Here is a 44,827-nt window from a genome sequence, read left to right on the forward strand (position 1 = left end):
AATGTGAATTTCGCTTCAACCATCGCTACGAAAACGTGTATAAAGTCTTGCTCAAAGAACTTCGCCAACGGCCCCTCTAAGCTCGATTTGCTTCCTAAGCCCCTATTCTAATAGAACGTCATGCTGAGCTTGTCGAAGCATCTCTACCGCTTCGTTGGGGTGAGACTCATTACAAATGCTTCTTCAGCAACTATGAAGGCATCCAATCCAACGGAGGATTCAAATGTGCATTCGATATCATTGCCGCTTGCCTCAAATTTCAGGTCAAAAAGGGCGTTCTGGTGACTGAAATAATTGAACTCTACTTCCTTTATCCCAATGAATTGCAGCGCAACGATACAATGCTTGGTTTGCTTGTAGTATCCCTTTTCGTCTACCTCGCTAAGCATTTCCGAAGCGGCAATAAAGAATGTAACCGAATACCGGCCGGTTGGATGCGTTTCAAAAATCACCTTATCCACTTCGGCGTCATGGAAATCCGGCCAATAACCGAAGTGTTGAAGGACAATTTCAGAGTTGACTATGCTAGCAATTGCGAGGTTTTGATTTTCTAACATTGCAAAACGATTCCGTTACAACGAAGTGGTAGAGATGCTTCGGCAAGCTCAGCATGACGTTTCAGAGGGTTTTTCAGATCATTACACGGGCTTCACCCCGCCGAACAAGCTGTCCATAAACCGCTGGAAACGGTTTTTGGACGTGGCCTTCACCAGCACCGTGTTCAGGTTTGAAAGCTCGGACAGCAGCTTGGCCTGAATCTGGGAGTCCAGCTCGATTTTGCGCAGCAGCTCCCGCTGGGTGGCCGATACTTCCCGGCCCAGCACATCCTGCTGGGCGTTGAGGGTCTGGAAGGGCTCCAGGTACTGGCGGATCCGGTCGAAGACGTTGTCCTTGTTGAGCTCCTGGAAGTGCTGGCTCCACTTTTCGTAGGCCTGCTGGGCGTCGCGCTCGTGGAAGCTCAGGCGCTGCTGCATCAGGTCGGTGAGGCGGCCGGTAGCCTCGTCGAAGTACTGCTCGGTGCGGGCGGCCACGTTGCTCATTTCCTTCTGGTGGCGCTGGAAGAAGTCGAGCTGGGCCTGCACCAGGTTGTCGTGCTGGCCGATGTACTGGCCCACGTTGTTGATACCCCGCTCGAAGCCCACGAGTCGGTCGAGGATGCTGCTCACGGCCTGGGCGGTAGCAGTGCCGTCTTCCAGCATCTCATTCAGCCGCTGCTGGTAGCCCACGAATTGCCCGAACATTTCGGCCGACTGGCTTACCTTCTCAAACACGGCCACGTTGGCGTTGGCCATCTTGTCGAAGCCGATTTCGTTGAGCCGCAGCAGGAAGTCGCGCTGCACTTTTACGTTCTCTGTCAGCGTGCCAATCACGGGCTCGAAGAGGACGACTTTGCTCACGAAATCCTGGTTGAAGGCGTCCAGTACGCCTTTCAAATTCGACAGGCTGCCGGCCATATCGGAGTGCAGGATGGGCAGCAGGCGGGCCTGCAAAAAGGTGTAATAGTTGTTCTGGGCCTGGTCGAGGCGCTGGTGGGCGTTGCGCACGAGGCCGTTGCCGAGCAGCGTGAGCAGCAGCCCGACGAAGGAGCCGGCCATGGCAATGAGTACGCCGGTCAGGAAGGGCGTCAGCGCCTCATCGTCGGATACGCCGTTGCGGGCAATGCCCACGAGGCCCAGAATCACGCCCAGAAACGTGCCCAGCAAACCCAGGTAGAGGGGAGTGGCCACGTTGGCCTGCACCGCGTTTTCCATCACCTGGCTCTGACGCTCCGAAATATCTTTCAGGATGCTGAAGTCGGCCGCGCCCTTGTTGTAGCGCAGGTAGCCGTTGGTATCGGCCATGATTTCGCGGAAGCCTTCCGACACGGCCTCGGCTTTGATGATTTCGACCGGAAAGGAGCCTTCCGGGGCGTTGGCGGCGTATTCGGGCAGGTCTTCGCCGGTCGGCGTCACCAGCCGCCGCTCCACCCGCAGCGCGTCCTTGGCCGGGTACAGCTGACTTAGCCGCTGCGCCTGGGCCCGGGTTTGCAGAAACGCACGAATCTGCAGGCCCACGACAATGGCAACAACAATGACTTCGAGAATTATTTCGAGCATGAAATCTAGAACGAAAACGAAGCACAAAGGTCAGCGCAAATACGCTGACCTACGAATCAATCTGCAAAAAAGAACGGCATGCTGAGCGAAGCCGAAGCATCTCGCGTGCTGACGTTGGCTTCGTTACCCATCCCAGACCAGAGGGTCAATATAGCGGTTTCGTGAACGGTGTACCCGGTCTGACGGCTTTTCGCCGTCGGACCGGTCGTCGCTGGCTGCCGATAATATCGGGCCTACAACGACCGGTCCGACGGCGGAAAAAGCCGTCCGACCGGAGCGAATGCAACCGCTACACTGTTCGCGAAACTGCTATAGCCGCCCAACTCGGGTTGAAAGCCGTAATCAGCGCATCTTTCTTGGCCCGCGTCCAGCCTTTCAACTGCTTCTCCCGGGCAATTGCCGGCACTGGATTGGGGCAAATTTCAAAGTAGACCAGCAAGTTGGTCTGGTAGCGGCCGGTGAACTTCCCTGCGTCGCCAAGTCCCAAACTATGCTCTTCCAGTCGCCGCAGCAAGTCATTGGTCATCCCGATATACAGCACGGGGCGAATCGTGTTGGTCAGGATATACCCGTGCATGGCCGGATGTGAATTTGCTGCTAAAAAAAGAACGTCATGCTGAGCGAAGTCGAAGCATCTCGCGGGCTGACGTATGAATAGTAATCCAACGACGCCACGCGAGATGCTTCGGCTTCGCTCAGCATGACCGTCCTATAGTTTTTCCTACCCTACTCAAACCGGATAGCTGCCTTCTGCTCAATCTGCCAGGCGCCGTTGCTCTTCGTCAATGTCCCTTCCCTATCGGTCACGATGCGCGACACGGGGCCGTTGGGCTGCTGATAGGCGCAAGCTTCCCGCAGGGAATACTGGGCGCTCTGGATGGCGTAGGCGTGCACGGCGGAGTTGGACGTGACGCGGAACGTGGCGCGCTCGGGCACTTTCGGGTCCGGCGTAATTTCGTAGATGCTGTCGTGCTGGGGCTGGTCCTGCAGGTCGTAGTCGCTGAAGCCGCCGTTGACCGGCACCTTCACATAGTAGCGCGTCGGCATGGGCGCGGCCGGCGCGGCAACCGGGGGCAGCGGGGCCGTGGCTTCAGCCCAGTTCGTAGCCGGCAGCTGCACGGGCGGAATCAGGCTGTCGAACTCGTCGCGCGGGGCGCGGGCGGGGGAGCCAACGGGCAGTACCGGTGGCGTAACGGCTGTTTCCTGAAATGACTCAGGCGCTGCTACCGGCGCAGCAGGTGGTAGGGTTGGCGCAGGCTTGGCTACATTCTGCGGCTGCGTCTGGGGCGCGGGAGCCGCTACGGGAGGTGCCGGCCGCGGCGGGTTGCCCTGCGGCTGGTTTCCTTGGTTACGCGGCTGATTCTGCTGCTTGCTCTGGTTCTGGTTCTGGAGCTGCTGATTGCCGGCCGGCCGCTTCCCCATTTCTTCGGCCACGCGCTGCTGCACCAGCTTCTCAATCTCGCGCTGCAGCTCCGGCGTCATCCCCTTGGCTGATACCAGACGAGCCGGCATAGCGCCGCCAGCGGAAGCCTTCACCGATTCCAGCTCGCTGCGGTGGCGGTCGGCGCGGCTGCCCAGCTCGCTGATGCTGCGGCGCAGCATGACGTAGAGAAACAAGCTCAGCAGCGACAAAATCAACGCCAGCGGGGCGAAGAACTTGCTCATCAGGCTTTCGCCGGCAGCCGGGCGCGGCGCGGCGCCGTTGGCTTGGGCCTGCTCACTACCTAAACCAGCTTCGGCATCAGCCGCCATGGTTTCGTCGGTGGCGGTAGTATCGACAACGTCGGTCTGGTCGTCGGTCAGACTGGAGGCCACGTCGGTGGGCGGGGTACCGTTTTCGACGTAGCCTTTCAGCTGGGCTTCCAGGGCCTGCACGCCTTGCATGCGGGCAGCATCCTTGCGGCGGGCCGGGGAGGCTTTCAGCTTGTTGATGATTTCGGTATTCAGCTTCTGCAGCCGCGACTTATTGGAGCCCAGGCCATTATACATGGTCCCCTTGACTTCCAGCGGCTTGTAGAGCATACTGTACACCTTCTGGCTGTCGGCTTTGATGCTGGCTTCAAACTCCTTCAGGGTGCCGCCGCAGCGCAGGGTGCTTTGCAGGTTGGGCCGGCCGGCGTCGCCGTACACGAACTTCATCGTGGCGCACCAGATCTGGGTTTTCTGCTCGTCGAGCGTGGGCTGGCCCAGGGGCGTTTGGGCATGCGTAGTACTCGCCGACAACAGCCCGGCAAGCAGCAAGGCGCAGGAAAGGAAAATCCTCATGAAGGTGGGGTATCGAGGATGAGAAATTATTCTAGCAGCAAAATCCAGCCTGTTTTCGAGTCGTCAGGTGTGCCCGGCGCATCCCTCAGAAACTCCCAGGATTCGCCTTGCAGCGTCAATTGATAGCGAGTCACAAACTCGGAGCTTACTGGTACTTTGTCCGAAAACCAAGCAAATAGAAGTCGGTCGTAAGCTTCCAAAAGGGGAATTTGCCCAACCAGTATTTCGAAATGGTCTGGCAGATACAACAGATTCTTTTGCTGTATTAGATGCATTAGGTTGGCTTTATCACGAAGTGGAATTCTGACCTCTCCAGTTTCGGCGACAACATAGCCAGTAGGTTCTAACTCGGGGAGATACTCATCATATGGGTAGCAGCTGAATACCGAACTCTCCGGCATCAACTCTAATAAGTCCACAATAAAAGCTTCTCCCCGATCTATCATTACCCGTTCGAAATCAGCTCCCGGCTCAGGTTGTACAACGCCTGCTTCATGGGGTAGAAGAACAGCGTTTCGGGGAGGGTTTCGCCCTGGCCGAGGTTGCGGCCAATCTGGTGCAGGCCCAGGTTGAGGCTGTCCTCGATTTCGCGCAGCAGCAGCTCCTTGATGCGGGTGCGGTCCACGTCCACGCCCACCTCGCGCATGAGCGGGGCCACGTCGTCGTTGTCGAGCACGATGTCGAGGAAGCGCTTGGTGTTGTCGATGATGCTCTGCTTGAGGTCGGCATCCACCTGGGGCATTTTCAGGCGGGCCGTGTCGATGTCCTGCCCTTCCAGGGCACCGTTGAGCTTCACGGTGCGGATCTGGTCGAAGTCGGCCGTGCTGGTGGCACTTTCCTCAAACAGCACCCCGCCGTTGGTGGTAGCCTCCTTCGGGTTGTCGGCCAGGATCACGCGGAAGTTCTGGGGCGCTTCCTGGCCCGTGGCGGCCTTGAACACGGCTTTGCTGATCTTCTCAATGGCGGCCATGCTGGCCCCGCCGCTCAGTATGCGCAGGTACAGGCTGCCCTTGCCCGAGAAGCACAGGTAGCGCGGGGGCTTGAGGCCCAGGTGCTGCACGAGCTGCGCCACGTGGTAAACGATGGCCGTGTAGTGCAGGTAAAACAGCACCCGCAGCTGCCGCCCCTTGCCCAGGCCGAGGCTCTGGGTGAAGCGCAGCGCGTCGTTGTAGGTGAAGAGCAGGCTGGTCACGTCGGCCGAGCCGAAGTCGGGGTTTTGCAGGGCCGCGCGCAGGTAGCCCTTGTACTCCTGGTTTTCCTCCGAGTCGGGCAGGCTTTCCACGTACTGCACGCCGAGACGGAGCAGGCCGTTTTGCTTAGGTGCGCCCTGTACCCGGGCGTAGCCGTCGCCCCAGAGGTCGTCGCCGGCGAAGCGGAACGAGGAGCTGAAGGCGGGCTTCTGGTCGGCGAAGATCAGCAGGTCGGTGGTGCCGCCGCCGATGTCGATGTTGATGACATTTTCGTCGCGGTTAGGCACCACCTGGTTGGTGGCCGTGAGGTAATAGTACGGCGCCACCGACTCCGAAATGCACTGGGTGGGGCGGCGGGCCCGGAAAATCTGCTGGAAGGCCTCGTCCCAGACCTGCTGGAACTGGTTGCGCAAGAACATGTCGAAGCTCAGCGGGGCAAACCACACCACGCGGGTGTCTTCCAGAATGCCGCCCTGCATAGCCGCCTTGTGCTTCATCAGCAGCAGAATCTCCTTGAAGAAAGCCGCAATGCGGTTCACGCCCTGCGGGTCCAGCTCAGCGCTCCACTTCAGGTTGGTCACAAAGCGGTTCTGGGGCGGCTGCCCGGTTTCGGTGTTGATGCTGAAGCCAATGTTGATGTTGCTGAGCACCTTGCTCGGCTCGTTGGCGTAGGAGTTCGTCTCACAAACAGCCGTCCGGATCGGAAATTCATACACCGACCCGGCCTCGCCGATGATGCTGGGCACGAACTCGCGGTTCTGAATCAGCGGAATGTCGAACAGCTGGCCGGGGCCGCGCATGTAGCGCTGGAACGCCGAGTAGCCCGTGTCGGGCAGCGGGGCGTTGAGCAGCTCCATCTGCAAATCAGCCTCGCCGATAGTGAACGGGCGCGGGTGCGCCGACGGGCCGTCGGCGTAGGCCACGTGGGTGTTGCTGGTACCGAAGTCGACGGCGAAGGTGAAGCGGCGGGTGCCGCGGTCCAGCTCCCGCCAGCGCGGCACGATGAGGCCGCGGGCCGGCGGCGCGCCGTGGAAGGCCGGCGGACAAGTCAGCTCCGCGAGGTCGAAGTGGGTGCCGGTGATTTCGTAGTAGGTGCTGCCGGCCGTGGAAACGCTCTTCTGGGTGCGCTCAAACTTGGTGGCTTTCCGGGCCGCGCCCTGGTCCGTGAGCCGTTCGCCGCCCACGAAGAACGTGAGGTCGTAGCGACGCTGGAGCATGGTGGGCGAGTTGTCGGCGTCCACGAGCATCACCTTGTAGAAGTCGTTGTACTCGGGCTGGGCCCGCATCTTGTAGAACGGGAACACGCCCAGGCCGATGTTGGCCTTCACGATGCGGCCCTTCTCGGGAATCTCCCGGCCCTGCGCATCTTTCGGGTTCTGGGGGTTCTGGTAGTAGCTGCGCTCGAAGGTGATGAAGCGGCCGCCCTGCACCGGAATCCGCAGCGCGATGCGCACGTGGTTCAGGTCGATGGTGAAGGTGAGCAGCTCGGCCAGGTCGTGGTCGGTGAAGTACTCGAAGAACGTCTGGCGCAGGGGCAGCAGGTACGGAAACCGCGCCCGGCCCTGGGTATCGGCCCCGTACTGGAACGTGACCTTGCCGGTGTGGAAGCGCTGGGCGTTCAGCTCGTAGGGCAGCTCCACCAGGGCATCCTCCAGGAAGTCGCCGACGGTCAGATACGGATACTTGAAGCCTTTGCCGGGCAGCACGCGGTTTTCCAGGGTCAGCTCGTCGGCGTAGGGCACCGGCGTGCGGTCGTCCCAGGGCTGGCCGTTGAGGTAGTTGGCGCCCTGCATGGTCAGGTTGGGGCGCAGCACCAGCGGCGTGGGCCGGCTCTGGTTGGTCTGCCGCGTGGGCGCGATGAACAGGTCGGAGCTGGTCACGGCCGACTGGTCGGCGCGGCTCGGCAGCGGCACGTACTTCACGCTGGCCAGGTTGCCCTGGAAGTCGGCAATGGCGGGGTACTTGGTGGCAAACTGCTGGGCCGTATGGTCGCCCTGCATCTGCATCTGGTTGATGAGGTTGCGGTCCAGTCCGGCAAACACGCTGCCGGCAAACTCGCGGCGCTGCAGCTGCGGATAGGCCAGAAACAACTCGTAGATAAACTCCCGGAAGGCCGGCGAGCGGTCCTCCAGCAGCACGACCTGGTTGTCGAAGTAATGCCCCTTGGCCTGGGCGCGCTCCAGATCCAGCTGGCGCACGGCCGGGGCGGTAAAGAGCAGCGTCAGCGGCGAGGTGCCGCCCAGCAGCTGGGGTCCGCCGGGCATATTCGGCGACTCGTAGAACACGAGGTACATATCGGAGAAGTCGCGGAACCGGTCGTCCTGCAGAAACAGGCGCAGGGTTTCGCCCAGCAGGCGGGTGCCTTCGTCGCCTTGCATCCGCTTCAACTCGGCCTCCACGTTCCAGCGGCGCAGCGTGATTTTGCGGCCGGCCTGGGTGTAGAGGTTGTAGTTGTAGAGGATTTCAAACAGGTCCCAGAAGTGCGACACCAGCTCGTGGTACACCGAGCCGGGGTTGCGCTGCCCTTCCCGGGCCAGGAAGTCGAAGGCCGTTTCAAACAGGTGCATCCGCGCAAACGGCGTCGGAATGCTCACCGCCACGTTCTTGGCCCGTCCGCCCGTGGGGTCGGTGACGGTGTTGATTTCAGTGCTGGTGATGGGCGCAGTTTTCTGCCAGCCCTGCACCTGCTGGGAACCGTTGTTGTGAAGACGAAGGACTTTGGGCATATATCAGCCCCACCCCCCGGCCCCCTCCCCTTTGGGAGAGGGGGAGCCTGACAAAGGTATTCGGGGTATTTAGATTTTGAACTAGGAAACTACAACTAGAGCCCCTCCCCACAGGGGAGGGGTTGGGGAGGGGCTACACCACCTTCACCTTCTCCTCAAACGCCTTGTCCGTCACCTGATCGAACAGGGCGACGAGCTTGCGGAAGCTGTCGGGCTCCTGGATGGATTTGGCGGCGTCGTTGAGCTGGTTGAGGAAGTAATTCTGGCTGAGGCCCTTGTTGAAGAAGTCGTTCCACTTCTTCTCCACCGGCTTGCCCGCAATCATGGCGTTGAAGTCGTCGGTGGTCAGGTCGAAGGGGCGGAAAGCGCGGCGGTTCTGGCTGAGCTCCTTCAGCCACTCATCGACGCCGTACTCGGGGCTGTGGAGGAAGTTGTTGAGCTCCTTGAAGATGGGCTCGTTGCGCAGGGCGTGCGTCAGGTTCAGGTTATCGTGGTAGGGGGCCTTGTCGGTGGGCAGGTGCTGCTTGTGGTAGCGCGAGAAGTAGAGCAGCTGGGTCAGATGCTTGGCAATCAGCTCCCGGCTCTCGTCGGGCAGGTGGCTGAAGTTCAGGTCCTGGGTGTCGGTGCCGAGGCCGTACTCGTGGAAGTGGGGCGCGCCGTTGCGCAGCTCGGCGTCGGAGTACTGCATGAAGTCGACCACGCTCAGGGCGGCCAGCAGCTCGATGAGGTGGGCCTTGTTGCGCTGGGCCGTGCCGCCGGGCTGGTTTTCGTAGGGCGTGTCGGGCGTGTCGGCCAGGTAGTATAGCGCGTCCAGGCCCTGCAGGTTGTGCTCGTAGTAGCTGAGCGCGGCCTTGGTCTTGGTCAGGAAGGAGTTGGAGTCGATAACCGAGTTATCCTCCGATTGCAGAGCGAAGTAGGGCATCACCGTGACGGCGCCGGTGAGGGCCGCACGCAGGTAGCCCGAGTTGCTGAGGCGGGTGTTAGGGTCCTTGAGGTTTTTGAGCAGCAGCGGGAAGCCCGCCGCGCCGGTGCCGCCGAAGATGCTGGAGATGAAGAACACCCGGTCGCCGGCCTGGAAGTTGTCGGCGAAAAACCGAATTTCCGGCGACTCCACCACCTTGTTCAGCACGATGCTGCCCACATTGGGCGAGCCGCGGAAGCCGATGGTGAGCGGACTTTCCAGGTTGTCCTGGGTGAAGAGCAGCTCCACGAGCCCCTTGGAATCCACGGACAGCTGGTCGTAGCTCAGATACTGGCGGAAGCTCTGGTTGATGCCGCCGAAGTCGAACACGAACGTATCCTTCACCCCGCCGTTGGTGTCGGCCGAGATGCTGCTCAGCGTGCTGATGTCGGTCTGGAAGAAGCCGTCGTCGCGGGGGCCCAGGTGCTGGTAGATCTGCTGGTAGCTCTTGAGCATGTCCACCGTGCGGTTCATGTCGCCGTTGTGGGCGTCGGGGTCGATGATGATGGGCACCACCCGGTCGCAGTTGGCGAGCTTCACGCCCGAGGCCAGCAGCATGGTCAACGACCGAATCACGCGGGAGCCGGTGCCGCCAATGCCGAAAATGAACAGTTTAGCCATGTCTAGTAGGGAGTAGTAAGTAGTGAGTAGTTAGATAAGAGAATGAGGCAAAACCGCGCAACTGAGGGTTGCGTCCATTGTCTCACTACTCAATACCACCTACTCAATACTAATGACTTAAAAAGGAGTCGTGCTGGCGTTGGTGGAGCCGCGCTTGAGCAGGGCGGAGAACAGGAAAAACCAGAACAGGCCGAGGATGGCATTCCAGGTCGACATCCAGTAGATATAGGAGTGCGAGGCCACGGCTTGGGAGTTGGCCTGCCAGATACCGATAACAAAGGCCAGCACGGCGTTAATGACCAGGAAAATTACCCAGTGGCGCAGCTTGTTGAAGGTGGCCACGCCCATAGCCCGGTTAATCAGGTAGTAGAAAATAAGCACCATGGCCAGGGAAAGGCCGATGGTCAGCAAACCGACATTCGGAAAAATCACCTCCCGGTACACCGGCGTTTCGGAAGGTGGCTGCGGGGTGCCGATGAGTTCGTAAACGAAGCGGAAGAAACCTTTCATAGAGCGGAAAATAGCGCAAACCAAGGTTTGCGGGGCGTGGAACGAGTTGGGGGAAAGGAAAGCGGGGCCGTGCGGGTGATACGCGAATCAGGAGTCCGCGTTAATTAATCCGCCGGCTGCAGGGTGAGCGGGATAACGAAAACCGGCTGCTGATCCTGCCCAGTGGTGGTGACGGCCGCCACGCCGTCGACGAGGCTGCTCAGGGCGAAGGTTTTGGCCCCGGCCTGGTTGATGTTGCTGTCGTTTTTGGTGGTCCACTGGCTGATCCAGGCCGGGCGTTGGTCGTTGAGCATAAGCTGGAGCGGCCGGGCGGCCTTGCCGAGCTTCGTAACGCGCACTTTCACAAAATGCGTGTACTGATTTTCGGCACCGCTGCTGTTTTTCGTCTGATCGTTGGCGGCAAACACGCTGCTGATCTTCGCGTCGGTATCCTGAGCCTGGAGCTGCAGGTTGGTTTTCAGGTAGTTCACGTCGCGGTACAGGCCCGGCAGGGTTTTCAGATCGAGGCCCACCACAAACTCCACCGGCTCCTTAGCCGACACACTGCTGATGGCCACGGTATGGTAGGCCGCCCCGGCCGTGCGCTTGCTGGCGTCTTTTTCGCCGTAGTACCACGAGCCCACGTTCTGAAAGCGGTTCAGCAGCGACGAGGCCGGCACCGGATATTTCACCCCGAAGTGGGCCTGTCGGGCGGGCTGTTTTTCCAGCAATGCGGCATCGAAGCGGCGCACCGCGTCGGCGGGACCAATCACCCAGAAATAGTAAGGAATAGCGGTGTCGCAGCAGCTATTGATTTTCTTCACCGCAGTTTTGAGCGCCGGATAGAACGCCCCCCGGAAGTCCGAGGTGTAGCCGTAGACCGAAACAGCTAGGTCGGCCCGCTGAGCGCGGTTCAGCGCATCGGTGATATCGGTGCTGATGTAGGGAATGGCCCCGGCGTTTTTCGGCGAATAAATAAAGTCCGAAATCAGCACGTTCACCGTGTTGGGGGCGTAGTAGCCGCTTACCAGCGTGTCGAGCACCGTCGGAATGTTGGTACTGCTGGCCGGCTGCTGAATGCCGCTGCGCACGGTCTGGGACAGTTGCTGGTAGGAGTCGCGGTAGGGCTTCTCCTTGATGCGGAAGTAGGTTTTACGGGCCGCGCTGCTGCGGTTTACTTCCGACAGAAACTGGGCCACGTGCTGCTGAAAGCGGGTGTTGGCCCCGTCCGCGCCGGTTTTGGGCATGAAGCCTTCCATCGAGCCCGACACTTCCAGAAACACGTTGATCTGGGCCAGCGGACCGGCCGCCGGGGGAATGGCCGGAGCGGCCGGAGGCTCCACCGCGGCGGCGGCGGCAGTTTCTTTCGGCACTTCCGCGGCCGGCGTTTCGGCGGGCGGGGTGGCCGCGCTGGTTTCGCCCTTCATGTCGGAGCGGGAGTAGCAGCCGGGCAACAGGAGCAGGCCCAGGGCCAGAACCGGAAACAAATGAAAAGAACTGGTCAAATGCATTGAGACAAAATAAGTGCGACCGGTAAACGTCTCCCTCTGCGTACTGCCGGGAAGCCCGGCAGGTTGTGGGGAACGGATGTAAGGCTATAAAATTTTATGGCAAAAACCGCACATAGCCGCAGCTCCTCCTACGCAGCCGGGCCCGCCCACCCGACAAAACTGTGCCACAACGCCAAAGCCCCGCCGCCCTACTGATTCAGTAAAGCGGCGGGGCTTTGGGAAATGTCCCGCATTCCGGAGCGAAGTCGGGCGGAAGGAAACGGCCTAGCTGTAGTCGATTTCGGTGTTGTCGCCGATATTCAGGCTGTGGTTCAGGCCCCGGAACGAGGCGTCGGAGCCCACGATGCAGTCGTGCATCACGGCCGAGCGCAGCTCCGAGTAGGAACCGATGATGGAGTCGCTCAGAATGGTGTTTTTCACGATGGTCCGGTCGCCGATGGCCACGTTGGGCCCGATGATGGAGTGCGAAATCGTGCAGTCTTTACCGATGCTGACGGGTGGGATGATGATGGTATCGGGAAACTCGGAGTAGTCGCGCTCCAGAAATTCGGGGCGGTTGAGCAGGCGGGCATTGGCTTCGAGCAGGCTTTCCTTGCGGCCGCAGTCAAACCAGTTGTCGACCGGCGTGGTGGTCATCGCGGCGCCGTCCTGAATCATGAGCATCAGCGCGTCGGTGAGCTGGAATTCGCCGTGGGTGCGCTGGTCCTGGTCGATGAGGCGCTCCAGGGCCGAGGCCAGCCAGTCGGCGTTGGCAATCTTGTAGAGCCCCACCAGCGCGTAGTTGGACTTCGGAATCCGGGGCTTTTCCACCACCTTGGTCACGCGGCCGCTGGTGCCGGTTTCTACCAGACCGAACATGCTGGGCGTTTTCACCTCCTTCACCGCCAGCACGTTGCCGGCCGTGCTGAGCATAGCCGCCAGGTCCACGTCCACGATGGTGTCGCCGAGCATGATGAGTACGCCGTCCTGCTCGTGGCGGAATTCTTCCCGGGCCAGCCACAGGGCGTGGGCAATGCCTTCGCGGGGCTCCTGCACCACGAAGCTGACTTTCAACTCGGGGTACTGCCGCCGCACGTAGCGCTCCACCTTCTCGCCCAGGTAGCCGATGATAAAGACAAACTCCTCGATGCCCGCCGCCTTCAGCCGGTCGATAATGTGCCCCAGGATGGTGTTACCGGCCACGGGTACCAGCGACTTGGGCTGGGTGTGCGTGTGCGGACGCAGGCGCGACCCAATACCAGCAACGGGAATAACAGCTTTCATGAACAGTGACGCTAGCGTAAGTCCGCAAAGTAATCAATCATTGCGCAGCAACCCGCAACACAACCGCAATGACCCGAATGCGTACTTTGCAGCGCACCGGGACGTGGCTGCTGCAAACCAGCCGCGGGCCGTTCCGGTTTTTACCCTTCCTTCGTTCTCCCCTTTTTTTCCCTTCCATCCTACTTCTTTCCAACATGAAACGCTTTCTTCTCTACTTCGCCGGTCTGGTGATTCTGCTTTCCCAGTCGTCGTGCGGCTACAACTCGATGGTGTCGAAAGACCAGGCCGTAAAGGCCCAGTGGGCCAACGTGCAAAACAGCTACCAGCGCCGGGCCGACCTGATTCCGAACCTGGTCAACACGGTGAAAGGCGCCGCCAACTTCGAGAAGTCTACCCTGACCGACGTGATAAACGCCCGCGCCAAGGCCACCAGCGTGCAGCTGTCGGCCGACCAGCTCACGCCCGAAAACCTCAAAAGATTTCAGGAAGCCCAAAGCCAGGTTAGCGCCGGCCTGGGCCGCCTGCTGGCCGTGTCGGAAAACTACCCCGAGCTGAAGGCCAACGCCAACTTCCAGGAGCTGCAGGCCCAGATTGAAGGCACCGAAAACCGCATCAACGTGGAGCGCGGCAAGTTCAACGGCGTCACCAACGACTACAACGGCTACATCAAGTCGTTTCCGAATAACCTGTTTGCCGGCATGTTCGGCTTCAAGGAGAAGTCGTACTTCGAAGCCGACGCCGCTTCGCAGAAAGCCCCGACGGTCCAGTTCTAATTGGTCGGTGGGGTCCATAGGGTCTTGGGGTCTTGGTTTTCGTGCCGGAATACCGGCAGAACGAAAAACCAAGATCCCAAGACCCTATGGACCCAAGACCCTAAGCATATGAACAACCCTCTCACTCCGGAACAGGAAGCGGCGCTGGTCGCGGCCATCAAGCAAGCGGAAATCACCACGTCCGGTGAAATCCGGGTGCACCTGGAAGATACCTGTCCCACGCCCGAGCCCCTGGACCGGGCCGCGCAGGTATTTGCCGAGCTGAACATGCACAAAACCGCCCTGCGCAACGGCGTGCTGTTTTACCTGGCCTGGGATACCCGGCAGTTTGCCGTCATCGGCGACGCGGGCATCAACTCCGTGGTATCGGACGAATTCTGGGAAATCACCAAGGAAGCCGTGCTGGAACAGTTCCGCATCGGCAAATTCGTGGTGGGCCTGGAGCGTGGCATCCGCATGGTGGGGGAGCAGCTGCAGCGGCACTTCCCCTACAACGCCACCACCGACCACAACGAACTCGACGACACAATCTCGTTTGGCGACTCCAAGCCGCCGCGTGTATGAACAACTCTTCCCTGCTGCCGCTACGCGCCCTCTGGCTTCGTTTGTGGCTGATTTTACTGCTCACTACCGGCGCGCTGCCGCCCGCCCGGGCCCAGGAGCTGCCCCCGCGGCCCAACCCGCCCCGCCTCGTCAACGACCTGGCCGGCATGCTGCGGCCCAACGAGATTCAGGCTCTGGAAGCCAAGCTGGTAGCCTACAACGACTCGACCTCGTCCCAGATTGCCGTTGTGACCGTGCGCACGCTCGGCGACTACGAAATAGCTGACTACGCCCAGAAGCTCTACGAGAGCTGGGGCATCGGGCAGAAGGGCAACAACAACGGAGTCCTGCTGCTGGTGGCCGAGCAGGAGCACCGCGCCCGAATCCAGACCGGCTACGGCCTGGAGGGCGCCGTGCCGGATGCCCTGGCCAAGCGCATCATCTCCAATACCATCGTGCCGGCTTTTCGCGAGAAGCAGTACTACCAGGGCCTCAACCTGGCTACGGATGAGCTCATTGCCCTGGCCAAAGGCGAGTACAAGGCCGACCAGGCCCCCGCCGCCCGCGCCGACTCCGACACCAGCGGCTCGGGCTTCAAGTTCTGGCTCATTATTGCCGCCATCGTGCTGTTTATCATTTTGCGCAGCCGGGGTGGCGGCAACGGCGGCCGGCGTAGCGGCGGCTTTGGCGGTGGCATGATTCCGCCCATCATCTTCGGCGACTTCATGGGCGGCCGCGGCGGATTCGGTGGCGGCGGCGGATTCGGTGGCGGCGGCGGATTCGGTGGCGGCGGAGGGGGCGGCTTTGGCGGCTTCGGCGGCGGTAGCTCCGGCGGCGGCGGCGCCAGCGGCAGCTGGTGAGTCTTTCCTGCCAACCCTAAAACAGGAACGGCGGCCCATCTGGGTCGCCGTTCCTGTTTTAGCGGAAGGTCCGTTAGCGAATCACCACCCGGCGCATGACCGGCCCGCGGGCGTAGTTCACGCGCAGCAGGTACACGCCCGGCTTCAGCGTGCGGAGCGGCAGGCTCATCTGCAACTGAGCGGCGGGCTGGGCCAGCACCACTTTGCCAACGGCATCCAGCAACTCCACGCTCAGCGGGCGGGCCGCCGCATCCATCTTCACCTGCACCACCTCGTGGGCGGGGTTAGGCCAGACGTCGGTGGGTGCATTTATCTGGCGGGCATTGGTTCCCAATACGTTGGACGCGCTCAGGCCCGCCAAGCCCAGGGCCCGCTGCCCATTGACGCTGGTAAAGTAGCCGCCGACCAGAATCCGGCCGTTGGTCTGGACCAGTATATCTTCCACGTCGCCATTGAGGGCCAGGGCACTGAACGATGGATCCGGCTGGCCGTTGGCGAGTTTGCGAACCACGCCCGCGCCGAATGTAGCAACCAGAAGGCGGCCGTTCGGCTGCAGGGTCAGGCCGCGCACAAACCCGATGTTGTTGATGCTGACCGGCAGGCTGCTGACAAAGGCATTATCGGTAGCCCCGTCGGGCAGCATCCGAAACAAGCCAAAAGCCTGCTGGGCTGGAGTCATGCTGGCATCTGTGTAGCCCCCGGCTACTATTTTTCCGTCGGGCTGAAGCAGCAGCTCGGCTACTTCGACGGTGGCAGTGGTTTGAATAGGGGAAGAGAAACTGGTATCGAGCTGGCCATTGGCCTGCAAGCGCACCAAAGCCCGCACAGGTTGGGAGTTGAACGCGTCCCAGGAGCCACCCACCAGGATTTTACCGTCGGGCTGGCTCAGCAGAGTGTATACGAAGCCGTCGGATTCGCTCACTGGGAAGGTAGAATCCAGTTGGCCGTCGGCCGTCAGGCGGCTGATGGTAAGGCCATTCGTCATAACGATCCGGCCATCCGGCTGGAGGACTATCTGGTACACGTCGAGGGCTGGCGGCGCCTGAAACGAGTTGTCGATGGCCCCGGTAGGCAGCAGCCGCACGATGAAATTTCCGGCGTACGGTCGGGTTGTCGGCACCGAGCCCAGCAGCAGCACCTTGCCATCAGGCTGCCGCACCATCTGATACACGATAAAGTTGGTAGCGGCCTGCCCGGTAAAGGCGGCGTCGAGACTGCCATCGGCATTATATCGGGCCACGTTGCGGGTCCGGATACCGGCCGCTTCGTCGAATAAGCCGCTAACCAGCACTTTGCCATCGGGCTGCTGGGCTAGGTTGTACACGTGCCCCGCGGCCAGCAGAGCCGGGCTGAAGGTATTGTCCAGGCTCCCATCCGCATTCAGCAGCGCTACGTCGCCGCGCCGCCCGTTGAGCAGGAAGCCGGTGCCGCCAATCAGCAGCTGCCCGTTGGCCCGCTGCTGCAGGGAATGCACCTGGGTGGGAAAGTCGCTGCCCGCCAGCGCCGAGGCGAAGGTGGCGTCGCGCGTGCCGTTGGCGTTGAGCCGGATAAGCCAGTCTTTTTGTGGCGCCCCAACCCGGCCTTGCACCCCCACCAGAATCCGGCCGTCGGGCTGAATCAGGAACTCGTTGGAGTCGTACAGATCGTACACCGGCGAATAAGCACCGAAGCTCGGCACGGCGAAGGCCGGGTCGCGCGTGCCATCGGGCAGCAGCCGGCTCAGCACGGACCGGGTGCCGTCGGTAAACTGCATGTAGAAGCCACCCGTGCCCAGCAGGATATTTCCGTTCGGCTGCACCCCGATCATGGTGATGCGGCTGTTGGCGCTTACCAGGGGGGAAGCAAACGTGTTGTCGAGCACCCCGCTGGGAAGCAGGCGGGCAATGCCATGGGGAGCCGTGAAAACGCCACCTACCAGCACTTTGCCGTCGGCCTGCAGGGCCACATCCTCGATTGAATTGTTGAACACGGTGCCGGCAGTGAAGGTCGCATCCACGGCCCCGGTGGGCAGCAGGCGCACCAGGCGCTGGGCCGCGGTGCCGTTGTAGCTGGTGAAGGAGCCGCCCACCAGAATCTTGCCGTCGGGCTGCACGGCCGAAGACCGGCCCACCCCACCGCTGCTGCTGGCCAGGCCCGCGTCGAAGCCCGCATCAGCCGTGCCGTCGGCGTTAAGCTGGAGCAGATCCTGCCGGGTCAGGCCCCCGAGCGTCAGCGTACCTTCCCCGATGAGCAGCAGCCTGCCCGAAGCCAGCACCCGCACGTTGCTCACGTCGCCGCGCAGCGTGGCCACGTTGGCGCAAAAAGCCTGGTCGAGGCTGTTATCAGCATTGTAGCGGAGCAGCAGCCGGTCGGGCCCAACTTCGGTGCGGGCAAATACGCCCAGGACCAGGGTTTTCCCATCGGGCTGGGGCACCGCCGCCTTTACGGGCGCCGGGCGGTACAATTCGGTGGGCTGGAAGCCGGGGTCGAGCGTCTGGCCAACGGCCACCGCTACGGGGAGTATGCTCAGCCCAAAGACGAAGAAGCGGAGTAAGGATATTCTCATGAGTTACAGGGAAGAATAGTTTCGCGCAAGTTAAGGAGCCGGACCGCAGGCCGCATCAGCTGCCCGCCAACAGCCCCGCCCCCCGAAGCGGCCATTGGTGGTCCGGGGCCGCCGGCAGACTGGCTATCTGCGCCGTACCTGCTACCTGCCAAAACCCATAGTCCAGCTCCGGCGCTGCTATTGTGCCGCGGCGTCCGGCGGTGCTTGCTGGTACAAGGGCAGCTCATAAAACGGGCGCAGCAGCTGCACCACGTCCAGGGCGTCGGCCAGGGCCTGGTGGGCCACCGCCGTGTCGGCGAAGCGGGCGCGGGCCTTGCAGATGCTCATCGTGGGCAGGCGGGTGTCCTTGCGCCAGTTCAGGTAAAAGGCGGCCGGGTCCAGCAGGGCTGGCTCGTGGCGCACCAGCGTGCCCCAGCCCGGCAGCTGCCGCAGAAAGGGCACGTCGAAGGAGCCGATGTTCTTGCCCGCCAGCGTCACCACCACGCAGTCGTGCTTGTCGGCCCTGAAGCCCTGCGCCAGCAGAAACCCGTGCAGCTGCGCCACCAGCTCCGGGGCCGTACAGCGCTCCGGGTTGTCGCCCGGGCGGGCCAGCTCGGCCAGCAGGCCCGCATTCAGGGCCAGGGCGCCGGCCGTGCCCACGTAGTCGGGGTGGCGCACCACGCGCCGGAAAGCCGGCAGCTCCGCCAGCGGCCTCAGCCGGCGGGTATCTTCTACCACGGCCGCCAGCTCGATGATCTGGTGGCGGTCGGCGTGGCCGCCGGTGGTTTCTAAGTCGAGGGAAACGTAGCGCATAACGAGCAGGAGGAAAGACGAGGCGGAGCTTAATGGTCGCTGCGGACGCCGGCGCGCACGGCTACGGGCAGGCGGTTTTCAGCCGGTACCACCGGGCACGAGTACTTCCCGCTGGTGTAGGCGCAGTACGGATTATAAGCCCGGTTGAAGTCCAGCGCCACCACCGCGGCCTTCGGAATGCGGAAGTCGAGGTAGCGGCCGCCGCCGTAGGTTTCGTGGCCGTTGGTCAGGTCGGTGAAGGGCACAAACAAGTAGTCCTCGTAGCCGGGGGTACGCAGCAGATCCAGGCTTTGGTACACGGTGAGCTGCAGGGCCTGCCCGCCGAGCACAAAGTGCAGCGCGCCGTACTTGCGGTATTCCGGCTCGCGCAGCCCGGTGGTTTTCATCCGGAACGGCGCGGCGGTGGAGTCGCGCACAAACCTGGCCTCCACGTAGCAGCGGTAGTCGGCCGGAAAAAAGGGCAGTTCCCGAAAAGCCGCCAGGGCGGCTGCCGGCAGCGGGGAGCGGGCCGGGTCGCGGTACTCGGCGTTCAGCTCCTGCCGAAACGCGGCCACTTCCCGGGCGTGCGCCGCCGCCGGCAGCCGGGGCGTGGTCTGGGCCCGGCCACCAGGGCTCAGGCCCAGCAGCAAGACCAGCAAGAACAAGTTGAGCGAGGAGCAGGGTATGGGAAGTGGCCAAAAAAAAGCCGCCGCACCAGGGTGGTGCGGCGGCAAACTTACAAACGCTGGCGGGGTTGCCTACTCTACCACCACCCGGCGGGTCACGGTGCCTTCGGTATACGCCACGCGCACCAGGTACAGCCCCGCGGGCAGGCCCGCTACGCTAAGGCCGACTTCGGCGCCGGCCATAGCCGCCTGCTGCCGCACCGACCGGCCCAGAGCATCAACCAGCTCCACCGTCAGCGGGTGAGCCGTCGGATCGGGCTGGACGTGCAGCACGGAGTGGGCCGGGACGGGCCAGGCTGCCGTGCGGGCCGCTACGGCCGCCGGCGCCGCCATCCGCAGCACATTCGACGCCGTAATGCGGGCCAGGCCGATGGTCGGCAGGCCCCCGACCGAGGTGAAGGACCCCGCTACTGCAATGGTCCCCGTGGGCTGCACCGCCAGGGCATAGACAATGCCGTTGGGCTGCACCGTGCTGCCGAAGGACGCATCTGCCTGCCCCGAGGCGAGCAGCCGGCCCAGGTTAGCCGGCATAGTGGTACTGGAGAAAGAGCCGCCCACCAGGATGCGGTTGTTGGGCTGCACCGCCAGGGTCCATACCGTGCCGGTCAGGGTCAGATTTTGCGCAAACGCGGCGTCCAGAACGCCCGTCGGGCTCAGGCGGGCAACTTTGGCGCGGGGCGTGCTGCCGTAAGCCGTGAACACTCCGCCCACCAGAATCTGCCCGTCGGGCTGCAGCGTCAGCGCGTTGACCGTGCCGGGAAAGGTGAGATTGGTCACGGTTGAGGTGCTGTTGAAGGTGTTGTCGACCGCGCCGGTGGGCAGGAATCGCACAATGTGCAGCTCACTGCTGCTGCTGCCTGCAAAGAGGCTGGCGGCGACGATTCTGCCATCGGGCTGCAGGGCGAAGGTGCTGGTGCGGGACATCGTGCCGAAGCTGGGGAAGGCGTTGGCACTCACGCTGAAGGTCGGGTCTACGCTGCCCGTGGCGTTCAGGCGCACCATGGTGGCCGTAGTGACGGGGCCCGAATAGGTGAAGCTGCCGCCGGCGAGGATCTTGCCATCGGGCTGGAGCACTACGCGGTTGAGGCCCGAGAAGGCCCCGGCAAAAAAGCCGTTGTCGGGGGAACCGCCGGGCTGAAAGCGCAGCACCGAGTTCGACGTACCGGCTACTACTTTACCGTCGGGCTGCACCTGCACGCTGTGCACCGACAAGGGAATCGACCCGATGCTGCCCGTAAAGCCGGCATCCAGGGTGCCGTCCGTATTCACCCGGGCCAGCCGGTGGGCCCGCTGGCCGTTTATCTCCGTGAAATTGCCGCCGATGATCAGCTTGCCGTCGGGCTGCTGAGCCAGGGCCAGCACGATGCCGGAGCGCTGGATGGTGGGGGCAAAGGAAGGATCCAGGGCGCCGGTGCTGGTCAGCTGCACCAGGGGCGTATCGTCGCGGGTACCAAAGACGGAGAAGCTGCCGCCCACCAGCACCGTGCCGTTGGCCTGCAGAAACAGGGAGTTGATCTGACCGATCTGGGAGTTGATTCCGCTGCCCGCCTGGAAGGAGGCATCCAGGCTGCCATCGGCGTTCAGGCGGACCACACCGTTGCCGGGGCTGCTGCCGCTCGAGCTGAGCCGGCCGCCCACGATAATCTTGCCATCGGGCTGGGGCAGCACGGTCGTATCGAAGTAGACGGCCCCCACGCTGCCGGAGTCGAAGCCAGGCGCCGAGAAGGTGTTATCGACGGAGCCATTGGGATTCAGCCGGACCAGGCCCAGACCATTGGCAGGTCCGCCGCTAAGCAGGCTATTGCCGCTGATCAGCAGCTTGCCATCGGCCTGCCGGGTAATCTGCGACACGTAGCTGAAGTCCTGCAGGGGGGAGAAGAAGCTGGTATCGAAAGTGCCGTTGGCATTGAGCCGGGCCAGCCCGTTGCACACCTGCCCACTGATGCTGGTGAAAAAGCCCCCCACCAGAATCTTGCCGTCGGGCTGCAGCGTCACGGTCACGACCTCGTCGTCGGCGCCCAGGCCGGCGCTGAAGCTCACGTCCGGGGTTCCGTTGGCATTGAGCCGGGTGATGTTGCCGGCGGTATTGCTGTTGAAGGTGTCGAAAAACCCGACGGCGACAATCTTGCCATCCGGCTGTTCCGCTACCTCATCGACGAAGGAGGAGCTGCCGTTGGCAGTGGCCCCGAGGCCCGCATCGAAAGCCGCATCGGCGGTGCCGTCGTTGTTGAGTCGCAGCAGGCTCTGGCGGCCGAGGCCGCCGGCCGTAAGCGCGCTATTGAAGGCCACCATCAGGTATTTGCCGCTGGCCAGCTGCGGCGCTTTGATGGCACCGCTGGCGCCGCTCAGATTCTGGGTAAACGGCTGATCCAGGGCGCCGGAAGCATCGAACCGGACAAGGTTGGTAGCCGGAGTGCCATTGACCCGGGTGAAGGCTCCCACGACCAGGCGCCTGCCATCGGCCTGCTGCCGAACCGAATACACCGAGCCGGGCGCGTACAGGCTCTGGCGGCTAAAGGTGGGGTCTACTGCCTGGGCGGCCGCGGGGCGGGCCAGCAGGGGCAACAGCAATAAAGTGAGGGGGATGCGTCGAAGTAATTTCATGAAACGAGTAAAGAATGTGGATGAGGGCAAATAGTGCTTAAAGCTAGAGAATAGCCCGGATAATTAAGGAGCCGCCCCGGCAAATATCCCGCGGCCGGCCCGGCCCATTGAGCGCAGCGGCGTTTGCTCGTGTCGGCCGGGTCCGCGGGGTGCGGCGGGCCGGCTACTGCTTTGTAAGCTCCCCCTTAAAGTGAGCCAGTCAAAACCAGAGGTCAGGCAGCTTGGCGAAACTCAATGGGGGTTAAGAAGTTGAGGGCCTCATGGGGCCGCAGATGATTATAATCGTACTGCCAGCTCAAGCACTGTTCGCGCACCTGGCGGAGGCTGGTAAAGAGATAGGCGTTGAGCAGCTCCCGGCGAAAAGAGCCGTTAAAGCGTTCAATATAGGCGTTTTGCGTCGGACTCGCCGGCTGAATCCAGTGCAAGTCAATCCCCTGTTCCTGGCACCAGGCCTGTAACACCTGGCTGATAAGTTCGGGGCCATTGTCGACCCGGATGCGGGCCGGGCTGCCGTGGCGGCGGACCAAGGTGGTGAGCAAGGCCACGACCCGCGTGGCGGGCAGCGAAAAATCGACCTCCATGCCGAGCACTTCCCGGTTCCAGTCCTCGACCACGTTCAGGGTACGAAAGCGGCGACCGTCGGTCAGCGCATCGCTCATAAAGTCCAGCGACCACCACACGTTGGGCTGCGCAGGTACTTCCAGGGGCCGTTTTATCCGCTCGGGCAGGCGTTTCTTTTTCCGCCGCTTGCCCAGTTGTAAGCGCATTAGCTGATAAATACGCCACAAGCGTTTGTGATTAACCACAATCCGTAGTTTGCGCAGCCGGTAGTAGTACTTCCAAAAGCCCCAGCCGCCGTGCCGCTTCACCAGCGCCCGCAGCCGGGCAACCAGGTCGGCATCGGCGGGCTGGAGCCCCCCACGGCCCCCACCCGGGGGCGGGGCGTAGCTGCCGCGGGCCAGGCCCACGAGCGCACACGCCTGGCGCTGGCTCAGCCCCCGCCCGCAGGCGTAGTGGGCCACCGCGCGCCGGGCCGTGGGGGTACCTACTTTTTTCGCAACACCTCCTTGATAACCTGGTGTTCCAGGCTCAACTCGGCGTAGAGCTGTTTGAGGCGGCGGTTTTCCTCTTCCAGGTGCTTGAGGCGCTGCAACTCGCTCACGCTCATGCCCCCGAACTTGCTTTTCCACGCGTAAAAGGTGGGCTCGCTGATGCCGTGCTCCCGGCAAATCTGAACCACCGTCTGGCCCTGGTCCTGTTGGCGCAAAATACCCAGTATCTGGGCTTCGCTAAAGCGGCTTTTTTTCATGAACAGTTGAAAATAGAAGAAGTGAAAAGTTACTACTTCTCTCTACTTTTGACTGGCTCACTTTGGGGGGAAGCTTACAGAGGGCATCTCGCACTTTACCGTGTTCAATGAGCAGCAGCAGCCTTTAGGCGAGCGGCTCTACTTCCAGGCGCCCCGGGCGCCGCTGGCGGTTACGGCCCGGGCCGATAAGGCCCAGTACACGATTCGCGACAAAGTGAGCGTGCAGCTTTCCACCGCCACTACCGACGCCCGGCCGGCCGGTGCCAGCCTGTAGATGGCCGTCTACCGGCTCGATTCGCTGACGACGGCACCCACCGCCGACATCTACCGCTACCTGTGGCTGAATGCCGACCTGAAGGGGCCCGTGGAGGATGCGGCCTACTACTTCACCCCGACCAACCCCGACGTGGCCGCCGTCACCGACAACCTGATGCTTACCCAGGGCTGGAGCCGCTTCCGCTGGGCGCAGGTGCTGGCCCCCGCGCCGGTAGCTTTCGAGTTCCTGCCCGAGCTGAACGGGCCACTGGCCCGCGGCCGGGTGGTGCAGGCGGGTACCGGCAAGCCCGTGCCCGGCATCACCACGTATCTGTCGGCGCCCAGCCGCATCGTGCGGCTGAATCCGGCTACCAGCAATGCGGCCGGACTCGTCCAGTTTGAGCTGAATGACTTTTATGGGGCCCGCGACGTAGTCGTGCAGACGGACCCCAAGCAGGACAGCACCAGCCGCGTGGAGCTGCTGCCGGCCTTTTCCCCGCAGTACGACCTGACGGCCCCCGCGCCCTACGCGGCGCCCACGGCCCGCTTTGAGGCCGCCTTCACCCGCCGCCACTTCCAGGCCCAGGTGCAGAACATCTACTCCGGCAAGTACAAAAACCGCTACCGGTTCCCGGCCGTCGACAGCATGGCCTTCTATGGCAAGCCCGACGAGGTGTACCTGCTCGACAAGTACACCCGCTTCAAGGTGCTGGAAGAGGTAATGCGCGAGTACGTGCCCGGCGTGGTGGTCCGCACCCGCAAAGACGGCTTTCACTTCATGGTGCTCGACAAGGTCAACAAGACGCTGCTGTCGGAAAACCCGCTGGTGCTGCTCGACGGCGTACCCATCTTCAACCTCAACAAGATGATGGCCATGGACCCGCTCAAGATCCAGAAGCTGGAAGTGCTCGACAGCCGGTATTTCCACGGCCCGTCCATCTACGACGGCGTGGTGAGCTACACCACCTACAAGGGTGACCTCGAAGGCTTTCCCCTCGCTGCGCGGGTGCTGGTGCAGCAGTACGAAGGGCTGCAGTACCAGCGCGAATTTTACGCCCCCCACTACGAGACGCCCGAGCAGCTGCAGAGCCGCCTGCCCGACCTGCGCAACCTGCTGTACTGGAATCCGGATATCACCACGACCGGCGGCGCGGCCCGCCCGCTGGAGTTCTACACCGGCGACCAGGCCGGGCGCTACCTGCTGGTCGTGCAGGGCCTGGCGCCCAACGGGCAGGCCGGCAGCACCAGCGTCAGCTTCGAGGTGAAGCCGGCCTTATAAGCTTCGGTCAAAGGGTTGTCCGTTAAAAAGCCGGGGCGCTGCGCTGCCAATCGAGCCGCTAGGGCGGAACGGGCAGGGCAGCGCCCCGGCTTCTGAATGTCAGGCGGCTACTCCACCACGATACGGCGCGTTACCGGGCCGTCGGCACAGGTGACGCGCAGCAGATACAGCCCGGCCGGCAGGTGCTGCACCGGCACGTCGGCGGTGGCTGACAAGTGTTTTTGCTCCCGCACAATCCGGCCCGTCAGGTCCAGCAGCGCCACCTGCTGCGGGCGCAGCGCCGGATTCAGGCGCAGGTGCAGCACATCGTGGGCGGGGTTGGGCCAGGCTTCGGTGGTGGCGTCGGCCAGGGCGGAAGGCGCAGCTGCCAGCACTTGTGGCGCCGTGAGGCGGGCCAATGACAGGCGCGGCTGACCATCGACCTGGCTGAACTGCCCGCCCACCACGATACCGCCGTCGGCCTGCACCAGGGTACTGTACACCGCGCCGGTAACCAGCGCGGGGCCGGCGCCAAATGTGTTGTCCAGCCCACCGTCGGGCAGCAGCCGTACCAACGGGCCTTTGCTTACCCCGCCTACCCGCAGCGACAGGCTGGAGCTGAGCAGCAGGCGCCCATTGGGCTGCACAGTTACCTGGCTGAGGGTGGCTCCCGCCGTCAGGCCGGCATCAAAGCTGGCATCCACACTGCCATCGGCATTCAGGCGAGCCAGGTCCATGCGCGCGGCGCCGTTGTAGCTGGCAAAGCTGCCGGCCGCCAGTACCTTGCCGCCGGCCAGCGGCAGCACCTGCTGCACCCAGGCCCCGCTGGCCACCGTAGGCACCGTAAAGGAGGGGTCAAGCGTGCCGTCGAGGTTGCGCCGCACCAGCACCGGCCCCGGCGTGGGGTTGGTGGCGTAGAAAAAGCTGCTGCTGTACAGGCGCCCGTCGGGCAGCAGGGCCAGGCTCAGCACCTGCTCTTGCTTTACCGGGGAGGCGGTCAGGTTGGCTTCGTAGGTCTGGTCGGTCTGCCCCGTGGGCAGCAGCCGGTGCAGGGCCGTGCCGAAGGTGCCAGTGAAGCTGAGCGTAGTGCCCCCAACCAGCACGCTGCCGTCGGGCTGCACGGCCAGAGCGCTGACGGTGCTGCCGGTGCCGTTGGGGATGAAGCCGGTGCTGAACGTAGGGTCGAACTGCCCGCCGGGCTGCAGGCGGGCCAGCAGGGGCGCCGCATTGCCGGCTACCTTTCTGAACCGGCCGCCCACCAGGATTTTGCCATCGGTCTGCAGGGCCAGAGACTCCACGGTATAATCCGGCCCGGCTGCGGCAAAGGCCGCGTCGCGGGAGCCGTCCGGATTCAGGCGCAGCAGGTTGCCGGCGGGCTGCCCGCTGACGCTGGTAAAGCGGCCGGCCACCAGCAGCTTGCCGTCGGGCTGGCTGAGCAGGGTGTTGACGTAGCCCGCCGCGAGCAGGTCGGCCCGGAAGGTAAGGTCGGGCTGGGCGCTGCTGGTCAGGCGCACCAGGCTGGTGCCGATGGTAGCAAAGGCGTTTTTCAGGTTGCCCGCCACCACCACGCTGCCGTCGGGCTGGAGCACGAGGCTGTTGATGGTGCCGAGCAGGTTGGGGCCGGGCGCAAAGCTCGGGTCCAGCGTGCCGGTGGGCAGCAGGCGCACCAGGCTGGAATTGACGGGGGCCGGGGCGCCATAGTAATTTTCGAAGCAGCTGCCCAGCAGCACCCGGCCCTGGTCGTCGACGAGCAGCTGGTCGTTGCCGCTGTAGTCGGTGGCGAAGCAGGTGGCCTGGCCCGAGGCCGGGTTGAACTGCGGGTCGTAGGTGCCGGTCGTCGTGAGCCGCTGCAGAAACTGGAAGTTGCCGGCCGGCGTCTGCAGGCCCGAGCCCTCGATAATCAGGTTGTTGGTGCGCGGGTCGAGGCCCAGGTGGGCGACGTAGGCGTAAGCAGGGCCATTCACGACGGGGGTGAAGCTGCCGTCGTAGGAGCCGTCGGCGTTCAGGCGCACCAGCATCCGGCGGCCGGTGCCGTTGAAGTTCTGAAACCGCCCTCCGGCCACGATCTTGCCGTCGGGCTGCACCAGCATCGTGGTCACTTCCCCGGTGAAGCCGCTGCCCAGGTTGGCCGCAAACTGCGTGTCCACGCTGCCGTCGGCGTTCAGACGCACAAAGCTGGGGCTGGCTACGCCGTTGAAGGCGGTGAACGTGCCGCCGAGCAGGATTTTGCCGTCGGGCTGCACCCGCACCACTTTGGCCAGCCCGCTGCTGCCGGTACCCGTGGCCAGGGCCGGCCCCAGACTACCGTCGGCGTTCAGCTGCACCAGGTTGCGGAAGCTTTGCCCCGCTACGCTCAGCGTGCCGCTGCCCAGCAGCAGCAGCCGGCCCGAAGGCAGCTGCCGCAGCCCTACGGGGGCCGTCTGCACGGCGGCCAGCGTGGTAAAGCTTTGGTCCAGGGTACCGTCGGCATTCAGGCGCACCATTCGCGGGGAAGCCACGCCGTTGGCCTGAATAAAATTGCCGCTGACTACGTACCTGCCGTCGGCCTGCCGCAGCAGGGCCCGCACCGTGGCGGGCTGGTACACGTCGGTTACCGGGAAAGCCGGGTCAAGCGTCTGGGCGTGGCTGAGGGGGGCGGCGCTGAATAGCAGGACGGCGCCCAGCGCGGCGGTCCGAAAAAGATGGTTCATCGGGATAGTGGTCAGGGTAGCAGCACTAAAGGGCAGCAAAGTAACGGGACGGCCGGCCAACAGGCAATACTTGTCCGTCTCAGGCCTGGTTTGCTGACGGCATCCTCCAGGTCTGGTAGCCGGTACACCTTACTCTATCACCAGGCGCGCGGCCGCAGTTCCGGCCCGCACCACGTACACGCCGGCCGCCAGCCCGGCCGGCAGCCGCAGCGCGGCCGTGCCCGTAGCATCGGCCGGAGCCGAGGTGACTACGCGGCCCAGGGCGTCGAGCACTTGTACTACGGTGCCCGGAGTGGTACCGGTGAGCGTGGCGGCGTGGCGGGCAGGGTTGGGGTATACCTGCAGGACGCGCCATTTCCTTTTTTGCGCTACAGGCAGCGCTGTTCCTGCATTGGTCAGGCGCAGCAAACCCAGTTGTTGTCGGGTGGCATTGGGAGCATACACAAATTCCCCCCCCAGCAGCATCCTATTTCCTGAGGTCTCACTACAGGCATATACGCTACCGTAGCCGGGTATGACGGGAAGCAGAGCATCAAGCGAGCCGTCCGGATTAACTCGCACCACCCCCAGGCCGGCCGTTACGGCTGAGCGGGAATAGCCGCCCACCCATAGCCCCCCGCCAGCCCGCGGCAGCAAGTTGCGGGCGTCAAACTGCGCGGATAAATGGTCACGGAAAGTTGTGTCGAGCCGCCCCGTAGCCAACAGCCGCGCAATGGTTCCGCGCTGCCCAAGCGCAGAGGTTGGTACCTGCCCGCACAGGGCCAGCTTGCCGTCGGTCTGAAGCACCATATCCTGCAGCAAAAGGGATCTGTGAGCATTTACCTCCGTAGCCTGATAAGTCGGGTCGTACTGGCCACTGGGCAGGACCCGATGAATTTGCTGGCCGGCCAGCAGCAGGCGCCCATCCGGCTGCACGGCCACTTGGTTGCCGCCGCGCAGCCAACTATCCAAGGTCAGGGAAATCAAAAACGTATTATCCAATGCGCCATTTACCCCCAAGCGGGCAAACCACCGGCCGTTGTACGCAGTGGCCAGTATGCCGCCGATAACGATACGGCCGTCGCCCTGCACGGCTAGGGCTTGTAGGGCATAGCCACTCACGACAACACGCTGAAAGGTGGTATCCAGTCGCCCGTCAGAATGAATTCGGACGAGGCTGTTCCAGGTTTGCCGGGCCTGCACTACAAGCCCGCCGCCCAGTAGAATCCGTCCGCTAGGTTGCACGGCTATTCGTTCTACCGGGCCATCTACAAACGGGCTGCGCCGCGTAAAAGCGGTATCCAATTCATCGTTTGCCAACAGACAGGCGACATTACCTGCCCGTACGTTGCCCAGAACGTCGAAGCGGCCGACCAGCAGGGTACGACCATCCGCCAGGCGCAGCATCCGCCTGATGTAGCCGGGACGGTAGAGCTGCGGCCGATACTGCGCATCGACCTGCCCGGAGGGCAGCAGCCGCTGTAAGGAGCCCAGCAAGCCGGCCTTGTGATTGTATTGCCCATAGATAAGCATGTTGCCGGCCGCATCCAGTCCCGAGCCCTGCATAACCAGGGGCAGGCGCCCGGTGGGCATAAAAGTCACATCCTGCTGACCGTTTGCGAGCAGGCGGATGGGCGCCGCGTTGGCTACGGGTTGGGCAGGTAGCACCAGCAAGCGCCCGTCGGGCAGCAAGTGGGCGCGCTGACCATTGGGCTGGGCGATGACGCCATAAGCAGGTGGGGCCTGAAAGCTGACGTCGCGCTGGCCGGATGCAAGCAACTGCTGAATACCGGCCGTATGGCCCTGAATAACTACGGAGGACCGGGCTACCACCAGAATCTGGCCGCCGGGACGCAACAATACCTCCTGCACATCGGCACCACCGGCCACGCCGGCCTGGAAGCTGGCATCGGGCTGCCCATTGATCAGTAACCGGATCAGAGCGTTGCCGGGCGCGCTGAAAAAGCCGCCCACCAGAATACGGCCGTCGGGCTGCACGGCCACCGCATTGACGGCGTCAGTGGCACGGGCGGTGCCGATGAGCGGATTGAAGCCCGTATCCAGACTGCCGTTTGCATTCAATCGAATCAGCCGCGGGCCGGTGGTTCCCCCGTCGCCGGCGAGGAGAATCTTGCCATCGGGCTGCAGGGCTGCGGCCCGCAGGTTGGGCATACGACTTCCTCCCAAGTTCATCACAAAGCCAGGATCAGGCTGGCCATCGGGCAGCAGGCGCACAACCGGGCCGTTGAGCTGCGGGTAACTGACGAGCTTTACTCGGTCCGGGGCAATGACCAGTATCCGTCCGTCCGGGTAGCGCAGCAGCCGCGGCATCAATTGCCCATAAGATGCCTGCCCGAGCTCCAGGCCGCCGAGTTGTTGCTGAAAAGCCTGGTCTGGCAGCCCATCTGGCAGCAGCCGCACTAAGTTGCTAGCCAAGCTCCCATCAGCATACCACTGGCTGCCCAGTACTAGCGAACTGCTGTCTGGCAGAGGCTGCACGGCATAAATTTGAGCGTACTGCTGCGCATCTAACCAGAAAGTAGAGTCGACCCGCGCAGCCGTACTTTGCGCCAGCACCGCTGTTTTTGCTAATAGTAAACTGATTAAGATAACAGCACGCACACCTACCGAGTATAGAGAAGTCATAAGCAGTGACAATAAGAAGTACTAGCAACTAAAAGTACTGCATTTAGACTTTCCGCCCACTTATAGTTCGCCTTCCCGCGGCTACCTTCGCCCCGCTATGACCGACGCCCCCGCTGCTCCTCGCAAGCTCTTCCTGCTCGACGCCTTCGCCCTGATCTACCGCGCCCACTTTGCCTTCAGCAAAAACCCGCGCATCAACTCCAAGGGCATGAACACGGGCGCCATCCTGGGCTTTACCAACACGCTGGTGGAGGTGCTGCAGAAGGAGAAGCCCACCCACATCGGCGTGGCCTTCGACGGCCCCAAGAAGACCTTCCGCCACGAGCAGTTCCCCGCCTACAAGGCCCAGCGCCAGGCCATGCCTGAGGACATCGGCACGGCCATTCCCTACATCAAGCAGATCATCGAGGCTTTCGACATTCCCATCCTGATTCTGGACGGCTTCGAGGCCGACGACGTCATTGGCACCCTGGCCCAGCGCGCCGAGGCCCACGGCTTCGAGGAGGTGTACATGATGACGCCCGACAAGGACTACTGCCAGCTCGTCACCGACCGCATCAAGATCTACCGGCCCGCCTTCATGGGCAACGCGGCCGAAATCCTGGACCTCGACCACGTGCTCAAGCGCTTCGAGATTGAGCGCGCCGAGCAGGTCATCGACATCCTGGGCCTGCAGGGCGACGCCTCCGATAACATTCCCGGCATTCCCGGCATCGGCGAGAAAACGGCCAAGACGCTGATTCAGAAGTACGGCTCGGTCGAAAACCTGATTGCCCACGTCGATGAGCTCAAGGGCAAGCAGCAGGAAAACGTGCGCAACTTCGCCGAGCAGGGCCTGCTGAGCAAGGAGCTGGCCACCATCCACGTGAACGTGCCCCTGCCCTTCGAGCCCGAGCAGCTTTGCTGCTCTGCCCCCGACGAGGTCCGGCTCACGGCTTTGTTCGATGAGCTGGAATTCCGGCAGCTGGCTGCCCGGGTGCTCAAAACCGGCCCCACGCGCACGGCCGTGCCCATCAGCCCCGCCAAGGGCACCAAGAGCAGCATTCCGACCGGCGCCGGCCACCAGGCTTCGCTGTTTGCCCCGGCGCCCGGCATCACCGAGTTTATCGACGACGACGAGGACGCGCGGCCCGGCCCGCAGGGCCCCCGCCGCACGTTGGCCGAAGTACCCCACCAGTACCACCTCATCGAAACGCCCCGGCTGCGCCAGGAGCTGCTGAAGTTTCTGCTGCTGCAGACCGAAGTCAGCTTCGACACCGAAACCACCGGGCTCGACACGATGACGGCCCGGCTGGTAGGCATGAGCTTCTGCTGGCTGCCCGGCGAGGCTTACTATGTGCCCGTGCCCCAGCACGATGCCGCCGCCGCCCAGGCCCTGGTCGATGAGTTCCGGCCGTTTCTCGAGCACGCCGGCATCGTCAAGGTAGGCCAGAACATCAAGTACGACCTGACCATCCTCAAGCACTACGGCATCCGCATCGGCGGGCCGCTGTTCGACACCATGCTGGCCCACTACCTGCTCGAGCCCGACATGCGCCACAACATGGACGTGCTGGCCGAAACCTACCTGCACTACACGCCGGTTTCTATCACCGAGCTGATTGGCCCCCGGGGCAAAAAGCAGAAGACGATGGCCGACCTGCCCCCCGCCGACGTGTCGAACTACGCCTGCGAGGATGCCGACGTAACGCTGCAGCTCAAGCACGTCTTTGAGCCCAGGCTGCAGGAGCTGGGCTTGCTCAGGCTGCTCAATGAGGTGGAAAACCCGCTGGTGCCGGTGCTGGCCGACGTGGAGTACGAGGGCGTGAAGATTGACTCGGCTGCCATGGGCGACTACTCGGCCCAGCTCCAGGGCTACATCACGGAGCTGGAGCAGCAGATCTACGCCGCCGCCGGGCAGGAATTCAACATCGGCTCGCCCAAGCAGCTGGGCGAGGTGCTGTTCGACAAGATGGGCCTGGGCGGGGGCAAGATCAAGAAAACCAAGACCGGGCAGTACGCTACGGGCGAGGAAATCCTGAGCGTGCTGGCCCTCGACAACCCCATTGCCGGCCTGATCCTGGAGTACCGCCAGCTCACCAAGCTGCGCAGCACCTACGTGGAGGCCCTGCCCCAGCTGGTCTGCGAGGCCGACGGCCGCGTGCATACCAGCTTCAACCAGGCCGTGACGGCCACCGGCCGCCTGAGCAGCACCAACCCCAACCTGCAGAACATCCCGATCCGGACCGAGAAGGGCCGCGAAATCCGTAAGGCCTTCGTGCCCCGCGACGCCGACCATGTGCTCATTGCCGCCGACTACTCCCAGATCGAGCTGCGCATCATGGCCGACTTCAGCCAGGACGCGACCATGATTGAGGCCTTCCGCAACGGCATCGACATTCACAGCAGCACGGCCAGCAAGGTATTTAAGGTGCCGCTGGAAGCCGTGGACGGCGAGATGCGCCGCAAGGCCAAGACCGTGAACTTCGGCATCATCTACGGCATCTCGGCCTTTGGCCTGGCCCAGCGCCTGGGCATCGGCCGCAAGGAAGCCGTCGACATCATCGACGCCTACTTCCAGGAGTTTCCGGCCGTGAAAACCTTCATGGACGCCAGCATCAACAAGGCCCGGGAGCTGGAATACGCCGAGACGCTGCTGGGCCGCCGCCGCTACCTGCGCGACATCAACTCGCGCAACGCCACGCTGCGCGGCTTCACCGAGCGCAACGCCATCAACGCCCCCATCCAGGGCACGGCCGCCGACATCATCAAGATTGCCATGATCCGCATCCACGAGTGGCTGCAAAAGGAAAACCTGGGCACCCGCATGATCCTGCAGGTCCACGACGAACTGGTCTTCGACGCGCCCAGGTCGGAAGCCGACTACGTAATACCCCGCATCAAGGAGCTGATGATTGGCGCCCTGCCGCTGAGCGTGCCGATGGAAGTGGAAGTAGGCACGGGCTCGAACTGGCTGCAGGCGCACTAAGCAAACCAACCACTTTAGAAGCCCGTCAGGTTGCCTCTACCGGCCCCTGACGGGCTTTTTTGCGGCTGAATACGTATCCTTCCGTATAGCTTGGCATTGTCGTTTGCTCACTTTGCAATCAATCCTATGCCCCACCATGCTCCTACCACCACCCTCCAGAATCTAGCTCGTATTGGTCTGGCCTCCTTTATGGTCGTGGCCGGGGTTGGCCACCTCACCTTTGCCCGGCAGGATTTCCAGGCCCAGGTCCCCGATTTCGTGCCGTTGAGCAAGGACACGGTCGTATTGCAGTCGGGCGTAGCAGAAATTGGCCTGGGCCTGGCGTTGCTGCTGGCCAAGCGGCGGCGGGTGCAAATGGGCCTGGGGCTGGCGGCGTTCTACGCGGCCGTTTTTCCCGGCAACGTCCACCAATACACCCACCACCTCTCCGCCTTCGGCCTCGATACCGACGCCAAGCGGCTCGGCCGCCTGTTCTTTCAGCCGGTGCTGATGGGCTGGGCCCTGTGGTCGACGGGGGCACTTAAGATCCTGCAAAAGAAGCGGTAAGCCCGCGGCCTCGGCTCAGCCAAAAACACCTTGGCCCCGAAGCGGGTATTACTGCCTATGACACCTGACGTTTCTTTTGATGCCGTCGTTATCGGGGCGGGCCCCGTGGGCCTGGCCTGCGCCCTGGAAATTCAGCGCCGGGGCCTTACCGTCTGCGTTGTTGATAAGGGGGCGCTGGTCAACTCCCTGGTCGGCTACCCTACCAACATGGAGTTTTTCTCCACGCCCGAGCTGCTCGAAATTGGCGGCTACCCGTTTCCCACGGCCCACTACAAGCCCCTGCGCGAAGACGCCCTGGATTACTACCGCCGCGTGGCCGCGGGTGAAAACCTGACCCTGCGGCTCTACGAGCAGGTGCTGGCGCTGGAAGGCACGCCCGGTGCCTACGAAGTCGTGACGACCAAAGGCCGGCTGGCGGCGCGGTTCATCGTCGTGGCCACCGGCTTCTTCGACGTGCCCAACCGCCTGGGCGTGCCGGGCGAGGAGCTGCCCCACCTAAGCTACTACTACAAGGAGCCCTACGCCCACGTCGGGCAGGAGGTAGTGGTCATCGGGGCCAAAAACTCGGCGGCCAAAGCGGCCCTGCAGCTGGCCCGGGCTGGGGCGCGGGTTACGCTGCTGGTCCGGGGCGCGGCCATTTCCGAGTCGGTGAAATACTGGATCCGGCCCGACCTGCTCAACCGCATTGCCGAAGGCCGCATCAGGGCGCTGTTCAGCACCACCATCGAATCCATTGACGCCGACGCGGTGCAGGTGCTTACGCCGGACGGCCCGCAGGCCGTGCCCGCCCACTTCGTGTACGCCCTCACCGGCTACCAGCCCGACTACCGCCTGCTCACGGCCCTGGGCATCGACTGCCGCACTGATGCCGCCCGCACCCCCTGGCACAACGAGGAGACGTTTGAAACCAACCGCCCCGGCGTGTACATGGCCGGCACTGTGTGCGGCGGGCTGAATACCAGCCGTTGGTTTATCGAAAACGGCCGGCACCACGCCGCCGTCATTGCCGCCCAGCTGTTCGCTCCGCTGGGTGAGGCTGCCTGCGTCCGATGAAACGGCCCGCCGGCCGAGGACAAGTGGCGCTTAGACCGCAGTGAATGGCAGGCCCCAGGTTCCCGACTCCTGAGTCGGGAACCTGATTTCGAAGCGCTTCCGGCACTGCTGTAAACAAAAAAATCCCCGCTTCACATCTGGAAGCGGGGATTTTGCAGAGCGTCAGACGCTAGTTTTAATCAGGGAAAAATGACGGCCCGGTAGGCGTTCGGGTTCACCGACTGCAACGTCGAGCCATACTTGGCGTTGATGACGCTGATCATCTCGTTGGCAATGACCGCGTAGCCCCGGGGCGTAGGATGCACGCCATCCAGCGAGAACAGGTTGCCGGAGATGAAGCCCGCCGTATTCACCGTGCCGTTGATGGCAAAGCCCGTGGCTGCAATCTGGGCGAAGAAGGCGTTGGCATCAAAGATGGCCAGGCCCTTGGCGTTAGCCTTGCTCTTGAGCGCATCGTTGAAGGCGGTGGTGGCCGTCAGCACCAGCGGCTGCTCCGCATCGTCGAGCACCAGGGTGCTGGGAATCGGGTTTTCGGTGGTGGCACCAAACGCTTTCGTGGTGTCGATGGCGCTGGCGGCCAGGAAGACACTCAGCGAAACCGTAGGCGGCAAAGAAGCCTTCGCCTGGTTGTAGACGTCGCGCCAGGCCTTGCCGTTGTTGGGGCGGCCGAACAGCGCCACGTAAGGCGACGCGGTCAGCGTGAACAGCTGCCGGCCACCGGTGGCGTTGCGGATGTCAGCCGGGGCAAACGACTTGCGCGCGAGCGGAGCGCCGGTGAAGGCCGGGCCCGTGGTGATGAAAACAGTAGCCGCACCGGGCAGCGTAGCCCGGAAGCCAGGGCCCACGGTGGTGAAGAAGGGAATGTTGGTCACATCCGGAATCGTGGCTACCACGCCCTTGGCGCCGTTGGCGGTCAGGTCATCCAGAATGTTGCTAGCCAGCCGGGTAAAGTCGGCCACGGGCGTGAGGGAGCTGGCGGCGGCACCGGCCGTAGCGAAGCCCAGCACGTCGTTGTTGCCCAGCCAGAAGGAAAAGAACGTGGGGGTCGAGGCGGCGACACGCTGCCGGTAGGTTTGATTGCTCCCATCTGGCGTAATACGCTCGAAGTAGGAGTTGAATATTGGAGTTGGTGCCACCAAGGTTCCTCCATTCAAAGCAGTATTGCCAAACCCAGCGGTTTCGATATCCGACATTCGAATACCGGTTACGCCAAGGTTATTTATCGGGCTGGTATCTTTCGTGTAGATGAACTGCAAACCGGTACGGGTGGGTATTCCGCCGCGGATAGCCACTCTATCGGTGACGCTGGCCGTGAGCGGGGAACCCGTGGCAGTAAAGCCCGTCAGGCGCAGATACCCCGACCCGTTCAGCTGGGCTTCGGTAAACAAGGGCTGGGTGAAGTCGCCCCCACCGGCGGCCCGGAGCTGGCCGGCCAGGATGTTGGGGTACGAGTTGAGCTGGCCATCCCGGTAGAGGCCGCCATCGCCAAAGCCGGCCGTGAGCGAGTTGCCAATGGCAACGTACTTGGAAAAGTCGGCGGAGCCTTTATCGATGCCGGGCGCTTCCACATCGGGCTGGCACCCGCTGAGGAGCAGGCCGAGCAGCGCCAGCGCCGGCGTCCCTTTCGTGAGCAAAGAAGTGTTCATATGGCTTGGTGGGAAGAAGCGTTAGAAAGAGTAGGTGAAGCCGATGCCGGGAATGACAATCCGCGTTTTGTAGGTCCCCGCAATGCGGTCGGTGGTACCGGCATCAATGAGGTCCTGCTGGGTCTGGGTGCGTTTGCGCAGATCAATAAACTGGGTGGACACATCCACGCCGAAATGCTCCCCAACCTTGTAGGTCAGGCCGGCCGTGATGCCGATACGATCCGCATCCGGCGTTTCGGGCGTCACGAAGCCGTCTTTCACGGGGGAGAAGTCGTAGGAAGCTCCGGCGCGCACGGTCAGGGCTTCGGTAGCCTGGTACTGGCCGCCCAGGCGCAGGGTTACGGCATCTTCGTATTCGCGCCGCGAGTTGCTCACGTTGGAGCCGCCCACCTGGCCGGAAGTCGACACGAGGCCCCCGGCGCCGTTGTTGCCGCGGAATTTGAAGTCCAGCGACTTGTAGGCGCTCCACTCCACGTAGTTGACATCCAGACCCAGGGTCGTCTTTTCGTTGGGCATGAAGCCAAAACCCAGGGTAGTGGTGGCCGGCAGCGGCAGCGTCACGTCGAACTCCGTGGCCGTGAAGCGTCCTCCCACCGAGGCGGGTATGTTGGCAAACGTTACGTCGCCCCCGTCCACGGTGGCGTCGATGCGGGAGCGGTAGCTGGCGCCCACGCTGAACTTATCGGAAGGCTTGAAGTAGATGCCGCCGTTGAAGCCAAGCTTGGTCAGGGCTTTGCCGTCCAGCGTTACGTGGCCGGGCACGCCGGGCTGGCCTTCAATGGGAATGTCTTTCTGCAGGTTCACCGCGCCGTAGGCCAGGATAACCAGGCCGCCACCCACGCTCAGCTTGTCGGTAATAGCGTAGCTCACCGTGGGCTGCACGAAGATGGACTTCAGGTCGATGTCGGTGAGCGAGAAGCGACCTTCCCAGCCTTCGGCGTACTGCAGCTTGCTGCCAAAGGGCGTATAGATGGCAATGCCGGCGGCAAACTTGTTGTCTTTCGACCCGAAGCCGGCATACAGGTTAAACGGCGTCACCACCGAGTTGCGCAGCTCGCGCTGCTCGCCGCCAAACTGCGAGCGGAAAGCACTGCGGGCAAACGTGGCGTTGCCGCCGATCTGCACGCCCCGCTCCCGGACCATGGCCAGCGCCCCCGGATTGTAGAACATGGCAGCCTGGTCGAGGGAAAGCCCAACGCCAACGCCGCCCATGCCGTTGTTCTTCTGTCCGGCCAGCGTTACCTGAAAGCCCCCGGCCGAGGCGGTGGAGCCCGTAAGCAGCGCACCACCCACGAGGAGTAGAGATTTTAACTTCATATGAAAAGGGAAAAAGTGGGAGTTTGGGGTTGTTGGGACTAAATGTAGGGAGAAAATCAATTGGATAGTCGGCACGCCGACTATTTTTAAGGCAGCCGTAAGTTGCTGGCAAAGCGGGTCCGCAACCGTCATTCGCTCAGCCGTTCTACCCGGGCTCGAACACTTGCCGGCGGCGCAGCTGAAAGTGCTGGCCGGCCACCAGCAGATGCACCCGCAGATCCTGCCCGGACACCGGCTCGCCGCGGCCCGCGCGGCCCAGGTTGCTGCCGCGCAGCTGCTCGCCGTCCACCACCATCACCACGCCGTCGCCGAATACTTCGGCCTCGCTGCCGCCGCGGATGATAAGGCCGGTTTCCTCGGCCAGGCCCACGCCCAGGCACATGGGGTGCACCAGCACGGCGTGGGCCAGGCGCCCGAAGCGCCCGCGCTCCACGAAATGCTGGTCGAGCAGCAGCTGCGGCACCAGATCCAGGGCGTGCACCGTGCGGATGCCGCCCTTGCGCAAGGCCCGCCAGCCGTGGCCGTCTACCAGCATGTAGTCGCCCAGCACGGAGGCGCCGGCGCTGGTGCCGGCCACGCAGAAGCCGGCGTCGGTGCGGTAGCGCAGCAGCAGCTGGCGCAGAAACTCGGTGCCGAGCAGACTCTGGGTTATCATTTCCTGGTCGCCGCCGGTGAAGAAGACCAAGCTGGCTTCCTGCAGGCGGCGCAGGGTGGCGGGCTTGTCGGCAGAGTGGCGCTCATCGATTTTGAGGTGGCGCACCTGGGTGCAGCCCAGCTCCCGAAACGCCCGCGTGTAGTTGGTGCCCGTGGTGGTAGCGTCGCTGGAAGCCATGGCCAGAATCTCGATGCGGGCCTCGGGCGTCGGCAGCAGGTCGCTGAGCAGGGCCAGCATGGCGTCATCGTCGCCGCCGCCGAGGGCAACGAGGGTTCCGAGCGGCGGAGAGAACGACTGGGGCATAAGCGGCACTGGGAAGAGCGGACGCCAAATGTACACGGGCTTTCGGAAAGCTATTCGGCGTCCTGGGCCAAGCTGAGCGGTACCACGCGGTTTTGAGCGGAGAAATAACGCCGGCCGGTGACAGGAAATGAAATTCGCGGCGCGGCAGGGCCGTTTTTTTCGGCTATTTTTGCGGGCCCGTTTTCGGACCAAATCTTCCTGCCTAGCGAGAAACTACCGCCTTTTCCTGTTAATGAATCAGCACCCGACTACCGACCAGATAACGACCCTGATTCAGGAGGGCGAGTTTTTTAAGCTCAAGGAGTCGCTCAAAAGCTTTGAGCCCTCGGAGCTAGTAGCGCTGATTGAGGCCGAGGAAGAACGGGAGCAGCTCATTATTTTCCGGCTGCTGCCCCTGCGCCTGGCCACCCAGGTGTTCGAATACCTGGAGCTGGAAGTGCAGAAGCATTTTCTGGCCAATCTGACCCAGGAAAAAATTGCCGATATCCTGAACGAGATGTCGCCCGATGACCGGACGGCCCTGCTCGAGTTCCTGCCCGACGACTTCGTGAAGGAGCTGATCCAGACTCTGTCGGAGGCGGAGCGCAAGGTGACGCTGGAGCTGCTGGGCTACCCCGAGTACAGCGTGGGCCGCCTGATGACGCCCGACTACATTGCCATCCGCGAGAACTGGACCGTGCAGCAGGTGCTCGACTACATCCGCCGCCACGGCGGGCAGTCGGAAACGCTGAGCATGCTCTACGTGACCGACAGCCGGGGCGTGCTGATTGATGACATCCGCATCCGCGAGTTTTTGCTGGCCCCGCTGGATAAGCCCGTGAGCGAAATCATGGACCGGCGCTTCGTGAGCCTGCGCGCCATGCAGGACCAGGAAGAGGCCATCGAGGTGTTCCGGCGCAACGACCGGGTGGCGCTGCCGGTGGTCAACGACGAGGGCTTCCTGTTCGGCATCGTGACCATCGACGACATTCTCGACATCCGGGAAGAGGAAGACACCGAGGACATCCAGAAGCTGGGCGGTTCCCAGGCCCTGGATGAGCCCTACCTGAGCATTCCTTTGCTGAGCATGATCCGCAAGCGGGCGGGCTGGCTGGTGATTCTGCTCATCGGCGAAATGTTTACGGCCACGGCCATGGGCTTCTTCGAGGAGGAGATTTCCAAAGCCATTGTGCTGGCCCTGTTTATTCCGCTCATCATCAGCGCCGGCGGCAACGCGGGCTCCCAGGCTACCTCGCTCATCATCCGGGCCATGTCGTTGGGCGAGCTGACGCTGGACGAGTGGTGGCGGGTGCTGCGCCGCGAGCTGGCTACGGGCCTGATGCTGGGCGCTATTCTGGGGGTGGTCGGGCTGGTGCGCATCCTGCTCTGGTCGCGCCTGTACCCCGGCGAATACGGGGAGCACTACTGGCTGATTGGCTTCACGGTGGGCTTTTCGCTGGTGGGCATCGTGCTCTGGGGCTCGTTGTGCGGCTCCATGCTGCCGCTGCTGCTCAAGCGCCTGGGCGCCGACCCGGCCACATCCTCGGCCCCCTTCGTGGCCACGCTGGTCGACGTGACGGGGCTGGTGATTTACTTCTCGTTTGCCCTGCTGTTTCTGAAGGGCACGCTGCTGTAGCCGCCGCGCCGTATGGGCTAGTGCTGCCACCGGCTGGTAGCAGCCCGCCGCTTTTCCTTCGCCCATGACCGAACAGTTTCTCACCAAGCAGGAGTGCCACTTCACCTGGCTCGACCTTACCAATCCCACGGTGGCGGAGCTGCAGGCCGTGGCCGACCAGTACCGCCTGCCCGATGCGCTGGTGCACGACTGCCTGGAGCCCACCCACCTGCCCAAGTTTGAGGCCACCAACGGGCTGAACTTCGTGATTCTGCGGGTGCTCGTGGTGCCCGAAAACAGCCAGGCCGATACCATTCAGGAGCTGAGCACCAAGATTGCCGTGTTCTACGCCGCCGACTACCTCATTACGGTGCACCGCCGCCCCCACCCCGTGCTAAGTGAATTGAAGAATGTGGCCCGGGCGCCCGGTCAGGAGTGCACCACGCCGGCCGAGGTAGCTATTCACCTCGTCCGCTACACCCTCAGCAGCTACCTGCAGCCCGCCCACGTGCTGACCAAAGAGCTGGACGACTACGAAGCCGAAATATTTCTGAAGCGCGAAGGGCCCAACGCTCTGCAGGGCATGTACTTTCTGAAGCGCAAAGCCTCGGCCGCCAAACAGCTGCTGCTGCTCACCCGCGACATTCTGACCAAGCTGCGCCGCCAGACCGCCACCGACGCCGCCGATAATACACTGCTGCAGGATACCCAGGATTTGCAGACCAAGGTCGAAACCCTCTACCAGCAGCTCGACGGCGCGGCCACCAACCTGATGAACCTGTACCTGTCGTTGTCGTCGCAGCGGACCAACGAAGCCATGCGGGTACTGACGGTCTTCTCGGCCTTCTTCCTGCCCCTGACCTTTATTGCCGGCGTCTACGGGATGAACTTCGAGTACATGCCCGAGCTGGCCTGGAAGCTGGGCTACCCGGGCGCCATGGCTGCCATGGTGCTGATTTCCGTCGGCATCTATTCGTGGTTTAAGCGCAAAGGCTGGATCTAGATTTCTGAACCCACCGCGCCGGGCCCCGGCTTGGCGCAGTACCATGTAGCAGGCTGTTTGTATGCGGAATCTTGACTGGCGCCGAAAAACCTGGGCTGGGCTGCTGGCCGGCCTGAACGCGCTGCTGGCCGGCTGCGCCGCCGTAGGGCACGTGCCCAGCCTGGAGCCGGGCAACTATCAGGTTCTGCAGGCTACCGACCCCGCCCTGGCCGCCGCCCTGGGGCCAGACCGCTCCTTCTACGTGGAGCAGGTGCAGGATTCGCTGCAATTCCTGGCCCCGCCCCGGCCGCCGGAAACCGCACCCCGCCGCTTCAGCTACCCTTTGCGCCCGGGTCAGCACGTGCTTCTGGTCGGCCGCAAGTTTGACCTCGACGTGTTTACCATTCCCTTCAAGGCCCGCCCGCCCCAGGGTCCGGTCCCGGTGCAGCTCAATACCAATTTCAACGCTGCCCTGTATTTCGGCCGGCGGCTGGACTTTTACCATCTGAACAGTGCCGGGCAGCCGAACGGGCAGCCGGCGCCGCAGATCCGCACGGTAGGGCTGGGCTACGGCCTGTTTACGGGTCTGGGCTCCACGGCAGTTACCCCGGACGTGACCAACCAGCAAACCCGCATTGCATCCGGCTACGAGGGCTTCGTGGTGCACGTGGGGGCCGCCGCCATCTACGATGCCCGCATCTTCAACCTGGGCTTGGCCGTGGGCGCCGACCAGCTGCTGGGTCCCGATGGCCGCCACTGGATCTATCAGCGCAAGCCCTGGTATGGCGTGCTGTTTGGACTGGACCTGAACTAAGCCGGCCGGCTTACTCCACGCGGCCGCGGTTGGCCTTTTTCTCCCCGTGCTTTTTCTTCGATTCGAGGCGCTTGCGCACCGCACCTTTGCTGGGCTTCGTCGGCTTGCGGGCCTTGGGCTTGTGCAGGGCCTTGACCAGCAGCTGATGAAACTTGAGCAGCGCGGTTTCCTTGTTGCGCAGCTGGCTGCGGTCTTCCTGGGCCACCACCAGCAATTCGCCTTCCAGCGTGAGCCTGGAGGCCAGCTTTTCGAGCAGGGTCTGCTTCTGCTCTTCACTCAGCAGCTGGGAGTCGGCCAGCCGGAAGCGCAGCTCCACCCGCGACTCCACCTTGTTCACATTCTGGCCCCCGGGGCCGCTGCTGCGGCTGGTCTGAAACTGAAGCTCGGGCAAAAAGGCGTCGGCGGGCGGCAGCATGGGAGTTGCGGATTTGAAGGAGAAAAAAAGCAAGGTAAAACGCTCCGGCAGCGGGGGCGGCAGTAGGATTAGCCCTGCAAATTCAGCATTTTCCACAACAGCCCGCCCAGCACACCCGCCCGCGCCGTCCAGGCCAGGGTCCGAATCCAGTTGGTGCGCACTAAACCGTCGATGGCCACGTAGTCGTAGCCGAGGGCGAGGCGGTTGTGAAACGGCACGGAGATGAAGAAGGTGGCCGCCCAGATCAGCACCACCAGCCCCAGCGCCCACCACACGGCCGGGCCCAGCGCCCGGCCCTGCCAGGCCAGCGCGGCAGCCAGCAGCAGCTCCAGCACCATCGGGGCCAGCACCACCCAGCTGATGCCGCGGGCGTGCTGCTGATGAAAGGCCGGAAAGGCGGCGCGGTCCACCTGGGCGAAACCGGGATAATGGGCCAGCTGCACCGTCCAGATAACGCCGGTGAGGTAAGCGGCCAGAGCAAAGTTGAGCAGCAGGAGCAGTTTGAGCGACATAGGGCAAAGTAACGGCTCTGGCCGCAACGGTACGCGGCGGGCGGCGGCGCCGTAGCCGGCCGGAACTACTCCGGCTTGTTGAGCTTGCTGATGTAGCGCAGCCGGCCGTCGGTGAAGAGCGTGTGAAAATAGACTACCGCAATGGCAAAAACCACCGAAAACAACCCCAGCAGCGCATTGTAGTAGGCCGGAGCCAGCAATGAGAACCGGATAAAAACTGTAACCAGCACGAAGGCCGAGTAGCGGAAAATATCCGGGTAATGCAGCGTGTAGCGGAACGCCACGAGCATAAACAGCACGTCCGCGAATATCAGAATCAGGTAGAACCGGTCCGCTGACTGCACCCACACCCCGCTGCGGAACATGTGGTAGAGGTCGTACGCCGACAGCAGCAGCAGCGTGAGCAGGACCAGCAGCGAAATACCCTGCTTGAGCGCCACAAACTGCTGCTTGTCGCCGACCTCCCGCGTGATGGAGCGGTGCCGCTGCATCCCGTAGTAGACCGAAAGCAGCAGAAATACGAACAGGGCGCCCACCCCGTCGGCAATCATTTTATACACCGATTCGAGCTGGCTTTGCAGCGGCACCACAAAGTTGTAGTGCGAGAATTCCTTAAATGACGAGCGTAGCAGGATCAAGCTCAGAATCTCGATCTGCTTGCCAATGGAATTCGCTATCGACTGCGGAATCACAAAAACCAGGCTGATCATCTCAAAAAACAGCAGGAGCGTGAAGGAGATTTCCACGGCCTGCAGAAAGTGTACCCGTGCCCACAGCCCCCGCAGCCCGAACAGGCCCAGGTAGTTGCAGCAAGCCACCCCGAGGCTGCCCACAAATACGGCCACCAACGCCACGCTCATAAAACGGGCCGTTTGCGGGCTTTCCCAGAATTGCTGCAACGCCTCATAAATTCGCTGGATGGCTGTGAGAAGCTTCATAAGGGTGAGGGAAATATTTGTCTTTACAAATACTCGCCCCCCGCCAAATGTTCTGCGGCGGCGCCGCCGCCGCCAATGCGCAGCCCAGAAAGCCCGCCCTTAGCTCACCCAGCGGCCGGCCTACGTGGCCCAACCTCTCAGAAACTCACCGTCTGACCCGGCCAGCCAAACTTGTGGGTTCCTGTTACATTCGCCATTCCACTTAGTGTTCTGCCTCCGCTTATGAATCCATTGTTTTCCCGACCGCGCCGCTGGCTGCTGGCGGCTCCTTTGCTGATGCTGGCCGCCTGCCAGCCCGGCGGCAAATCGGCCGGCACGGCCCGGCCCGACCTGCTCCAGGCCAACCTCGACACCACCGTGCGCCCCGGCGACGACTTTTTCACCTACGCCAACGGCGGCTGGCTGAAAAAACACCCGATTCCGGCCTCCGAAAGCTCCTGGGGTATTGGCAAGGAAGTGCAGAACGAGGTGTACGCCCGCCTGCGCAGCCTGAATGAGGAAGCGGCCAACGCCAACGCCGCGGCCGGCACCAACCAGCAGAAAATCGGGGATTTCTACGCCACCGGCCTCGATTCGGCTACGGTGGAGCAGCAGGGCCTGGCCCCGCTCAAGCCGGAGCTGAACCGCCTGGCCGCCATCCAGTCGGTAGCCGACGTGCAGGCCGCCATTGCCCGCCTCATTCCGCTGGGCGTAAACGCGCTGATTGGCCCCTACGTGGGGCAGGATGCCAAGAACAGCGACAAGATGGCCCTGCAGCTGTGGCAGGCGGGACTGGGTCTGCCCAACCGCGACTACTACTTCAACAAGGACACGCGCACGGCCAACATCCGCCGCGAGTACGGCCGCCACGTGGCCCGCATGTTCCGGCTGATGGGCCAGGATTCGGTAGCCGCCCAGGCCAGCAGCGCCCGGGTGGTAGCCCTGGAAACGGCTTTGGCTAAGAGGGTGTTTGGGAATTTAGGCAAGCCGGTTTAGGCATAAGGCCATGTTGGCGAGCAAGAGCCAGGTGACGTGGCTGGCGGGGGTATACTCGTAGTCAATGG

35 protein-coding genes are annotated in these 44,827 nt (G+C 63.0%); 12 read left to right on the plus strand and 23 right to left on the minus strand.

The window, feature by feature from the left end:
- Positions 1-143: 143 nt before the first annotated feature.
- The 10 genes from ABD842_RS15515 to ABD842_RS15560 all read right to left on the minus strand — a co-directional run bounded on the left by ABD842_RS15515 (position 144) and on the right by ABD842_RS15560 (position 13,122).
- The gene (locus ABD842_RS15515) at positions 144-557 is read right to left on the minus strand and encodes an Imm50 family immunity protein (RefSeq protein WP_345115858.1); all 414 of its coding nucleotides are present in this window, start codon (positions 555-557) and stop codon (positions 144-146) included.
- Between the two features lie 81 nt (positions 558-638).
- Positions 639-2,096: a hypothetical protein gene (locus tag ABD842_RS15520; RefSeq protein WP_345115860.1), complete on the minus strand. Its 1,458-nt coding sequence runs from the start codon at positions 2,094-2,096 to the stop codon at positions 639-641.
- Between the two features lie 289 nt (positions 2,097-2,385).
- Positions 2,386-2,673, minus strand: a complete 288-nt coding sequence (locus ABD842_RS15525; RefSeq protein WP_345115862.1) for a GIY-YIG nuclease family protein — start codon at positions 2,671-2,673, stop codon at positions 2,386-2,388.
- 149 nt (positions 2,674-2,822) lie between these two features.
- Positions 2,823-4,361, minus strand: a complete 1,539-nt coding sequence (locus ABD842_RS15530) for a hypothetical protein (RefSeq protein WP_345115865.1) — start codon at positions 4,359-4,361, stop codon at positions 2,823-2,825.
- A 26-nt stretch (positions 4,362-4,387) separates the two neighbouring features.
- Positions 4,388-4,807, minus strand: a complete 420-nt coding sequence (locus ABD842_RS15535; RefSeq protein WP_345115868.1) for a hypothetical protein — start codon at positions 4,805-4,807, stop codon at positions 4,388-4,390.
- Positions 4,807-8,277 carry a hypothetical protein gene (locus ABD842_RS15540; protein ID WP_345115871.1) on the minus strand — a complete coding sequence of 1,157 codons (3,471 nt, stop codon included), beginning with the start codon at positions 8,275-8,277 and terminating at the stop codon, positions 4,807-4,809. The genes ABD842_RS15535 and ABD842_RS15540 overlap by 1 nt, the downstream gene beginning before the upstream one ends.
- A 133-nt stretch (positions 8,278-8,410) precedes the next feature.
- The gene (locus ABD842_RS15545; RefSeq protein ID WP_345115874.1) at positions 8,411-9,859 is read right to left on the minus strand and encodes a hypothetical protein; all 1,449 of its coding nucleotides are present in this window, start codon (positions 9,857-9,859) and stop codon (positions 8,411-8,413) included.
- Between the two features lie 117 nt (positions 9,860-9,976).
- A complete protein-coding gene (locus ABD842_RS15550) occupies positions 9,977-10,369 on the minus strand; it encodes a hypothetical protein (protein WP_345115877.1) in 393 nt (130 codons plus the stop codon).
- A gap of 104 nt (positions 10,370-10,473) precedes the next feature.
- Entirely contained in the window at positions 10,474-11,853 is a 1,380-nt protein-coding gene (locus ABD842_RS15555; protein WP_345115880.1) for a hypothetical protein, read from the minus strand.
- A 270-nt stretch (positions 11,854-12,123) separates the two neighbouring features.
- Positions 12,124-13,122, minus strand: coding sequence for a sugar phosphate nucleotidyltransferase (locus ABD842_RS15560; RefSeq protein WP_345115884.1), 999 nt, complete (start codon positions 13,120-13,122; stop codon positions 12,124-12,126).
- A gap of 194 nt (positions 13,123-13,316) precedes the next feature.
- Between ABD842_RS15560 and ABD842_RS15565 the strand changes: the two genes are divergently transcribed.
- From ABD842_RS15565 to ABD842_RS15575, 3 genes are all read left to right on the plus strand, one after another.
- Entirely contained in the window at positions 13,317-13,895 is a 579-nt protein-coding gene (locus ABD842_RS15565) for a LemA family protein (protein WP_345115887.1), read from the plus strand.
- A 108-nt stretch (positions 13,896-14,003) separates the two neighbouring features.
- Positions 14,004-14,459 carry a TPM domain-containing protein gene (locus tag ABD842_RS15570; protein ID WP_345115889.1) on the plus strand — a complete coding sequence of 152 codons (456 nt, stop codon included), beginning with the start codon at positions 14,004-14,006 and terminating at the stop codon, positions 14,457-14,459.
- Positions 14,456-15,298: a TPM domain-containing protein gene (locus ABD842_RS15575; RefSeq protein WP_345115891.1), complete on the plus strand. Its 843-nt coding sequence runs from the start codon at positions 14,456-14,458 to the stop codon at positions 15,296-15,298. Before ABD842_RS15570 ends, ABD842_RS15575 begins: the two co-directional genes overlap by 4 nt.
- 73 nt (positions 15,299-15,371) lie before the next feature.
- Here the strand turns inward: ABD842_RS15575 and ABD842_RS15580 are convergent, their stop codons facing one another.
- The 5 genes from ABD842_RS15580 to ABD842_RS15600 all read right to left on the minus strand — a co-directional run bounded on the left by ABD842_RS15580 (position 15,372) and on the right by ABD842_RS15600 (position 23,213).
- A complete protein-coding gene (locus tag ABD842_RS15580; protein WP_345115893.1) occupies positions 15,372-17,843 on the minus strand; it encodes a T9SS type A sorting domain-containing protein in 2,472 nt (823 codons plus the stop codon).
- A gap of 177 nt (positions 17,844-18,020) precedes the next feature.
- On the minus strand, positions 18,021-18,635 hold the full coding sequence (locus ABD842_RS15585) for a 3'-5' exonuclease family protein (RefSeq protein WP_345115896.1): 615 nt from the start codon (positions 18,633-18,635) through the stop codon (positions 18,021-18,023).
- A 29-nt stretch (positions 18,636-18,664) separates the two neighbouring features.
- Positions 18,665-19,273 carry a DUF1684 domain-containing protein gene (locus tag ABD842_RS15590; protein ID WP_345115899.1) on the minus strand — a complete coding sequence of 203 codons (609 nt, stop codon included), beginning with the start codon at positions 19,271-19,273 and terminating at the stop codon, positions 18,665-18,667.
- A 99-nt stretch (positions 19,274-19,372) separates the two neighbouring features.
- Positions 19,373-21,904 (minus strand): T9SS type A sorting domain-containing protein, encoded by a 2,532-nt coding sequence (locus tag ABD842_RS15595; protein ID WP_345115902.1) that lies wholly within the window; start codon positions 21,902-21,904, stop codon positions 19,373-19,375.
- A 212-nt stretch (positions 21,905-22,116) separates the two neighbouring features.
- Positions 22,117-23,213 (minus strand): IS3 family transposase gene (locus ABD842_RS15600; protein ID WP_345115905.1). Its coding sequence is split into 2 segments (ribosomal slippage): positions 22,117-22,964 and positions 22,964-23,213, totalling 1,098 coding nucleotides; the frame shifts between segments, so codons are not numbered across the junction.
- Between the two features lie 100 nt (positions 23,214-23,313).
- Between ABD842_RS15600 and ABD842_RS15605 the strand changes: the two genes are divergently transcribed.
- Both ABD842_RS15605 and ABD842_RS15610 read left to right on the plus strand, forming a co-directional pair.
- A complete protein-coding gene (locus ABD842_RS15605) occupies positions 23,314-23,487 on the plus strand; it encodes a hypothetical protein (RefSeq protein ID WP_345115907.1) in 174 nt (57 codons plus the stop codon).
- Positions 23,488-24,747 carry a hypothetical protein gene (locus ABD842_RS15610; RefSeq protein WP_345115909.1) on the plus strand — a complete coding sequence of 420 codons (1,260 nt, stop codon included), beginning with the start codon at positions 23,488-23,490 and terminating at the stop codon, positions 24,745-24,747. It abuts the gene before it with no gap.
- 107 nt (positions 24,748-24,854) lie between these two features.
- Here the strand turns inward: ABD842_RS15610 and ABD842_RS15615 are convergent, their stop codons facing one another.
- Positions 24,855-27,416 (minus strand): T9SS type A sorting domain-containing protein, encoded by a 2,562-nt coding sequence (locus ABD842_RS15615; protein ID WP_345115912.1) that lies wholly within the window; start codon positions 27,414-27,416, stop codon positions 24,855-24,857.
- A gap of 129 nt (positions 27,417-27,545) precedes the next feature.
- The gene (locus ABD842_RS15620) at positions 27,546-30,017 is read right to left on the minus strand and encodes a T9SS type A sorting domain-containing protein (RefSeq protein WP_345115915.1); all 2,472 of its coding nucleotides are present in this window, start codon (positions 30,015-30,017) and stop codon (positions 27,546-27,548) included.
- A gap of 121 nt (positions 30,018-30,138) precedes the next feature.
- On the opposite strand from ABD842_RS15620, the gene polA reads away from it, so the two are divergent.
- The 3 genes from polA (at position 30,139) to ABD842_RS15635 (ending at position 34,608) form a co-directional block, all read left to right on the plus strand.
- Positions 30,139-33,009, plus strand: coding sequence for a DNA polymerase I (polA, locus tag ABD842_RS15625; protein WP_345115918.1), 2,871 nt, complete (start codon positions 30,139-30,141; stop codon positions 33,007-33,009).
- Between the two features lie 126 nt (positions 33,010-33,135).
- Positions 33,136-33,555, plus strand: coding sequence for a DoxX family protein (locus tag ABD842_RS15630; protein ID WP_345115921.1), 420 nt, complete (start codon positions 33,136-33,138; stop codon positions 33,553-33,555).
- Between the two features lie 57 nt (positions 33,556-33,612).
- Complete coding sequence (locus tag ABD842_RS15635) at positions 33,613-34,608, plus strand: YpdA family putative bacillithiol disulfide reductase (protein ID WP_345115924.1); 996 nt, start codon at positions 33,613-33,615, stop codon at positions 34,606-34,608.
- Between the two features lie 179 nt (positions 34,609-34,787).
- On the opposite strand, the gene ABD842_RS15640 is transcribed toward ABD842_RS15635, so the two are convergent.
- The 3 genes from ABD842_RS15640 to ABD842_RS15650 all read right to left on the minus strand — a co-directional run bounded on the left by ABD842_RS15640 (position 34,788) and on the right by ABD842_RS15650 (position 38,529).
- Positions 34,788-36,254, minus strand: coding sequence for an SGNH/GDSL hydrolase family protein (locus tag ABD842_RS15640; RefSeq protein ID WP_345115927.1), 1,467 nt, complete (start codon positions 36,252-36,254; stop codon positions 34,788-34,790).
- A gap of 21 nt (positions 36,255-36,275) precedes the next feature.
- Positions 36,276-37,571, minus strand: a complete 1,296-nt coding sequence (locus ABD842_RS15645) for an OmpP1/FadL family transporter (protein ID WP_345115930.1) — start codon at positions 37,569-37,571, stop codon at positions 36,276-36,278.
- Positions 37,572-37,716: 145 nt separating this feature from the next.
- A complete protein-coding gene (locus ABD842_RS15650) occupies positions 37,717-38,529 on the minus strand; it encodes a cyanophycinase (protein ID WP_345115933.1) in 813 nt (270 codons plus the stop codon).
- 232 nt (positions 38,530-38,761) lie between these two features.
- On the opposite strand from ABD842_RS15650, the gene mgtE reads away from it, so the two are divergent.
- The 3 genes from mgtE (at position 38,762) to ABD842_RS15665 (ending at position 41,919) form a co-directional block, all read left to right on the plus strand.
- On the plus strand, positions 38,762-40,144 hold the full coding sequence (gene mgtE, locus ABD842_RS15655) for a magnesium transporter (protein ID WP_345115935.1): 1,383 nt from the start codon (positions 38,762-38,764) through the stop codon (positions 40,142-40,144).
- A 64-nt stretch (positions 40,145-40,208) separates the two neighbouring features.
- The gene (locus ABD842_RS15660; RefSeq protein WP_345115937.1) at positions 40,209-41,126 is read left to right on the plus strand and encodes a magnesium transporter CorA family protein; all 918 of its coding nucleotides are present in this window, start codon (positions 40,209-40,211) and stop codon (positions 41,124-41,126) included.
- Positions 41,127-41,187: 61 nt separating this feature from the next.
- The gene (locus tag ABD842_RS15665) at positions 41,188-41,919 is read left to right on the plus strand and encodes a hypothetical protein (RefSeq protein ID WP_345115940.1); all 732 of its coding nucleotides are present in this window, start codon (positions 41,188-41,190) and stop codon (positions 41,917-41,919) included.
- A 10-nt stretch (positions 41,920-41,929) separates the two neighbouring features.
- On the opposite strand, the gene arfB is transcribed toward ABD842_RS15665, so the two are convergent.
- The 3 genes from arfB to ABD842_RS15680 all read right to left on the minus strand — a co-directional run bounded on the left by arfB (position 41,930) and on the right by ABD842_RS15680 (position 43,784).
- Positions 41,930-42,334, minus strand: a complete 405-nt coding sequence (gene arfB / locus ABD842_RS15670) for an alternative ribosome rescue aminoacyl-tRNA hydrolase ArfB (RefSeq protein WP_345115944.1) — start codon at positions 42,332-42,334, stop codon at positions 41,930-41,932.
- Positions 42,335-42,402: 68 nt separating this feature from the next.
- Positions 42,403-42,846, minus strand: a complete 444-nt coding sequence (locus ABD842_RS15675) for a hypothetical protein (RefSeq protein WP_345115947.1) — start codon at positions 42,844-42,846, stop codon at positions 42,403-42,405.
- Between the two features lie 65 nt (positions 42,847-42,911).
- The gene (locus tag ABD842_RS15680; protein WP_345115950.1) at positions 42,912-43,784 is read right to left on the minus strand and encodes a hypothetical protein; all 873 of its coding nucleotides are present in this window, start codon (positions 43,782-43,784) and stop codon (positions 42,912-42,914) included.
- Between the two features lie 222 nt (positions 43,785-44,006).
- On the opposite strand from ABD842_RS15680, the gene ABD842_RS15685 reads away from it, so the two are divergent.
- On the plus strand, positions 44,007-44,759 hold the full coding sequence (locus ABD842_RS15685) for a M13 family metallopeptidase (RefSeq protein WP_345115953.1): 753 nt from the start codon (positions 44,007-44,009) through the stop codon (positions 44,757-44,759).
- Positions 44,760-44,827 lie beyond the last annotated feature (68 nt).

The sequence above is a fragment of the Hymenobacter algoricola genome (assembly GCF_039539525.1).
GTDB lineage: Bacteria > Bacteroidota > Bacteroidia > Cytophagales > Hymenobacteraceae > Hymenobacter > Hymenobacter algoricola.

What these genes read in the sequence shown, in the direction of transcription:
- polA (WP_345115918.1), top strand. Translation starts at nt 30,139, where the DNA reads ATGACCGACGCCCCCGCTGCTCCTCGCAAGCTCTTCCTGCTCGACGCC.
- ABD842_RS15640 (WP_345115927.1), bottom strand. Translation starts at nt 36,254, where the DNA reads ATGAACACTTCTTTGCTCACGAAAGGGACGCCGGCGCTGGCGCTGCTC.
- ABD842_RS15545 (WP_345115874.1), bottom strand. Translation starts at nt 9,859, where the DNA reads ATGGCTAAACTGTTCATTTTCGGCATTGGCGGCACCGGCTCCCGCGTG.
- ABD842_RS15580 (WP_345115893.1), bottom strand. Translation starts at nt 17,843, where the DNA reads ATGAGAATATCCTTACTCCGCTTCTTCGTCTTTGGGCTGAGCATACTC.
- mgtE (WP_345115935.1), top strand. Translation starts at nt 38,762, where the DNA reads ATGAATCAGCACCCGACTACCGACCAGATAACGACCCTGATTCAGGAG.
- ABD842_RS15550 (WP_345115877.1), bottom strand. Translation starts at nt 10,369, where the DNA reads ATGAAAGGTTTCTTCCGCTTCGTTTACGAACTCATCGGCACCCCGCAG.
- ABD842_RS15570 (WP_345115889.1), top strand. Translation starts at nt 14,004, where the DNA reads ATGAACAACCCTCTCACTCCGGAACAGGAAGCGGCGCTGGTCGCGGCC.
- ABD842_RS15565 (WP_345115887.1), top strand. Translation starts at nt 13,317, where the DNA reads ATGAAACGCTTTCTTCTCTACTTCGCCGGTCTGGTGATTCTGCTTTCC.
- ABD842_RS15540 (WP_345115871.1), bottom strand. Translation starts at nt 8,277, where the DNA reads ATGCCCAAAGTCCTTCGTCTTCACAACAACGGTTCCCAGCAGGTGCAG.
- ABD842_RS15560 (WP_345115884.1), bottom strand. Translation starts at nt 13,122, where the DNA reads ATGAAAGCTGTTATTCCCGTTGCTGGTATTGGGTCGCGCCTGCGTCCG.
- ABD842_RS15685 (WP_345115953.1), top strand. Translation starts at nt 44,007, where the DNA reads ATGAATCCATTGTTTTCCCGACCGCGCCGCTGGCTGCTGGCGGCTCCT.
- ABD842_RS15610 (WP_345115909.1), top strand. Translation starts at nt 23,488, where the DNA reads ATGGCCGTCTACCGGCTCGATTCGCTGACGACGGCACCCACCGCCGAC.
- ABD842_RS15660 (WP_345115937.1), top strand. Translation starts at nt 40,209, where the DNA reads ATGACCGAACAGTTTCTCACCAAGCAGGAGTGCCACTTCACCTGGCTC.
- ABD842_RS15665 (WP_345115940.1), top strand. Translation starts at nt 41,188, where the DNA reads ATGCGGAATCTTGACTGGCGCCGAAAAACCTGGGCTGGGCTGCTGGCC.
- ABD842_RS15575 (WP_345115891.1), top strand. Translation starts at nt 14,456, where the DNA reads ATGAACAACTCTTCCCTGCTGCCGCTACGCGCCCTCTGGCTTCGTTTG.
- ABD842_RS15635 (WP_345115924.1), top strand. Translation starts at nt 33,613, where the DNA reads ATGACACCTGACGTTTCTTTTGATGCCGTCGTTATCGGGGCGGGCCCC.
- ABD842_RS15630 (WP_345115921.1), top strand. Translation starts at nt 33,136, where the DNA reads ATGCCCCACCATGCTCCTACCACCACCCTCCAGAATCTAGCTCGTATT.
- ABD842_RS15595 (WP_345115902.1), bottom strand. Translation starts at nt 21,904, where the DNA reads ATGAAATTACTTCGACGCATCCCCCTCACTTTATTGCTGTTGCCCCTG.
- ABD842_RS15650 (WP_345115933.1), bottom strand. Translation starts at nt 38,529, where the DNA reads ATGCCCCAGTCGTTCTCTCCGCCGCTCGGAACCCTCGTTGCCCTCGGC.
- ABD842_RS15520 (WP_345115860.1), bottom strand. Translation starts at nt 2,096, where the DNA reads ATGCTCGAAATAATTCTCGAAGTCATTGTTGTTGCCATTGTCGTGGGC.
- ABD842_RS15530 (WP_345115865.1), bottom strand. Translation starts at nt 4,361, where the DNA reads ATGAGGATTTTCCTTTCCTGCGCCTTGCTGCTTGCCGGGCTGTTGTCG.
- arfB (WP_345115944.1), bottom strand. Translation starts at nt 42,334, where the DNA reads ATGCTGCCGCCCGCCGACGCCTTTTTGCCCGAGCTTCAGTTTCAGACC.
- ABD842_RS15615 (WP_345115912.1), bottom strand. Translation starts at nt 27,416, where the DNA reads ATGAACCATCTTTTTCGGACCGCCGCGCTGGGCGCCGTCCTGCTATTC.
- ABD842_RS15535 (WP_345115868.1), bottom strand. Translation starts at nt 4,807, where the DNA reads ATGATAGATCGGGGAGAAGCTTTTATTGTGGACTTATTAGAGTTGATG.
- ABD842_RS15585 (WP_345115896.1), bottom strand. Translation starts at nt 18,635, where the DNA reads ATGCGCTACGTTTCCCTCGACTTAGAAACCACCGGCGGCCACGCCGAC.
- ABD842_RS15515 (WP_345115858.1), bottom strand. Translation starts at nt 557, where the DNA reads ATGTTAGAAAATCAAAACCTCGCAATTGCTAGCATAGTCAACTCTGAA.
- ABD842_RS15680 (WP_345115950.1), bottom strand. Translation starts at nt 43,784, where the DNA reads ATGAAGCTTCTCACAGCCATCCAGCGAATTTATGAGGCGTTGCAGCAA.
- ABD842_RS15525 (WP_345115862.1), bottom strand. Translation starts at nt 2,673, where the DNA reads ATGCACGGGTATATCCTGACCAACACGATTCGCCCCGTGCTGTATATC.
- ABD842_RS15645 (WP_345115930.1), bottom strand. Translation starts at nt 37,571, where the DNA reads ATGAAGTTAAAATCTCTACTCCTCGTGGGTGGTGCGCTGCTTACGGGC.
- ABD842_RS15675 (WP_345115947.1), bottom strand. Translation starts at nt 42,846, where the DNA reads ATGTCGCTCAAACTGCTCCTGCTGCTCAACTTTGCTCTGGCCGCTTAC.